45 protein-coding genes and 1 pseudogene (2 of these 46 cut by a window edge) are annotated in these 57671 nt (G+C 60.2%); 26 read left to right on the top strand and 20 right to left on the bottom strand.

Features of this window, described 5'->3' with window-relative positions; all coding sequences use genetic code 11:
* Positions 1-856, bottom strand: partial view of a hypothetical protein gene (locus tag AC3WJR_RS19065; RefSeq protein ID WP_492727068.1) — the 5' portion only. The gene continues 1376 nt to the left of window position 1, outside the view; 856 of the gene's 2232 nt are visible here — the first part of the coding sequence; it begins with the start codon at positions 854-856; its stop codon lies beyond the left edge, outside the window.
* Between the two features lie 454 nt (positions 857-1310).
* On the opposite strand from AC3WJR_RS19065, the gene AC3WJR_RS19070 reads away from it, so the two are divergent.
* Positions 1311-2378 carry a DUF4238 domain-containing protein gene (locus AC3WJR_RS19070; protein WP_492727070.1) on the top strand — a complete coding sequence of 356 codons (1068 nt, stop codon included), beginning with the start codon at positions 1311-1313 and terminating at the stop codon, positions 2376-2378.
* A 116-nt stretch (positions 2379-2494) separates the two neighbouring features.
* Here the strand turns inward: AC3WJR_RS19070 and AC3WJR_RS19075 are convergent, their stop codons facing one another.
* A complete protein-coding gene (locus tag AC3WJR_RS19075) occupies positions 2495-3058 on the bottom strand; it encodes a hypothetical protein (protein WP_492727072.1) in 564 nt (187 codons plus the stop codon).
* Positions 3059-3161: 103 nt separating this feature from the next.
* Between AC3WJR_RS19075 and AC3WJR_RS19080 the strand changes: the two genes are divergently transcribed.
* The 4 genes from AC3WJR_RS19080 (at position 3162) to AC3WJR_RS19095 (ending at position 7598) form a co-directional block, all read left to right on the top strand.
* Positions 3162-4817: a hypothetical protein gene (locus AC3WJR_RS19080; protein ID WP_492727074.1), complete on the top strand. Its 1656-nt coding sequence runs from the start codon at positions 3162-3164 to the stop codon at positions 4815-4817.
* A gap of 338 nt (positions 4818-5155) precedes the next feature.
* A complete protein-coding gene (locus AC3WJR_RS19085) occupies positions 5156-6367 on the top strand; it encodes an AAA family ATPase (RefSeq protein WP_492727076.1) in 1212 nt (403 codons plus the stop codon).
* Between the two features lie 11 nt (positions 6368-6378).
* Entirely contained in the window at positions 6379-6894 is a 516-nt protein-coding gene (locus AC3WJR_RS19090) for a hypothetical protein (protein WP_492727077.1), read from the top strand.
* Positions 6895-6908: 14 nt separating this feature from the next.
* Positions 6909-7598 (top strand): RNA ligase family protein, encoded by a 690-nt coding sequence (locus tag AC3WJR_RS19095; RefSeq protein WP_492727079.1) that lies wholly within the window; start codon positions 6909-6911, stop codon positions 7596-7598.
* 800 nt (positions 7599-8398) lie between these two features.
* Here AC3WJR_RS19095 and AC3WJR_RS19100 read toward each other — a convergent pair.
* A complete protein-coding gene (locus AC3WJR_RS19100; protein WP_492727081.1) occupies positions 8399-8584 on the bottom strand; it encodes a hypothetical protein in 186 nt (61 codons plus the stop codon).
* Positions 8585-9062: 478 nt separating this feature from the next.
* Here AC3WJR_RS19100 and AC3WJR_RS19105 point away from each other — a divergent pair, with 478 nt between their 5' ends.
* The 4 genes from AC3WJR_RS19105 (at position 9063) to AC3WJR_RS19120 (ending at position 13974) form a co-directional block, all read left to right on the top strand.
* Positions 9063-11822: a hybrid sensor histidine kinase/response regulator gene (locus tag AC3WJR_RS19105; RefSeq protein ID WP_492727083.1), complete on the top strand. Its 2760-nt coding sequence runs from the start codon at positions 9063-9065 to the stop codon at positions 11820-11822.
* A 605-nt stretch (positions 11823-12427) separates the two neighbouring features.
* Positions 12428-13186: an SIMPL domain-containing protein gene (locus AC3WJR_RS19110; protein WP_492727085.1), complete on the top strand. Its 759-nt coding sequence runs from the start codon at positions 12428-12430 to the stop codon at positions 13184-13186.
* A gap of 222 nt (positions 13187-13408) precedes the next feature.
* Positions 13409-13789, top strand: a complete 381-nt coding sequence (locus tag AC3WJR_RS19115; RefSeq protein WP_492727086.1) for a hypothetical protein — start codon at positions 13409-13411, stop codon at positions 13787-13789.
* Positions 13786-13974 (top strand): helix-turn-helix transcriptional regulator, encoded by a 189-nt coding sequence (locus AC3WJR_RS19120; RefSeq protein WP_492727088.1) that lies wholly within the window; start codon positions 13786-13788, stop codon positions 13972-13974. Before AC3WJR_RS19115 ends, AC3WJR_RS19120 begins: the two co-directional genes overlap by 4 nt.
* Positions 13975-14051: 77 nt before the next feature.
* Here the strand turns inward: AC3WJR_RS19120 and AC3WJR_RS19125 are convergent, their stop codons facing one another.
* Complete coding sequence (locus tag AC3WJR_RS19125) at positions 14052-14936, bottom strand: hypothetical protein (RefSeq protein ID WP_492727090.1); 885 nt, start codon at positions 14934-14936, stop codon at positions 14052-14054.
* Between the two features lie 1133 nt (positions 14937-16069).
* Here AC3WJR_RS19125 and AC3WJR_RS19130 point away from each other — a divergent pair.
* Positions 16070-17827, top strand: a complete 1758-nt coding sequence (locus AC3WJR_RS19130; protein WP_492727092.1) for a transferrin-binding protein-like solute binding protein — start codon at positions 16070-16072, stop codon at positions 17825-17827.
* 74 nt (positions 17828-17901) lie between these two features.
* The gene (locus tag AC3WJR_RS19135) at positions 17902-19152 is read left to right on the top strand and encodes a surface lipoprotein assembly modifier (protein ID WP_492727094.1); all 1251 of its coding nucleotides are present in this window, start codon (positions 17902-17904) and stop codon (positions 19150-19152) included.
* A 787-nt stretch (positions 19153-19939) separates the two neighbouring features.
* On the opposite strand, the gene AC3WJR_RS19140 is transcribed toward AC3WJR_RS19135, so the two are convergent.
* The 4 genes from AC3WJR_RS19140 to AC3WJR_RS19155 all read right to left on the bottom strand — a co-directional run bounded on the left by AC3WJR_RS19140 (position 19940) and on the right by AC3WJR_RS19155 (position 24284).
* Positions 19940-20386 (bottom strand): hypothetical protein, encoded by a 447-nt coding sequence (locus AC3WJR_RS19140; RefSeq protein ID WP_492727096.1) that lies wholly within the window; start codon positions 20384-20386, stop codon positions 19940-19942.
* Between the two features lie 339 nt (positions 20387-20725).
* Positions 20726-22189 carry a S41 family peptidase gene (locus AC3WJR_RS19145; RefSeq protein ID WP_492727098.1) on the bottom strand — a complete coding sequence of 488 codons (1464 nt, stop codon included), beginning with the start codon at positions 22187-22189 and terminating at the stop codon, positions 20726-20728.
* A 413-nt stretch (positions 22190-22602) separates the two neighbouring features.
* Positions 22603-23268: a hypothetical protein gene (locus AC3WJR_RS19150; RefSeq protein WP_492727100.1), complete on the bottom strand. Its 666-nt coding sequence runs from the start codon at positions 23266-23268 to the stop codon at positions 22603-22605.
* Positions 23269-23471: 203 nt separating this feature from the next.
* Entirely contained in the window at positions 23472-24284 is an 813-nt protein-coding gene (locus tag AC3WJR_RS19155; RefSeq protein WP_492727102.1) for an ATP-grasp fold amidoligase family protein, read from the bottom strand.
* Positions 24285-24539: 255 nt separating this feature from the next.
* On the opposite strand from AC3WJR_RS19155, the gene AC3WJR_RS19160 reads away from it, so the two are divergent.
* From AC3WJR_RS19160 to AC3WJR_RS19180, 5 genes are all read left to right on the top strand, one after another.
* Entirely contained in the window at positions 24540-25157 is a 618-nt protein-coding gene (locus AC3WJR_RS19160; RefSeq protein ID WP_492727103.1) for a class I SAM-dependent methyltransferase, read from the top strand.
* Between the two features lie 39 nt (positions 25158-25196).
* Positions 25197-25379, top strand: coding sequence for a hypothetical protein (locus tag AC3WJR_RS19165; protein WP_492727104.1), 183 nt, complete (start codon positions 25197-25199; stop codon positions 25377-25379).
* Positions 25380-26332: 953 nt separating this feature from the next.
* Entirely contained in the window at positions 26333-26602 is a 270-nt protein-coding gene (locus AC3WJR_RS19170) for a hypothetical protein (RefSeq protein ID WP_492727106.1), read from the top strand.
* On the top strand, positions 26602-27147 hold the full coding sequence (locus AC3WJR_RS19175) for an SHOCT domain-containing protein (RefSeq protein ID WP_492727108.1): 546 nt from the start codon (positions 26602-26604) through the stop codon (positions 27145-27147). The genes AC3WJR_RS19170 and AC3WJR_RS19175 overlap by 1 nt, the downstream gene beginning before the upstream one ends.
* 404 nt (positions 27148-27551) lie before the next feature.
* Positions 27552-27806 carry a hypothetical protein gene (locus AC3WJR_RS19180; protein ID WP_492727110.1) on the top strand — a complete coding sequence of 85 codons (255 nt, stop codon included), beginning with the start codon at positions 27552-27554 and terminating at the stop codon, positions 27804-27806.
* Positions 27807-27883: 77 nt separating this feature from the next.
* Here the strand turns inward: AC3WJR_RS19180 and AC3WJR_RS19185 are convergent, their stop codons facing one another.
* From AC3WJR_RS19185 to AC3WJR_RS19205, 5 genes are all read right to left on the bottom strand, one after another.
* On the bottom strand, positions 27884-28819 hold the full coding sequence (locus AC3WJR_RS19185; RefSeq protein WP_492727112.1) for an N-acetylglucosamine kinase: 936 nt from the start codon (positions 28817-28819) through the stop codon (positions 27884-27886).
* Complete coding sequence (locus tag AC3WJR_RS19190; protein WP_492727114.1) at positions 28816-29955, bottom strand: SIS domain-containing protein; 1140 nt, start codon at positions 29953-29955, stop codon at positions 28816-28818. The genes AC3WJR_RS19185 and AC3WJR_RS19190 overlap by 4 nt, the downstream gene beginning before the upstream one ends.
* Positions 29948-31231, bottom strand: coding sequence for a D-tagatose-bisphosphate aldolase, class II, non-catalytic subunit (locus AC3WJR_RS19195; protein WP_492727116.1), 1284 nt, complete (start codon positions 31229-31231; stop codon positions 29948-29950). Before AC3WJR_RS19195 ends, AC3WJR_RS19190 begins: the two co-directional genes overlap by 8 nt.
* Positions 31232-31300: 69 nt before the next feature.
* The gene (locus AC3WJR_RS19200) at positions 31301-32230 is read right to left on the bottom strand and encodes an EamA family transporter (protein WP_492727118.1); all 930 of its coding nucleotides are present in this window, start codon (positions 32228-32230) and stop codon (positions 31301-31303) included.
* Positions 32227-34326 carry a glycoside hydrolase family 36 protein gene (locus AC3WJR_RS19205; RefSeq protein WP_492727119.1) on the bottom strand — a complete coding sequence of 700 codons (2100 nt, stop codon included), beginning with the start codon at positions 34324-34326 and terminating at the stop codon, positions 32227-32229. The genes AC3WJR_RS19200 and AC3WJR_RS19205 overlap by 4 nt, the downstream gene beginning before the upstream one ends.
* A 133-nt stretch (positions 34327-34459) precedes the next feature.
* On the opposite strand from AC3WJR_RS19205, the gene AC3WJR_RS19210 reads away from it, so the two are divergent.
* Positions 34460-35563, top strand: a complete 1104-nt coding sequence (locus AC3WJR_RS19210; protein ID WP_492727121.1) for an amidohydrolase family protein — start codon at positions 34460-34462, stop codon at positions 35561-35563.
* Positions 35564-35824: 261 nt separating this feature from the next.
* Here AC3WJR_RS19210 and AC3WJR_RS19215 read toward each other — a convergent pair whose 3' ends face one another.
* Together AC3WJR_RS19215 and AC3WJR_RS19220 are read right to left on the bottom strand one after the other, a co-directional pair.
* Positions 35825-37678, bottom strand: a complete 1854-nt coding sequence (locus tag AC3WJR_RS19215; protein WP_492727122.1) for a putative bifunctional diguanylate cyclase/phosphodiesterase — start codon at positions 37676-37678, stop codon at positions 35825-35827.
* Entirely contained in the window at positions 37678-38559 is an 882-nt protein-coding gene (locus tag AC3WJR_RS19220; RefSeq protein WP_492727124.1) for a metal-dependent hydrolase, read from the bottom strand. The genes AC3WJR_RS19215 and AC3WJR_RS19220 overlap by 1 nt, the downstream gene beginning before the upstream one ends.
* A 137-nt stretch (positions 38560-38696) precedes the next feature.
* On the opposite strand from AC3WJR_RS19220, the gene AC3WJR_RS19225 reads away from it, so the two are divergent.
* On the top strand, positions 38697-39038 hold the full coding sequence (locus tag AC3WJR_RS19225; protein ID WP_492727126.1) for a hypothetical protein: 342 nt from the start codon (positions 38697-38699) through the stop codon (positions 39036-39038).
* Between the two features lie 931 nt (positions 39039-39969).
* Here the strand turns inward: AC3WJR_RS19225 and agaR are convergent.
* Both agaR and AC3WJR_RS19235 read right to left on the bottom strand, forming a co-directional pair.
* Positions 39970-40743: a transcriptional repressor AgaR gene (agaR, locus tag AC3WJR_RS19230; protein WP_492727128.1), complete on the bottom strand. Its 774-nt coding sequence runs from the start codon at positions 40741-40743 to the stop codon at positions 39970-39972.
* A 97-nt stretch (positions 40744-40840) separates the two neighbouring features.
* Positions 40841-42631, bottom strand: a complete 1791-nt coding sequence (locus tag AC3WJR_RS19235; RefSeq protein WP_492727130.1) for an NPCBM/NEW2 domain-containing protein — start codon at positions 42629-42631, stop codon at positions 40841-40843.
* Positions 42632-43013: 382 nt separating this feature from the next.
* On the opposite strand from AC3WJR_RS19235, the gene AC3WJR_RS19240 reads away from it, so the two are divergent.
* Positions 43014-45932: a TonB-dependent receptor gene (locus AC3WJR_RS19240; RefSeq protein WP_492727132.1), complete on the top strand. Its 2919-nt coding sequence runs from the start codon at positions 43014-43016 to the stop codon at positions 45930-45932.
* Between the two features lie 159 nt (positions 45933-46091).
* Here the strand turns inward: AC3WJR_RS19240 and AC3WJR_RS19245 are convergent, their stop codons facing one another.
* Positions 46092-47135 carry an alpha/beta hydrolase gene (locus tag AC3WJR_RS19245; RefSeq protein WP_492727133.1) on the bottom strand — a complete coding sequence of 348 codons (1044 nt, stop codon included), beginning with the start codon at positions 47133-47135 and terminating at the stop codon, positions 46092-46094.
* 184 nt (positions 47136-47319) lie between these two features.
* On the opposite strand from AC3WJR_RS19245, the gene AC3WJR_RS19250 reads away from it, so the two are divergent.
* Together AC3WJR_RS19250 and AC3WJR_RS19255 are read left to right on the top strand one after the other, a co-directional pair.
* Positions 47320-48258, top strand: a complete 939-nt coding sequence (locus tag AC3WJR_RS19250) for a VOC family protein (RefSeq protein ID WP_492727134.1) — start codon at positions 47320-47322, stop codon at positions 48256-48258.
* 14 nt (positions 48259-48272) lie between these two features.
* The gene (locus AC3WJR_RS19255) at positions 48273-49109 is read left to right on the top strand and encodes a hypothetical protein (RefSeq protein WP_492727135.1); all 837 of its coding nucleotides are present in this window, start codon (positions 48273-48275) and stop codon (positions 49107-49109) included.
* A gap of 331 nt (positions 49110-49440) precedes the next feature.
* Here the strand turns inward: AC3WJR_RS19255 and AC3WJR_RS19260 are convergent.
* Positions 49441-50799: pseudogene (locus tag AC3WJR_RS19260) on the bottom strand (carboxylesterase/lipase family protein); the annotation flags it as partial.
* Positions 50800-51112: 313 nt separating this feature from the next.
* Between AC3WJR_RS19260 and AC3WJR_RS19265 the strand changes: the two are divergent.
* The 3 genes from AC3WJR_RS19265 to AC3WJR_RS19275 are packed head-to-tail and all read left to right on the top strand — an operon-like array spanning position 51113 to position 54956.
* Complete coding sequence (locus AC3WJR_RS19265; protein WP_354283866.1) at positions 51113-51631, top strand: 2Fe-2S iron-sulfur cluster-binding protein; 519 nt, start codon at positions 51113-51115, stop codon at positions 51629-51631.
* On the top strand, positions 51628-52617 hold the full coding sequence (locus tag AC3WJR_RS19270; protein ID WP_492727137.1) for an FAD binding domain-containing protein: 990 nt from the start codon (positions 51628-51630) through the stop codon (positions 52615-52617). Before AC3WJR_RS19265 ends, AC3WJR_RS19270 begins: the two co-directional genes overlap by 4 nt.
* Positions 52614-54956, top strand: a complete 2343-nt coding sequence (locus tag AC3WJR_RS19275; protein WP_492727138.1) for a xanthine dehydrogenase family protein molybdopterin-binding subunit — start codon at positions 52614-52616, stop codon at positions 54954-54956. Before AC3WJR_RS19270 ends, AC3WJR_RS19275 begins: the two co-directional genes overlap by 4 nt.
* Positions 54957-55171: 215 nt before the next feature.
* On the opposite strand, the gene AC3WJR_RS19280 is transcribed toward AC3WJR_RS19275, so the two are convergent.
* On the bottom strand, positions 55172-56107 hold the full coding sequence (locus AC3WJR_RS19280) for an alpha/beta hydrolase (protein ID WP_492727139.1): 936 nt from the start codon (positions 56105-56107) through the stop codon (positions 55172-55174).
* A 316-nt stretch (positions 56108-56423) separates the two neighbouring features.
* Here AC3WJR_RS19280 and AC3WJR_RS19285 point away from each other — a divergent pair, with 316 nt between their 5' ends.
* Positions 56424-56729 (top strand): hypothetical protein, encoded by a 306-nt coding sequence (locus tag AC3WJR_RS19285; RefSeq protein WP_492727141.1) that lies wholly within the window; start codon positions 56424-56426, stop codon positions 56727-56729.
* Between the two features lie 326 nt (positions 56730-57055).
* A protein-coding gene (locus AC3WJR_RS19290) for an ABC transporter ATP-binding protein (protein WP_492727143.1) crosses the window boundary here: on the top strand, positions 57056-57671 show its 5' end (the start). It continues 1262 nt past the right edge of the window; only the first 616 of its 1878 coding nucleotides appear in the window; the start codon lies at positions 57056-57058; the stop codon falls past the right edge of the window.

Genomic DNA, 57671 nt, shown 5'->3' on the forward strand with positions numbered 1-57671 from the left:
ACACGAACCCGACGATATGCAACTCGCCAAACTCTTCGCTCGTGATGATGGTGTCCATCGGTTCGCCGATGACCAGGTCCGAGACGGCTTTGGGATATTCAACGGCTTCGCCGTCAACATCGACCAAGATGGTCGGCCCACCGCCCATTAAAAAATCCGCAATGAAATGTGCACTGAAATAGCGAAGGAAGGTGTCGGATCGCTTCGGAAACGGCTCCGCATATTCCTTTGTGCGTAATCCTTTGAAGCGAACCCGAGTGCCATGGCGCAAGGCAGACCCCACGGTCTCGTCTTCGATTGTCGGAACAACTTGCTCGGAATTGTTGAGGACGAATGCAAATTCGCGCTTCGCGGTCCCGCCATTCAATGCGTAAATGCTGTCGATCTTGATCTCGTCAAAAGCATCCAGCCAGAAGAGCCGGCCGACACCCTTGCCGCCCTTGCTCTTCTTAAAGTCGGTGTCGATCTCACAAAAAGCGGCGTAGCGCTTGGCATCCAGACCGATGCCATCGTCCGCGATCATGATCTGGATCCCGTCCGCGTCCGACAGCTTCGAGACGGTAATATCGATCCGGCCTTTCGAGACATCGTCGCCACAGGCATCTTCGATGGCGAACATCGCATTGCTCACGGCCTCGAACAATGGCTGCAGGCTCTGGGTTGCGTTCGACGGCTTCGGAAGCTTGCGAACGCGATTTTCGATATTGGGCGTAAGTGCCGGCAATGTGGCTGCCCCCGCAGGAAGTGGTACGACACCTATAGGCCAAATGAGCGGCACGGCCAGCTCTACGGATCGCCGGATGACCTCGCCGGCACCGCGAACCCACGCGGCCTTGGGCAAACAGGTGCGGGCCATGAAGACCTTGAGGTCATCGAGCGTCAGCGCCGCGATCGACCCACAAGTGGACGTTGAGGCCGGCCTGCTCGCTTCCCAGCTTCACCGTCAGAGTCAACCTTCTAGCCGAGGCTGCCTGCACGTGTCTCTAGTGGTAACGTTAGCCGAGCGACGACTTTCGGGATCGCTTAAAGCCGGACTAGACGTCGAGAATGGGGGTGCTCTGCTGCCTTACCGCTTGACCGAACAGGACATGGCGGCTCCGGCGCAGATCAGACATTCCCGGCGCCACATCGGATCGGCGTATGTTGGTCGACTCCCGCCGGATGCGCTTGGAACGAAGCCGTCGTTCTCCACGCGTTCCGGCTAGATCAGATCCAGCGTAATCGCGGTCTGCAGCTTTAGAATTCTATGGACGGCTCGTGACAGTTTCAGGTGATTGGCAGGCATGCCCTGAGCGCGCTAAGTCGAGCGCATGTCCGGCAGCAAACAGCACTTTATTCCACAGAGCTTATTAAGGGGGTTCGGCTTCAAGAAAGGCAAGTCGACATTCGTCGTCGCCTACACGCTTGATCGCGGTATCTTCACGCCCGCAACCGACGGGATTGCTGCCGAGCGCCACTTCTACTCGGAGCTGCGCGTCGAAGGCGGTGACGAGACGCTCGATGACCAGATCACTTACTATGAAACATCGCTCGCAACCATGCTGGCCAAGCTGCGGGCGCTCGGCGACGGGGAACAGGCCGATTCTCGCGAGGCTGCGGAGTTCGTAACCCACCTGGCGATCCGCAACGACAATTTCCGCAAGGCCGTGACCTCGGCCGGCACTGCCATGGTCGAAGGCGTTGCGAACCAGTTTGCGGACACCGCAAGCGCGCGTAAGCTTCTCGGTCTTGACGGCAATTCTATCAAGGGTCCGTTTGCCGAACAGCTCGCCGAGGCCTTCGAACAATATCGGCCGCTTATCGCGATGATGGGCATGGACGAAGCCATGTTTCGGCAGTGGGCGTTCTCGACAGTCCAAGCGAACTTCGACACCTATCACGCCGAAACCAGGGGGCCGATGGACGAGGCGCTGGCAACGATTCTCGAATCCATGCCGGGGGTAACGGCCAGCGCACAGCGCAAGTCGCTCGGCGAGACGCTGGCGCCTGCCGAGCGTGTCGAGCACATGACCGCGTTTAACTGGCGGATCGTCCATGTCCCCGGACTGATCCTGCCGGACTGCGTGGCAACCGCTTATGAATCCGATGGCATAGCCTCTCCGCTCATGCTGGCTTCGCTCGACACGCTCGTGAGCATCTTCGTGCCCCTGTCGTCCGAGCGGATGCTGGTCGGCTCGCGCACCGGCGCTGTCCCGGTGCCCGCCGATCTCAATGAGGCGTTCGCCGGTTGCTCATGGGATTTCTTTGTGGCCCGCGAGCGCACGCCCGAGCTCGAAGCGCTTCGTGACACGCTGCGCTCGCGGGTGGTTTCTTATCTAGACGATCTGGTCGATGGTGCGATCTCGGAAGCCGTCGCCGAGCGGGGCGCACGCAGCTGAGGGCGTGGTAGCCACCACGCGTGACGCCGTCGCTAGCGACCGACGCGAACCGTTAGGTCGTCCGAGCCGACAGTGTCGTAGCTGACCGCCTCCGAGACACGCTCTCCATAAGATCGTCAGCTATGCGATAGATGGATGTGCAAGCGCGCGAGGACGTAGCCGAACCGCGTCCCTTCGCGAACCACGTCGGCATCCGGAACGTCTTCGCATCCCCGTCTCACAACGATCGAATAAGCGTGGTTGACCTCCGTCTGAGAGCGCAACCGCCATTCATCGACGAGGCGGTCGGCCGATCCTAGGTCTCCGTCCGCAATATTCAACGCGTCGTGCAGCCGATCTTCGGGCCCGTCCGCGCCGCCCGAGAGGCGATCCAGCGCGGTATCGATCGCACGCAGCGTCGCACGCCGCCGCTCCTTCGCTGCGACGTATGCCCGATAGGCGCGGTCGCCTCCCTCGCCGCGGAAGCGGTTGGCCAGAAGGTTCTCGTCATTCGCGAGCCGGCCGAACTCCGCTACCGACTCGTCGTCGGCGACCGGCGGAAGCCACAGCTGGCCGATGTCGATGCAGGCTGAAGCGACCCATTCTTGGCCGTTCACCTGTGCTGCGGCGCTTCCCGAGATCGGGCAATTGTTCAGCTGAAACCATTGCATCGCTCCTTCGCTAGAACGACGTGCGCCCACCGGGCAGTCGCAGGTGAGCGCGCCACCCTTTCCGAGCGACCGCCTGAAGAGCTATGGGTTCCCCGGTCCCCGTACAGGGGAGCGCGATCTTTAAGGAGTGGCGATGGGGAAGCCGTCGACGGTGATATTCTGGGGAGCCGGTGCAACGGCCAATTTGGGCATGCGCGTGACCGCGAAGCAGAGCGTCTTCATCCTGACACTGGCGGGGGTAGCGGATCTCTCGCCCGCTAGCCTAGCGAAGCGAGTGGAAGGCGCGCTCGGCCTAGGTGCCAACGCGCCGCAGCGCAAGGTTCTGGTCGATCTGCTCACCATCCTTGGTGATGGCACCGCTTCCGCAGCCCTCCACGACCCCACGGACAAGCAGCTTGCCGCTATGGGAAGGAACTGGCGGAAGGGCGCCAGCGGCGATGAGTTGCGGGCACGTGTGCGGGAACTACGGCTTACCTACGACTGGCCGGCGCTGCAGGACGTGCTCCGGGTCTGCCCGGGCGCCTCAGCCGGCGCGCTGAAGATCAACGACCTCTTCAACATGCTCGACATGCATGCCCCGCTTGGTCACGGCTTCCGTACGGAGCAAGGCGCGTTCTTGGACGCGCGTCGTCTCATGGGGGCGAAGGCCGCGCTCAAGATGATCCTGCACGCGATGTTCTACATCGACTGGCAGAACTGCGTGCGCGACCACGGTCGCCCGCTGGAGACCTACGAACGGTTCGCCGAGTGGCTGGGTCGGAGAATGTATCGATCAGAGCCGTCTTTCTCCGGTCGTCTGGACCGTGCCGAGTTCATCCGCGGCGATATCGCCTTCGTTAGCCTCAACTACGATCCCATCGGCCTCTGGACTCAATTTGTCGCGAACCGGAGACTGAATGGAGCACCGGACGTCGAGAAAGTCGATGGTGCGTCACGACGTATCCAGCTTTACCACGACATGGGCCACTTCATCCCCTCGCGGCGGATCGAGCCGGCAGGGCGGCCGGACCTCTGGTATCCGATGAACGAGGCGTCGGCGCAGCGGATCAATGAGATCGACGCCCGAGGGTCGGAGCGGATCAGGTTGAGCAAGTTCCTCTTTCCACACGGATGCCTCTGCTGGCGCGAGTGCCCGGACTGCGGAAAGCTGTCGGCATACCACGGAGACGAATGGAGCCTCCGATCACCGTCCCTCCTGCCGCCCCCGCCCCTTCGTCGCTTCGACCGGCGATCGGCTTACCCGGACTTGGCGGTTCTCGACCCTGCGGATCGTGACAAACGTAAGAAGGAGAGCAACCTGTGGAGCGAGGGGGTGGTCGACGCGAGGGCCTGTCTGCACTGCCACACCATTACGACCACGGAACACGCCCAGACCGTGATGCAGAGTTCCTTCAAGCAAACGCCGCCGTCGTTCATCGACGAGATCCAGCGTGACCTGCGTGCCATCGTCATGCAGGCGGACCACATCATACTGATGGGCTACTCCCTCCCGCCGGATGACGTTGCCTACCGCGCCTTCTTCGCCGCGCGCCGTCGTCGAACCGCTGGAGGGACGCCGGTGAGATGCACCGTCGTGGGCTTTGACCACGCCCTGCCGCCACTTGCTGGCCCCGGCGGCATCGACCCGAACGTGCTTGCTCGGCAGCCCGCCGTCGCCAGCGCACGCGAGATCTTCGGCGAGGATAACGTGCGCTTCTGCGGAGAGGGTGTACCCGGCGCGTTCTGCGGCGCGCCCGGCGTGCTTTCCAAACCGAAGCTCGATGCGCTCTTCGAGTGGAAGCCGGTGTGATCGGACGCGTGTGAACGCATCAGCCGGCGGGGCACTGGACGGTACCAAGGTCATGGCTACCACCCGGTGCCAAGAACTATGTTAGGAGCTACTTACCCGGTAGCGGACAACCGTCAGGCGACACGCACGAGCGAAATTAGTCACTGAGGGAATGGCCGGTTGGGGGTGATAAATCGGGGAAAGAGGCCACCCGCGTATACGCCGCCTGAGCTTTTCGTTATGGCCACGCCAAAGACGAAAATCGAATTGGGACACTGTTCTTCATGTTTGCAAGACTGCGATTGGTGAACTTTAAGGCTTGGTCGGACACCGGGGATATAATTCTATGTCCGCTGACGATGCTTCTTGGAACCAATTCCTCTGGGAAATCATCCCTAATCCAGAGCCTATTGTTACTAAAACAGACCGCGCGTTCGCCCGATCGCACAATTCATCTGAACCTCGGTGGAGACGAGATAAACGACCTATTTAATTTCGGAGCCTTCGAGGATGTGCTTAACCAAGATGCCGAGACGCCCCGCCAGTTTTCCATAGCATTCGACTTCGACAATCGGGGCACTAGCCGCATCTCCAAGGGCAGCTTCGAGTGCTCATACGGCCAGACATCTTCGGGTAGTGTCGTGATTCAGGCACTCACGTTGAAGGCTGATGGTCGTCAGTTTAAGGCGATCCGTCGAGAAAAGGGGGCTTTTTCGATCCTGGTCGATGATGAGCAATTGCCTCGCGCAAAGGGACGCGGTTACGCGCCTGAACGTTCGATTGCTTTTTCAGCGGAGGCGATCGCCGCTCTCGACCAGGACGGTCAGCTTGTCGAAGATCTGAGCTTGGCTATCCGCCGTGAACTCGAACGGATCATATATCTTGGTCCGTTGCGCCGTAAGCCGGAACGGGACTATCCTTGGAACAAGACTAAGCCCGGTGACGTGGGCAGCGACGGACGAGGCGCGGTCGACGCTCTGCTGGCGAGCGCGCTCTTACGAGGCGACGAGCAAAACTACATAGTGAACGGCGTCTCCCATTGGCTCAGCAAAATGGGCCTCGCGGATAAGCTCGAAGTCCGGCAGCAGGGGCGGTCCAATCGCTATGAGTTGATTGTGTATAGGGACGGAGTTGCATGCAATCTTCGTGACGTTGGCATTGGCATATCGCAGGTTTTACCGGTCCTGGTAGTGTCCTATTTTGCTCCGAAGGGCTGTACAATCATTCTTGAGGAGCCGGAAATTCACCTGCATCCGCTTGCGCAGTCCGCTTTGGCGGAACTCTTTGTCGAGGTTAGTCGCGAGCGCAGTGTCCAGTTCGTGGTCGAAACTCACTCCGAGCACTTGTTTAGACGTATGCAGACGTTGATAGCCAAGAGAGCTGCCTCATCGAGTGAAACAGCGATGTACTTCGTAAAGCGAAAAGCTAAGGCTGCCGAACTACAGTCGCTTAATATCGATCAATTTGGGCGGGTGAAGAACTGGCCGGAGGGATTTTTTGGTGACGCACTTGGAGAGACGCGCGAACAGGCACGGCTCATGTTCGAGCGTCAGAAAGCCAGCGCGCAATGAGGGACCGCTATGTGGTCGATACCAATGTGTTGATTGCCGCCAGTGCTGCCGATCCAATCCAGCCATCCGACATTGCCGCGACACCGCTCGATCCGGCATTGCGTATGGTGATCTGGGAATGGCTCGACAACTTTGAAAGGAGCGACGCCCGTCTCGTGCTCGACTTCGAGAATCGGATTTGGAACGAATATAATAATAAAATTGGGCATACAGACTTCGGGATTCAAGTCGTGATGTCGAAATGGAGTAAATGTGCCGTAGATAGCGTCTCCATTGACTATGACGAGCATGGCCATGGCATATTGCCTGCCACGCTAATGCCAGTAATCCATGATCTCGCCGACCGAAAGATGGTCGCGGCATCGTTGGCGTCTCTAGCAGATTTTGGCGAAGGCTGCGTTGCTTTTGCGGGCGACACCGACTGGCACGACTGGGAGGAAGCCCTCTTTGCCCATGATGTCATAGTTGAACCAATCATCGAGGCGTGGTCTCGTGCCAAGCACGCTGAGAAAAAGGCGAGACAATAGCCGGATACCCGATAATGAGCTTCTTTCGCTTCCCTTCGACCCCGCATCTTGCCTGGTTGAATCGAACCACCGTTCCGCGCGAGGACAAACTGTTATCCGCGTCAGAGGTGAGCGCGCTTCTCGCGAGCAAAGTGCTAGTCGAGGAAAAGATCGACGGCGCTAACATAGGGCTTTCATTAGCCGAAGATCGAACGCTGTTGATTCAAAATCGAGGTCAATATCTAACGGCTCCCTACGCTGGCCAGTTTTCGCGGTTGCCCGAATGGCTGACCCAGCATGAAGAGGATATCCGCGATCAACTGGAGGCGCCACTCATCCTCTTCGGCGAATGGAGCGCTGCCCGACACTCTATCGGTTACGATCGCTTGCCTGACTGGTTCCTCCTGTTCGATGTGTACGACCGCGCGGTAAGTCGCTTTTGGAGCAGCAGACGGCGGAATGCCCTAGCCTCTGCAGCAGGCCTAACGATAGTGCCAGCTCTGCTGCGCGGTCACACTGATCTAACCGAAATCGAGCAAATATTGGCGGAAGGCTCAAGCCACTATCGATCAGGAGCAATGGAGGGTCTCGTTGTTCGACGCGAGAGCACAGATTGGTGCGAGAGCCGCGGAAAGCTCGTGCGTGCCGACTTTACCCAGGCGATCGATGAGCACTGGAGTCGCCGACGCATTGAGTGGAACCGGGTAGACTGGTCCCAGCTTTAGCTGAAGGCTTCCGAACCTGGCCGGAGCCGCATAGAGGGGCTGTGGTCGCGAACGAGAAGCTTCAGGCAGAATGTGCTGTTACTGTCTTAGGCCGAGGCAAATCTCCCAGAAGCAGCAAGAGATGCGGAGTAAAACGGTTTGTGCGGGAATGTCCGCTTCCAAGTCTACTCAGAGAATGTATCAAACGATATGAGGTTAGCGCGAAGCTGGTGGTTCTAAGTTGCGACACTAATGACCGCTTGCCTTACACCTTTTGTTTCAAAGCGGACGGTCCGGATTTCTCTCAATTCCAAACATTCCGCTAGGCCAGAAGTCGGATATTGAGGACCGATCTAAAATGCCCGATCCGGCCGCCTGTTCATCTTGCTAAGCCGGACCTACTAGCACTCGTCATTCACTGATACGCGAGTGCAGTCGTAAGCAAGGGTTAAGGGTGCAGTCAGATGAACACGCCCGGATAGGGCAGTACGCAGGTTCCGCTGCTAGCGTTCGGGTAGCTTCGGACGCCATCTGAACGAACGTCCGTTTGAGCGGATCGATGCTCAAAAGCGGCCAGGCCGCTTTCCACCAATCTTTGCCGTTCAGACCATTCGCAGGCGTTCATCGTGCCTAAAAACCGACCGGCAGCTATCAGGGGTCGGTACATAGAACGGACCCAGATATACGCTACACGCCGGCGGGCGCCGGCCAGGCGGCGCAAATCACCTGTTTGTGGAGCATTGAGGGCGAGAGCTGGGTTTCTCGTACATCCGATCGCTGAACGGCTAAAAGTGGTGGAAAGCTGCCGTTCGATTCGTGCTTCAGGCGCGAGCTTTCTTCGCGATCATCCACTCGACTGCCGTAAGCGCGAGCAGCGTCGTCACGAAGCAGATCATGACGCCTTTTTCGAGGCCCGGGCCAATATGAATGAGTTTCCAGTAGGATGCGGCAAATATCGCGGCAAAGATCAGCCCCGTCGCACCGATGATTTGCCGAACCGCTTGCATACCCAGTCTCCCCGTTGCGTTTTCCAGCGGGGAGGTTGAGTGATTGCGCGAAGGTCTGCAAGTGGGCGCTTCCAGTCCGTCCGCTTCCGTGCCTGAAAGCGGACGGTTGGCTTTTGGGCACGGTGGTCGCGAGGCAGCCGTCTGAACGTCGCGTCCTGGTGGTTAGCGGAATGGCAGCTTTCGGGAGATCGGTTGGCAATAGCCGACATCGCGGGGCTGTCGCTTTTTCGAAAAGGACGGTGTTCCGGGACCTACCGGCTTTGGCGAGAGGCGGAGGTTCGCTACGAACGAATGGGAAGGTTGACGCGGGCAAGACGGGGCGCGGGTTCCGTCATGGCCTCCATCCGCGACCAAGGCGGAGCGCCTGCGTGTAGTTTTCGCATCATCATGCTGGAATCCTGATCCTAATTGCCGGATAGAGGCCTTTGCTTTGCCGTACATTTGCTGTGAAGGCGGATGGGCGTAGGAGAATAGGCCAATGGAATACGGAACCTTGGCCAGCATCGCGTCAACGGACTGGACCGTGCACGTCCTTGGGCCTCCTGCCTCTTGGTCGTCGGCGCTCAGGACCAACGTCTCCACCATCCTGGCCCTTCCCAGCGCGGCTTTTATGGTCTGGGGACCCGACCGAACCTTCTTCTTCAACGATGCCTACATCCCCATCCTTGGTCCTCGAGTACCACAGGCGATGGGAGCGCGTTTGGAGGAGCTCTGGCCTGATGCGTGGCTATCGATCGCCGAGGACTTCGACCGAGCTATGACAGGCGAAAGCATCTCGTATGCCGATCGCTACGTCCCACTGGCTCGCTACGGCTCGCCGGAAGATACGTGGTGGACGTTCTCTTTCTCGCCCGTGTTTGACGATGATGGAGCCGTTGCAGGCGTTCTGTGTCTCACCAACGAGGTGACCGACGCCGTCCATGCGCGGACCGCTGCCGCATTGGACCAGCGCCGGCTCCGTGCGGCCATCAATCTCGCGCGTCTCGGCACCTACACCTGGGATCTCGCCTCCGGTAGCGTGACAATGGACGCACGTAGCCGTGAGATGTGGGGCTTTGACCCCGAGGAAGTCATCGACCAGCAACGGGTGTTCGACCGTATAGACCCGGAAGCGCTTGAAGGCGTGCAGAAGGAGGTCGCCTCTTCGATCGCGACGCATGACCCGCTGGTTGTCGAATACTCGATCGCCTTGCCTGACGGCACGACACGGCGAGTGGTGAGCGGATGCGAGGTTGTCTGCGACCAGGAAGGCAATCCGGCGCAGATCGTCGGCACGTTCGACGATGTAACAGACGAACGCGCCGGCCAGCGGGCACTTGAGGAAGCTAACGAGGTGCTAGCCGATGAACTTGCCGAACAGAACGCCGCCCGCGAACGCGCTTGGCGGTACACGCCTGATCTGCTGTCGATCCTCGACCTTGAGACCGGTAAATTCGAGCGTCTAAACCCATCGTGGACGACAACCCTAGGCTGGGACACCTCGGAAATGGAGGGGCGCGCCTACGTCGATTTTCTGCACCCCGACGACCTCGCTGCCAGTCAGGCCGCCTTCGACGTTGTTCGGCGTGGGGAGCCAGTGCTGCAACTCGAAAACCGTTACCGCACCAAAGACGGCACCTGGCGGCGAATGTCATGGGTGGCTTATCCTCAAGGCGACAAGCTCTACTCCAGCAGCCGCGATGTAACCGAGACACATGAGCAGGCCACAAGGCTGGCTGAGCGCACGCGGGAGCGCGACCGCTTATGGCGTAACACGCAAGATCTTCAGGTCGTTATCGATGAGAACGGCATCTTTCAGGCGGTCAATCCAGCTTTCACGGTCGTTCTAGGTTGGGCACCCAAGGAGGTAATCGGCCGTCCGGTGTTCGACTTCATCGTACCGGAAGATCAGGCCATCACCAGTGACGCGCTGAGACACGCTCGATCTGAAAGTCTGCCCACAACGGAAAACCGGTACCGTCACAAGGAGGGTGGCTTTCGCTGGATTTCATGGCTTGCGACCCCGGACGCAGGCCTGATCTACGCCAGCGGACGCAACATCACCGCTGAGAAGGAGCATGCTCAGGCGCTGGAGGCGATCGCCGAAACGCTACGCCAAAGCCAGAAAATGGAGGCCGTCGGCCAGCTCACCGGCGGTCTCGCGCACGACTTCAACAACCTGCTCGCCGGCATGCTTGGCAACCTCGAGCTGTTGCAGATGCGCGTAGCCCGTGGTCGCATCGACGACCTCGACCGCTTCATCAACGCCGCGCAGGGCGCCGGTCGTCGGGCGGCCTCGCTGACGCAAAGACTTCTCGCCTTCTCGCGTAGGCAAACGCTCGATCCCCGCCCAACCGACGTGAACCGCCTCATTGCCGAGCTGCAAGAGCTGCTTCACCGAACAGTCGGTGCAACGGTCGACATCGAAGTCGTTCAGGCAGCCGGGCTCTGGACAACCGAGATCGACGCGCCGCAGCTTGAAAACGCTATCATCAACCTATGCGTGAACGGTCGCGACGCCATGCCGGAGGGAGGCAGGCTTACCATCGAGACCGCCAACAAGTGGATGGACGACCGTGCCGGCCGCGAGCGGGATCTGGCACCAGGCCAGTACATCTCGATCTGCGTGACGGACAACGGCACTGGTATGGCGGCAGAGACGATCCAACGTGCATTCGAACCCTTCTACACGACCAAGCCGCTCGGTCAGGGTACGGGCCTTGGGCTCTCCATGATCTACGGCTTTGCGCGCCAGTCGGGTGGGCAGGTCCGCATCTATTCAGAGGTCGGTCAGGGCACGACTGTCTGCATCTACCTACCCCGGTTCCACGGGGATGCGGACGTGGAGCCAGAAAATCTCAGTGCGCTCGCTGCTGAGAGTGCGACTGGACAGACGGTTCTGGTCGTTGAAGACGAGGCGACGATCCGACACGTGATCGACGAGGTGCTAGATGAGCTCGGCTACACGGTGATCGGTGCAGCAGACGGCGCATCGGGCGTCAAGGTGCTCCAATCGGGTGCTAGGATCGAGTTGCTGATCACCGACGTCGGGCTGCCCAACGGCATGAACGGGAGACAGGTTGCCGATGAAGCACGTCGCCTGAGGCCAGGTCTCAAAGTGCTCTTCATCACCGGATTTGCCGAGAATGCCGCGGTTGGTAACGGTCATCTCGAACCAGGCATGGAATTACTCACCAAGCCTTTCACGCTAGAAGCCCTGACCACGAAAGTGGCCGAAATGCTATTGCGCTCGGACTAGCTACCCAGCTCGCGTGATACTGTGAACAACGGTCTGGCGCTTAACGAAGGGCTGTTAACGGGAAGCCTGATCGCTTTCCTAAACGTCCGGCTGTGGGCGCTTCCGGTCCGTCCGCTTTCCAGACGAATACCGCCCTCCCCCTCCCCCCTCCTACCGCCTCGCCCCTATATGCTCAATTTTCCGCCGGTGCTTTTTAAGTATGCCCGGGCCGCACCTCTCTAGGCTGGTTCGTTTACCGTGAGAAAACGACGTATATAATTTTGCTCAATTTGGTCGTCTGGTCCGGTTGAAGCCCGAACCAAAGAGGACCATACGGCACCCATTCAAAAGGTATCGTTAAAGCTCCGTGCACGGTTCCAAGATTCGGAATGTCTTAATCTGGGTGGAGAACAGTCAGGCGGCTTTCGAGAGCGCGCCACCAGGAAGCCGACATTCCGCAACGCCCTTTTGCATCGGCCAAGCGATCGGTTTCGCTGCGGGACGGCTGGCGTTGCGAAAGGGAACCCTTTTGCAACAAACAGCTGAATGTCCTCTCTTGTCGCCGCCACCCTATCGGCTACGCTTCGTGACAAGACGGCTGAACCCGTTTCCTTTGGGAGCTTCTGATGAAATTGGCCGTTTTCGCGATTATGATTGCCGTAGGTTCGTCGGCAGAAGCCCAGACGCCTTCATCATCTCAAATTCTTGTTTCTGCGAGCGGCACTGCCAAGACACCTCCGGACATGGTCACGGTTGGATTTACCCTCCGCGGGGAGGGAGTGACGTCAGATGAGGCGACTTCTAAGCTGCGCGATGGTGCCAAAGCGATGAGCGCGGGCATTGCGGGACTGTTGCAAAAGGCGGGGGAATATCACTCTTCTGCCCTTTCGATTGCACAGGTGCGGTCAAAAGACTGCGACGCGAACAGCTATGGACCGCAGCGGCTATCGACAGGACCATGTGCAATCATCGGCTATATTGCATCGCTACCCGTCACCATCGAAACTTCCCGCGTCGCCGACGCGGGTACGCTTGTCGGTCTGATTGGTCGCCTGGGCGGCATGGATGCGAGCCTGAGGACCTTCTGGCTACGCGACGATACGGCCGCGCGCCGTCGTGCCATGCAGGCAGCTCTCGCCAGCGCGCAGATGCAAGCACGGTTGATCGCTGAAGGGTCAGGAAGCAGGCTGGGACCGTTGTTGCGTGTGCAGGACGCCGACTATCGCGAAGTAACTTTGGAGATGCCGACTGCTGTCCAGTCCGCAGCGGAGCCGGCTGCCCCGCCGCCTCCACCTGCGCCTCGCGCGCCCGTCCGCATCGACCTAGCGCCCGAGCCAATTCAGACGACTGTGCGCCTAATGGCTGCATACGGCATTGATCGCTGACCCTCGCGGTACGCATCAGAGTTGTGCATGAAAAACGTACGAATCTCTGCCCTCGCTTAGCTGATGCAAAACTTGTGAATTTTGCATCATGAACGATGGAGTCTGGTGGATATACGCTACTGGATTGGGCCATTTGCAGGCAAGCAAACGCCGCTTGTATGGAAAGGGTGTTTGACAGGATGCTGCTGCACTGTAAAAGACGCTTTACAGGAGGCCTTCCCTATGTTTCGATCAAAACAGTACATTCTTGAACTCGGCGGAGCACTCATTCTGTACGCCGTCCTTTTGATCGGGGCTAATGCGCTGGAGCGCGCGGTACAGCCAGTCGGCAACCTGAAACTGGCTATCAATCTTGTCCCGATGATCGGCATGGTCGCCGCGGCGTGGGCGATCCTGCGCGGGCTGTGGCGGATGGATGAGATGCAGCGCCGCATTCAGTTCGACGCCATCGCAATCTCGTTCCTAGGCACCGCTCTTATCACGTTCGGGTGGGGGTTTGCGGAGGGGGCTGGATTGCCGCATTTACGGGCATTCGCCGTGTGGCCGATTATGGGAACGCTGTGGGGGCTGGGCATGGCCTTCGCCCAGCGCCGCTACCGGTGAACAACCGTATCAAGGAGCTCCGTCTCGACCGCCAGTGGAGCCAAGGCAATCTCGCGGAGGCGCTTTCGGTCTCGCGACAGACGGTGAATGCGATCGAGAACGGCCGGTACGATCCCAGCCTGCCACTCGCCTTTACCATCGCGAGTGTGTTCGGCCTCAAGATCGAAGACGTCTTTCAACCGTAACCGTCCGCTTGCCTGTGGCAGTGATGCAAAACTTTTTATTTTTGCATCAAGAACGGTCGGGTTTGGTGAGCGGTAGGTCAGTTTAGAGGGGGTAAAGTCAAATCGGACCGTGTTGTGTCGGTCAAAAAACGAAACTCCTCACCGTCGAACCGATGGATCTCACCAATACGGTGACGTTCACCCGCCTGGTCCTTCCAAGAAACCTCAAACTCACAGTACAAATTGCCTTCTCGCAATGCCGTAAGCACATCACTAGGTGGAACGGGGATCGTAAGAGCAGTACCAAAGGTCATTTGCTTTGGCATATTGATCCGGCTGAGATTCAGGCGAGCTGGTTCTTCGTTTTTGCGAAACCCCCAACCTCCAGTCACCCTGAAATCACGTGCAATAACAGTTCCAGAGTTGCGTACGCCAAAAGTGACTTTGGGATTGGCCGCGTCTTTCCCAATTACATCTACCGTCTCAATATGGACGTTGGTCCTTAGTTGAAGACCGGCAACATCCTTGTCATGCTCAAGTGTTCTCTTAGAAAATTCAGCTGCCTGTTTAGCGTACCAAGCCGCAGCGATAGCAGCGAATAACGTAAGCACTCCAGTTACGACGCCCCATGCCGCAATCCTCGTTTGCTGCGCCGCGAGTACAACGCCTGCATTAGCTGAGTCCGCTTGACGTTGTGCCGCTACAAGACTGGCAGTGGCTATGCGTACTTGTTCTTCTTCGTCTGCACAAATAGATATTTGACGTTTTTGTTTCTGCCGAGGCAGCATCGCCAAAGCATCTAATTGGCACTCAGGGTGATGCGCTTTATAGTTTATGGCTATCGTTTGATAGCTGCCAACGGAACGGAGCCTTGGCTCTTCCGGCTGTAGCAGCCACCCGATCAATCCGGCACCAACCAAGCTAGCAAGCACAATGACGATTACAGGCCAGCGTTGTCTTTTTATGAGATCATCGTTTGCCATGGCACTATGCTGCTCCTCTCAACCAATGGCTGCAATTGGAACAACGATCAGTTACCTCAAAATGGTCATCACCGGGCAGTTCGTAGCGTTGCAAAAGGGACACCTTTTGCAACGTCATGGACGGCCGCTTCCGGGCCCGATCAAATCGGCCTTTAACGACTACAAATGGGCGAATTTTGCCTGTCCGCTTTTCCGCCCGATAGCTGTCGGTCGGCTTTGAAGCGATCCGACCGATTCGATCGTCGGAACGGCTTGAGGTGGTGGAAACCGGACCGTCTGCTTCGGAGCGTTCACTCCAAGAAGCGGACGTTATCGGAAAAGGTCGTCGGTATCGTAATGGCTAAACCGCTTTCCGTCTTTGCGATCTTTCCACGCCAAAAGTCTCAGCAGAAGAAAGAAGAAGACCGCGGGGAGCGTAGCGAGAGGGGTGTAGTCAAACGGCACACCGAAACTTCGCAGGGCGCCATAACATAGGATGGTCATCGGGATCGCGACGCGGCCCCACATCCACCACTGGTATAAGTCGTTGTCGGACCGAAAGGGTGGCTGCGGAACACGGTTCGTAATGACCGATGCGCCGTCATCGTCTTTTTGGGTTCGCAACCAACTGTGCCGATTCTGCCTCATGGATGACGGATACGACTTGTGATTTACGTCCGCTAGTGGGAGCAGATCGGGTGCGGGCGTAGGACGAGATTTGGGCGAAAGCGGAACGGCAGCTTCATGGCCGCAGGGACGCAGAAGCATTCACTTAAGGCAAATCGGCCTGTTCCTGCTTTCTGCCATTCGTCCACGTCGAGCATGGCGTATCGTGGCAGTCAGGCTTCGTGGGGCAACGTTTTGCTACTGGGGGCTAGCTGCCATTTCTGCTTTTTCGTCGAGAACGGCTGCCCTTCGCCGACACGCTACCCCGTCGGGTTTAACGGTCAGACGTGGCTTCGCCTGAAGATCAAGTTCTTCCGCCAGCGTGCTCACTGAATAAGATGATTGCCCGATCGGGATCTTCGGCGATGTACAGCCTGGTCATCTCGATAAGGCGTCTTGTGTCTTCCCTTTTTTGGTTTGGGCGGCTAATCCATATGCTGTAAATTGGGGGCAATAAGATCATGAAAACGCGCGCGATGACGTCCGCAATGGCCATGGCTTTCGCGCTTAGTGGATGTGGCGGCGGGAGCGGTGGGGGGATCGCCTCTACCCCGCCCCCGATCGCGACGCCGACGCCGACGCCGAACACGACGATTACCGATCTGCGTGCCAGCCAAAGCTTCGTGAACGACGCGGCAAGAACGGATGTGGCGTTCAACACAACGTCCAATTCGACAATTTCGGGTCGCGCGGCAAGTACGCCGCTAACCGTCAGCTATGATGCGTCGAGCAGCAGCTATGCGATCACGGGGGGCGGCGTCACCGACACCTTCGCGCCAGCAGACCGGCAGACCGGCAGCGTGACCGGCGAGACGAAGTACATACGCCGCACCGGCGACGTTTCCAGCTATCTGACATTGGTCACGACACCTTATTACGGCACCGCCTCCAATCGCTACGTCGGCATGGGCTACGCGCAACGCAACACGCGCTTGGGTGACCGGCAGGATACCGCCTTTACGACGTTTACCTACGGGCTTGATACGCCGGCAAGCGGAGTTCCCAGGACGGGGGCAGGGACGTTTGCGACCGACGTATTTGGCCTTGCCTCCTTTCCCGGGGCGGAACCCGATGTCTTCCAGGGGCGGGGACGGTTCGACGTGGATTTCATCAATGGCCTGTTCTCTACCGCAACATCGGTCACGCGTACCGGGCTGATCTCGGGCAGCAGCACGGTGGGTGGCGGGCTTGACCTGACCGGCGGGGGGCGTCTTGCTGCGACCAACGGCACGTTCACCGGCGACGTCGTCTACAGCTCGAGCGGCCGCCAGATCGGCGGGCAACTGAACGGACGCTTCTATGGCCCCAACGCCGACGAGATCGGTGCTAGCTTTTCGGGATCGGCAAGCGACGGCAGCGCCTTCAATGGTGCCCTGACCGGCCAGCGCGATGCCACGCTGTCCGCGGTCAACACGTCGTTTGCCCGTCTGATGACGTCGCAGCTGTTCTACGCCGATGCGACCACGCTGACGGTCAGCACGCCGCGCACCGGCGGTACGCCTACCGTCTCGGATTATCCGGGCCAACTGGGGACTGCTGTGTCGCGCAGCCAGTTCACCGACAACACAAGCGGCAACGTCAGTTTTGGTCCGCCCACATCCAACATGGCCGGCGGAGACTATACCGTCACGTCGATCGTCGCCGGGGACCCCAATTTCACCAGCTATGCCCGGACGATCGCGGGACAGTCGACACAGCTGCAGTTGTACAAGACAGGCAGCGACAACCGCGAACTGGCGCTCACCTATGCCAGCTTCGGGAAATATTCGACATCGACCGACGCCAGCGTGTCCTTCTATGCAGAGGCAAACCGGGTCTTCTTCGTCTACGGGTTCAACACGCCCAGCGGACTGTTCGCCAACCGTACCGGCGCCGCCAGCTATGCGGGCGTCGCTTACGCCGCGGGGGCCGATCCGAACGGCACATTCTACGATGTAACCGGCACGGCGAAAATGTCGGTCGATTTTGGGACCCAGTCGCTATCGGGCAATCTGGCTTTGGCGGGCAGTAACGGCGCGACGAAGATTGACTATGGTGCATTCGGCTTTGCCGGCAAGCTGAACAGTTACGCATCGTCCGCCAATGCCGATATCAAGGGTAATGTAGGAACGTCGATCGGTTCCATGCTGGTCAATTTCTACGGCCCGTCCGCTAACGAGGCGGCAGGGGTGTTCCGTCTTCGCGTGCCCGACGGTGTCGGGGCGGGAACGCTCATCAACGGGGCGATGGTCACAAAGGGGCAGTGACGATACGATCTTGGCCGGCCGCAGCACTGCTGCTGGTGGCGATCACCTGTCCTATCGGTACGGTATCCGGGCAGATGACTGGATCGCCGCAGCACTTGAACGCGATCGACGTCTTCGATCTGGCAGGGCGCGCGGTCGCGGACGGACGTGATGCCGATGCGCTGAAATTGTACGATGCTCTATCGCACGATCCTGATGTCGAGGTGCGCAGCGAGGCACTGTTTCGTAAAGGACAATTGCTTGCCTCGCGACAGCACTGGCGTGAGGCGGCGCTGGCCTATCGCCGGTTGCTCGATGCCAAGCCCAGTGCGGCGCGAGTGCGGCTGGAACTGGCGATGGTGCTCGCCCGGCTCGGCGATGAGATCGGCGCCCGTCGCCAGCTTCGGCTGGCACAAGCCGCGGGGCTGCCGTCCGACGTCGCCGAGCAGGTGTCGCAATTCTCGCGCGCGCTGCGCAGCCCCAAACGGCTGGGCGGGTCTTTCGAACTGACGCTCGCTCCCGATACGAACATCAATCGCGGTACGCAGGCACGCACGCTAGATACGGTCATTGCGCCGCTGCTGCTCGATCGCAATGCGCGTGAAACTTCAGGTGTCGGCTTGCGGCTGCGCGCGTCGGGATTTGCCAAGCAATCCGTCACGGATCGCGTGTCGCTGATCGCGCGGGCGACGGGGGCGGCAGACCTCTATCGTGGCGGCAGTACGAACGACATCCTCGCCACCGCTCTGCTCGGCGCCGAATGGCGCGGACCTCGGGATCAGTTGGGCGTAACTTATGGTATCGGCAAACGCTGGTACGGTGGGCAGGCCTTCGCCGACAGCTATCCGCTGACCGGCGAATGGCTTCACCAGATGGGCTTGACGACGCAGCTTACTGCAAACGTCAGCCGCAGCGCGATCCGGTACGATCGGAACCGGTTGCAGGACGGGGCGCTGTACGATGCCAACGTCAGCATCGAACACGCGCTGTCCGCCCGATCAGGGATCGCGGTGGGTGGGGGTGTGACGCGGCAGACGGCGCGCGACCCCAGCTATGCCTCTTGGTCTTTTGGCCCGCTCTTTTATGGTTGGCGGGAATGGGGACCCACCACGGTGTTCGCCTCGGCGACGGCCCGGCGACTTGTAGGTGACGAACGTAACTTTCTATTCACTGACAAGCGGCACGAATGGTTCTTGTCAACCCGCACCGGCCTGATTGCACGGCGATGGTCAATACGTGGTCTGTCACCGACCGTCCGCTTCGGTTTCGAAAGAAACGTCTCGACGGTCGCGATATATGACTATCAGCGCGTCTTCACGGAGATCGGTTTGTCGCGGACTTTTTGATTGGTTCACCGTCGCGCAGGCTGATGGCTCCTCTCCTACGTCTGCTTTCGGGCCTGTGGTAAGCGCGCTTGAACGACATTTATTGGGCGTGAGCCGACCGGCTGCTTTCCCGCCCGAGAGCGGACGGTTCGGTTTCAGGCAGGATGACCGGCCAACTGCCCTCTGAATGTCGGAACGTGGTGGTTAGTCTAGCTGCCGTTGTCTTAGACGCACCGCCGCTGCTGGTCGGAGTAGCGAAGGTTGCTTACCGACACGCGTATGGCGTCCTCAGAGCCGTCAGGGCGGGTGACAGCCTCTCGAAGCAACACGCTTCGCACTTCGTATTTTCTTGCTTCGCATATGAAGATTTGAAGACTGTCTGGCCCGTCCCATCGTAACCGCGTGAAGCCAACGATCGCACCGTCCGCTGCCAGCACTTCGCCCGGCTCTATCACGGACCCACTACTCGCGTTCTCTAAGAGAACTCGCGTTGAATTGGTAGAAGACGCGCCACGAACTTTGACCTCGATCGATGCGATAACCTGATGATCGGGGGAAACGCTTCTGCCGCTGGCTTCCCATCTGCCGCAAGCACTCAAGCTCACGCTGAGCAGGGCAATGAGAACGAGCCGCTTCATGGCCGCGCCCTAGCGCACCAATCGAAGGTCCGGAAGTGGGCGCTTCCTGCCTGACCGCTTTCTTTGCCAGAACCTGCCGGACGCCCCTAAGGCGGCTCGCCTCGATCGACGGTACCTGAATGGCTCGACCTGGCGGAAAGGAGAAGGGCAGCTATTCGGCCAAATATCGCTCAAGCTTCCTCTGGATAGTTTTTGCAGTTTGCAAACCCGGCCGGCACTTGCTTTGCAGTCCACGCGCCTCTTTCCGATTTCGATATGAGAAGCGCAGAGGTCGTATTGTACGTAGGCACGAACACGTCACCTGGGCTGCCTAAAGCTCGGTCGTAGAAACAGAGACGCAGGAACGTCGGATTAGCAGAAACTATCCTAAAGCTCATCAACCATGATTTATCGTCGCGGACCAGTTCCGCTCCCGCAATCGCTCTCTTTACGCGGACAAAGCCATAGTCTGCGAATGTCGATTTGCCGGGAAGCCGCCGAGGTCCGACCGAGTTTGGAAAGCTAGTCAGGTCTAGATTCTTGATGACGTCATCTACCTCGCTCACATCGACAGAAGCAGCGAGCGACGATCCGCTTGAGGCAAGCGCTGCGAGAGCGAACAATTTTACCAACTTCATGTAGGCCACCTTGCATCCAGACTGGCGATAGGCAGGACAGTGCCGCGCGAAAGACCTGCTTTCAAGCTCAGCCGATCGCGCCGTTTACGTCCGGTTCTGGGCGGTTTCAGTTCGTCCGCTTTCTCGCCCGATAGCTGCCGGTCAGCTTTCGGGCGAAGCACGTGCTGGATCGAGACGGGAACGGCAATATGTGGTGGTGAGCGGACCGTCCGTTTTCGGGAATGCCGATGGCGATAGCCGACATAGCGGTGCGCCCCCTTTCCCGAAAACTATGGTGAAATGGGAATTGCGAAACTGCACGATCTCAACGACGTCTGATCGGGACGCGATTTCGTGTCACTACGTCGGCGGACGTGAACGGTTCAAAGTGCGAAGCGCCTCGAGAAGCGCAGTGTCGCGTCCAGCGCGAAGATCAGCCGACGAAGCGAGGACGACGAGACTTGGCGCCACACCGGCCCCTTCCAGGCGCGTTCCGTCCAGCATGATTAAGTCCTGCACCGGCACCTGCACCCGCCCGCCGTCGGGGAGCGGAAAGGTGGGGGCACCGAGGACGGACCCGTTCGTTCGCCGTCCGATCACAATGGCACGGCCAAGCCGCTTCAGTACCGCAGTCGATACCTCTGCGGCGCTTGCAGATGCAGGACCGGTCAGGATCGCGAGTGGGCCGGCATAGGGCGCAGCATCGCCATCAGCCTCGGTCTTGAACACCCCGAGGCCGGACGCGTCCATCGTCCTGTAGACGGGGCGACCCGGCGGCAGGAGAAGATTCAAGAGAAGCATCGGGAACCCGCCGCTGTTGAAGCGGAGATCGATCACCACACCTGCCGGTCCGGCCTGCCGCAACGCTTCCGCGACCTTTTGAACGGGTTCCGCCTCGAACTTGTCGAACCGGATGTAGCGTACGCCGCCGGCAAGGGACCGGACTTCGACGGCCGACCGAACCCGTCCACAATCGACGTCGAAGGCGACCTTGCTCTTCGAGCCATCGGGAACGGCAAGGTTGCGAAAACCGTCTCGTCCGCCGCCTTCCCACTTCCCGATCTGGTCGGGCGTCAGGCGAAGGAGCGTAGTCATGATCCGACGCCCCGATGGGGCCGGCTTGTTGGCATATTCCAGTACAAGCCATCCGGGCGCCACACCGGCTTTGGCCGCAGCAGAGCCGGGGATCACCTCACCCACTTCGATCCCGATTTCCTTCCCGCGTCGAATGGGAGTGAGAAGCATCCCGCCGTCTGGTTCCGGACAAGGCGCTGAGACCGGCAATTGGGTTTGGATACCCCCGTCCGCCTTCGCGCGCTTCGCTACTGCGATCGGCATCTCCACGCTGACATGCGATACCGGGAAGGTCTGGGCCAGTCGGGCCATCACGTCCCAGTAGAGATGCCAGTCGTCGGCACTCTTCGCAGCCTCGATACGCCAGTGTCGTCTGAGCTTCGGCCAGTTGAACCCACCGAAAGACTGATCGTAATAATGTGCGGAAATCTGCGCCGCGAAGGCGTCGTAGATGGCGAGACGCCGCTCCACCCCGGTCAATCGCCCGAATGCCTCCGCCGCGCGCCTGGCATCCTGCCGAGCCGCCTCCTGGCGCGGCCCGACAACAAGGAAGAAGTAGGCAACCAATCCGGCGAACATCAGGACCGCCGCAGCGACGGCGCCGCCGAAGATGCGAAGCAGCCATCTCAAGACGGTTGGTCCTTTTGGCAAGGGCCCGGACGCCGAAGCGCACGCGAGAAGCTCCCGATCCTTCTCGGACGATTCAGCGGCAGGGAGCTTCGTACCTTCGTGGGTGCCATCGTCAATCACGACGCGACGCTATGCGCTTAGGCAACGCCTGTCGAATTTGGCGGCGAATTTCCTGCAAACGAAGGTACAGCGGGAAAAGCGTGGTGCGACAGTGGTTTCATCGTCGCCAAACGTGCCGCTTTCCCAAAATCTGTTCCCGATCGAGTTTTCCCGAAATTGCCTGCTGGACATGGAAAACGGGAATCTGATGATGGCTCGAACGGCAGGTTTCAGGATCGTGCGCGTACAGACTGAACGACCGGGTTTGGGCGTTTCCGGTCCGTCCGCTTTCCCGCCCGATAGCTGCCGGTCGGCTTTGACGAACAGTCGGCGCGCCGGCCGTGCCTGAACGTCGCGACCTGGTGGTGAGCGGAACGGCGGCTTTTGCGCGACGAAATTTTAAAAGCGGCGTATCGAACTTGATAAATGAATGGTCAGAAGCTTGGATCGGGCCCGGTAAGATAACGTTCAACCCCGACTGCGAGTGTCCCAACCGTTGCGGCTAGGATAGTTTCCGGGTCCTGTGTCACGAGCAAATCAAGAGCCATCTCGCCCTGACTGACAAGCAATTGGCTTCCGTTGGTGCCTGTAAATAGCAAGCCCTTGGCTACGAGACAGGTATGATCCGCACCAATAGGAACTGCCCCAAATGCTGTATCTGGGTTAGCCCACCAATCGTCTGAAACTTTCTCGGCCGAAATCGTCCAGTCTCGTTGCCACAACACTTCAACTTGCCAATGCGTGAACGGCCAGGCGCGTGTCTCGTCCGGGCGCAAGTGCTCCGGCAGCGCCTCTAAGGGAAGCGCCGTCATGCCGATATTGTTCAGCTTAGAAAGGGTATCAGCCATCCTGCTGCGATACTCCGATGCAGCGGATAGAACTTCCTCCGGCGCTCGCAGCGCCAAGGTGAAAACCTCGAACTTGAACACGATGTCTCGGCTGTCACTTACGGCCAATAAAGGCGGTCGGTTCCGGCGCAGCAACCAAACGCCCCATGCCTTGTCTTGCTGCCCGCTCACGCCGTAGCCGACGAGCCCGTGGCATAGGGAGCGTAGGTCTTCGTCAGACGCTTCTATCTTCTCAGGCGGCGCATCGTTCATGGGGCATGCCTAGCAGATTACGGGCATCGTTGCTCCGCCTTGCGGTGACTATCGATGTCCGCTTTCAAGACGGACGATGCGTGCAGTGGATGTCCGGGAGTGGGCGAGGTGGAACGGCAGCTTCGCAGCCAAAGGACGCGATTCCCGCCACTCAACTGCTTAGGGACGCTTCCCAAATGCGGCCGTCCGTTCAGGTAGAATAGTCAACCATCGCGCAGCTCCTCTCGCGCCTGCCGCCAGAGCGTGCCCATGTATCGGTCGAGAGAAGCCGGCACGACCGGCAGCAGTCCGGAGCCCGGATAAACGGTCACCTCGCCGAATAGCGACTTTCCCGCGACTTCGTAGCAGTCGATGCGGAGGAAGTGATGACCCCGCGCCAGCCGCTCAGCCCCAGCGATCAGCCGATCAAGGGTGCACGGGCGGGCGGGATCGGGATCGCCGGTCGGTGGTGAGACTCTAAGCCAGCCGCGGTTCATTACGATCCAGCGGTGCGCGGTCGCTCGGTCGAGATGGACCTGCACGAACGCCGCACGGCCACCGAACACGAACAGCTTGTAGTCGATGGGCAGCACTTCCTCTTGCCCGAGATAGGGCTCAATGAGCAGCCCCGACGGCACGCTCGCATAGGCCCACTCGTCCAACCAGCGGCCATAGCGCATACCACCCCAAGACTCCGCCTGCGAACGTGCCGCCTCCCATTCGGCCAACGTCCGCACGAACGCAATGTGCCCGCAGCCATGTCGTGCCTTGACCACCAGCGGTAACGGTGCCGGCGGCTCCTTCGGCAGCACGCGGCCTTCCCACAGTGTTGGAATTACCCAGTCACGCCCGAGCGCGAGGGCGACAAATTCCTTGACCGCAACCTTGTCGACAAGGTCCGGCAGCCGAGGATCGCGGTCGTAAAGCTTGCGGTGTTGCACCCATTCAGTGAACCGCTGCGGCGAATTTAGATGCAGAGCGCGACGGTGCTGCCACAGGTAGGTGAGATGGACACGTAGCAGGGCAAGAAAAGTCACAGGCGATTACATTGCGCGTTTGGACGGGTCGACGCAAGGATGGTCAGCAAGAGCAACATAACGGCCACGCACGACCGGCAGCGTGAGCCGATGCGAAGACCCATACCCGGTCATTTAGCGCTTATCGGTCGCGTCCCAGAAGCGGACGCCCGTTCATCGATGCGGTGTTCGCTTATCATCCGACGATGCTTCAATACGTGTCGGTTATGCCCGCGTAGTGGCCAGCATCGATCTCATCCGTCACAAGCTAATCGAATGATCAATGACGACATACCGCCCCAAGCCTTCACCAAGCAAGACGAAGGCGACGACCTAGCGTTCTATGCGCCGCCCCGGCTCGTTGCACACATTGACGAAAGCGCAATAGCTGCATTGAGCGGCTTTTATCGCCACAAACTACCAACAGGTGCTCGTTTGCTGGACCTAATGTCGAGTTGGGTCAGCCATCTGCCTGATGACCGTTCCTATGCCAATGTCGTGGGCCACGGTATGAACGTTGAGGAACTCGCCGCCAACCGGCGCCTTGACCAATGGTTCGTGCAGGACCTCAACGCCCAACCAACTCTGGCCCTTGCAGATCAGGCCTTTGACGCTGTGCTGTGCTGCGTCGGTGTGCAGTATTTTCAACGCCCTTTCGAGATGTTTGCTGAGGTGCGGCGAACGCTGGTACCGGACGGCCTGTTTATCGCGAGCTATTCCAACCGTTGTTTCCCCACCAAAGCCGTCGCGATCTGGCGCGCTCTAAATATGGAGGATCAAGCATCGCTAATCAGCAGCTACATGAACCGTTCAGGCTTTCACGACGTTAAGGCCCATGTCCTTGCTGACGGGAGCTCGGGCGACCCGCTGGTCACGGTTGTCGGTTTGGCATGATCATTTGGATAGTTTCGTAACGGTTGGGAGACATACGATATGAACGTCAATGCACAAGGCGAAGATACTCCGTCTGAACGCGCAGAGATCCACTTTCTTGCCGCTCTGGTCGACGAACTCATGCGAAAAATGCTGACGGCTGGCGTGGTTTCGCAAGCCGATCTGAACGAGATAGAAGCAGCAGTAGCAGAGCGTACAGGCGGTGATCCCCGAGCTTGGTAGCAAACGGGTACAAGACCGTACCCGATCAGGCGGCGCCGAAACGGGAAATGGATAGGATGCGGACCCATTCTGGGTCATTCATGGCTCCCTGCTCGCTCTCCGATTCTAGCCGTTTGTTCAACTCGAACGTAGGGATTGGTAGCGGTTCAAGTTGGGTTTCATGCTGATCGCATGAGGGCGAAGCGAATTTAGGTGACTAGGCATTCGCCACAGCACTGCTCGATATCGTCTTTGGCAACGCTTTAGTTGAAAGGCGGCATAGCAGGATGAAACGCCAAATAGGTCGCCTGCTGATCCCGCCGCTGCTGCTCGCCGGTGCATGCGGCCGCGGGTACGCGCAGAGAGCAGGTGTTTGGGAGGCGCTGGCCGTTGTCGACGGGACGCCACTCGGCGCTCCCGTCAGGGAATGCCGTCTAGCCGACGCGCAACTTGCCATGATGCAAACATGGCCTGCGGGTTGTGTCGCAAAGCCTCTGCAACACACGACGTCAGGCATCACTAGCGAGGCAAGATGTGACAACACCAGAACCGGTCCATCGCTGCTTCTCCGGCACGAGCTGACAGGCGACTTGGACCGACGCTATCGGATCGTGACATCGAGCCGGATCGATGGAACTGCGACAACCCAGCCAACGCGTCGCTCGACCGTGGCATTGCGGTATCTTGGACCGTGCGCCGGTGGAAGGAGTACGGTTTCTGGATCAGATGCGGCCGGTCAGCGCAGGCCGGTGCGAGAGCCGCTGTCGATCGTGCTGGCCCGGATTATCGTACCTCCCGTCCTAGTGTTGGGCTTCATCTCAGCGACAGGCTAGCTCTTCCGCCGGCGCTGGCGCGATCGACTGGAGCAGGCAACCGTCACGAACATTGTAACCGGTGCATCTGGCGCGGCCACGATCCCCGTCTTGGTCACCTTCACGGGGGTTCGAGGTCTGCCATGGTGGTATGGCATCGGCATGAACAACGCCGCCCCGCTTCTGGTCATCGAGCCTGACGGACTACGCTTCCGCGTCATTCGCCAGCAGCATCGCTCCTTTGCCGATATTGCGTGCGTGGATGTCCACCAGGCCAAGCGCACAGTGAACCTCGACTTCACCTTCTACGGGTCGGCATTTACCTTCGCTGCCAACGTCGGCACGGTCGCGCTGGCGGCGCATGTCATCGCGTCGCTGCCATCAGGCGTTCTCTTGTCGCCACGCGCACAGACGCTGAGGGCGGCGGCGTGATGAACGCGATCGCGATCTACATGTTGAGCGGTATGGTGCTGAGTAGCTTCATCGCCGCGGCAAAGGACCGCTCCGTCATCTTCTGGGCGGTGTGCGGGATCGTCGCCAGCCCGATCGCCGTCGCGGTCGTCATGTGGCTGCCGTCCCGTCGGCCCGTGGCTCCGCCCCGGCATCCGCCTTACGCGATGCGCTCGATTGCCGACGAGATCGACGCGCTAGACGACATGCGCCAGCGCGGCATGATAACAGACAGTGAGTTCGCTCAGGGCGAGGCGCAGATCTTGGCATGGCCGGTTACGTCGCCGATCCCACCCGCACTCTCGCCGCAGCGCGTAATTGCAGACGGCAGGCGCACTTGGGCAAGCTATCAGCTGGCGACAAGGGCCGCCTTTACGAACCTCGCACGCCGTCATCGTCTCGATATCTATTGGCATGACGACTTGCCGTTCGAGGTGGTTGCCACCTATCCGGTGCAGCTAGGCCTCTCGCTGGCGTTCACGCTGGCGCTGGAGGAGGACGCGATCCACTGTTGGGGCGAGGGGTGAGATCTTGAAAGCGCCAAGATCGGACGACCCGACAAGGGCATACCCGGCGACGTCGATCAGGCGCTTGACGCGTTGGTCGAAGGGACGAGTCGCATCGTCATTCGGACGGCCTACGGCACCCAAACTCCGTTTCATATCTCTCTGCAAATATTAAGGAACGATCGATGGCGTACGGTCCGACGCCGCTTTCATCTGCCATGGCCGCCACTGTGGCAGCGGCGGATACTGATGAACGATCAGGCTGATAAGTTGACCGACGTTGCGTAGAGACCCGGAAACTTTTCAAGGCGACATGGTGGGATGAACGACGACAAAGCCGAGGCTGCTGAGACCTCGATGACGCCGACGAACTATGCTGCGGCGGCGCATCCGCGTAGACCGTGGTGGAAACGATATCGTCGAACGTGGATCATTTCTTAGTCGCCATAGGCAGCATTGCCCTCTTCGCAGCATTTAGCTTCGGTGGCCGGGACAGTAGCGGCGATGCGGCAGGGCAAGACCTCGCAAGCGCATTCGAGGCTCTCTTTTTCATCTTTGGCGTATTCGTCATTGGTGGGTTGGCACTGATCATATGGCTGTCTCGCTACGTGCGGATACCGACGATCGTCATGGGAATTTTCGGGCTGGTTGCGTTGTCAGCTCTAGTCCTGATTTGGTGATCCTATGCTTCGGTAGGGTAGCCGCCATTGAGACCCAATGCCGGACGTTCACCGCGGTTTTCGGTGCTTAGCGTCGATCAGGTAGCACGCGATCGCTCGAGCAACTCTGCGTATAGTGCTGCTCCTACGCCCGGTTCGTGGCGCGGCGCGATCAGTTCGTAAGGCGACTGCTGCTCCAGCGCGCGCAGGAAGGACTTTCGCACGGTATCCTGCTTGGTCAAGACGCCGCCGGACCAGGAGAGCAACACCGTTTCGCTTTCCGAGAATTTCAACCGATAGCGTAGCGCCTGTGCCATTTGTGCCAGTTCCTCGCCTGCGCGGTTGAGAATGGCGGCGGCGTGCCCATCGCCCTCACCCGCCGCCTGCACGACAATCGGCGCAAGCGCAGCGATTGCGTCGCGGGTCATGCCCCCTTCTCCCATTACCCGTGCGCAAATATCCAATTCGCTGCCGAGATCGAGCGCCGCGACGAAGGCACTGTGCAGCGGCCCGGCAACAAGGCGACCGTCGCTCATCCGGGTGAACGCGTTGAGACCTTGGATCGCGATCCAATAGGCCGAGCCCTCATCGCTGAACATCTCGCCCCAGCCTCCAACCCGCGCGGACAGCCCCTGCCGCTCGCCATAGCCGATCGAACCCGTCCCCGCGACAAGGTTGATCCCGTCGGCACAGGCTAGCGAGCCCGCCCAGCCGCACACCATGTCATTGTCGCAGGCGTAGCGGTCGTGTCCGAGAATTCGCCCGCACGCAGCGTTCAGCAACGGATCCACTGCGGCGTCCTCCCCGTAGGCCGGCAGTCCGAAAAACGCGTAGCGCAGTTCCGATGGCGCCACCGCGAGTTGGCCGCATACTGCGCCGACCCCGTGCGCGATCCGGGCGACTGCCTCGTCGAGCCCAACCTGCAAATGATAGGTCGTTCCCGTCAAAGCCCGTGCTACGACCGCACCGCTTGCATCGCTGCACACGAACTCAGTCTTGGTGCCGCCGCCATCGACGCCGAGATAAAAGGTCATGCTGCCGGCGTATGGATGCGGACGCCCTGCACGACACGGTTGACCGTGCCGCTTGCATTGGGCCGGTCGGGGGTACGACCCTGTCGCAGCGAGCAATGCAGACCGAACAGTTGCGCCGGAACGATGTAGGGGAACAGCAGGTCCGATTCGGTGAACGCGGATGCGCCCTCCACCAGCAGCGTGTCACCGCCGCCATCCTGCGCGGAGATCGCGAAGATGGCACCGCAACGTCCGTCCGCGCGCAGTTCCGCGAGGATATCGAGATCGTATAGCCGGGTCAGCGGATCGTTCGAAACGAACACCACCACCAGCGTTCGAGCAGTAACGATCGTCTTCGGACCATGACGGAAACCTAGCGCGGAATCGAACGCCGTCGGAATGGCGCCATCCGTCAGTTCGAGTAGTTTGAGCGCCGCTTCACGTGCGAGGCCCTGGAACACACCACTGCCCAGATAGACGACCCTCTCGAAATCCTGTGCGGCGAGATCTACGGCGATGCCATCGGCTTGCGTCAAAGTGTTAGCGACGGCGGTCGCGATCGCCTCTACTCGCGCATCCATCGTATCCACGCCGGTGAAGATCGACAGCGCCGCCACCATCATCGCGCTGAAGCTCGAAGTCATCGCGAAAGCGCGGTCGTGTGTTTCTTCAGGCAAAAGAACGACATGGCCGTGCGGGCCGGCGCGCTGCGCCAGCGCACCCTCGGCATTGCAGGTGATGACAAGATGATGGACCGACAGGCGCGCGTCGGCCAGATCGACCGCGGCGATGCTCTCCGGGCTGTTCCCCGATCGACCGAACGACACCATCAGCGTCGGTCGCTTCGAGTCCAGATAAAGGTGTGGCGCACCAACGATGTCGGTGGTCGCCACCGCCTCAACCGGACGGCCGAGCGTCGCGGTCAGCCACGGCGCGAGACACTCGCCGATAAACGCCGACGTGCCGGCACCACACAGCATGATACGCAAGTCCGCCTTGGCAAGGAGCGGCGCAAGGAACGCGTCGATCGCGTCGCGCGTCGCGATTAGCACGGCCTGCGTAGCGCGCAGCGTGGCGGGTTGCTGCAGGATTTCGCGCCGCGTCCAGCTATTGTCGCTGGTAGCCGGTCGGTCAGACGCAACAAGGGTTTCAGGCATTGGGGTTACACGCTCCATGATAGGCGTCGAGCGTCGCGGCGATGTGCGCGACAATGAGATCCACTGGGTCCAACGTCGCTGTACCGGCGCGAACAGCGGCATAAGCGACAGGGAGATATTGGCTGAGCAGCGGCAACGGCGGCGCGTGCGCGCGCAGATTGTCGAACAGTTTGGTTTGCGCTTCGACGATTGCGGGGTCGGGCCAGTAATAGCGGATGCGGTCGCTCAGGCTGTATTGCAGCTGGAGATCGAGCGCTCCGCCGGTCTCGTGATAGTATTTCTGCCAATTGCCCGGCTCGGCCTTCATCCGCGCAATCGCAACGTCGCGGAGATGGGAACGCTCGTCGGGCGCAACCGTCTCGCTTTCGATGGCATCAAGCGCCCACAGTGCTTCACGCAACGCAAAGGTCACGCCGGGACCGACCTTGAGGATCGCGAAATGATCTTGCACCAACGCGGCAAGCGAAGCAGCGGATTGATAATCGGTCGAATGCGCCTCGAACACGACGTGGTCGACAGGCACGATCGCGGCACTCAGCGCCCGTGCCGCCTCAGGTCGGTAATCAACCACCTTCATGTGATCGAACTCGACGCCCGGTTGCACAACCGTTGCGATCACGCGACCCCAAGCAGCCGCAAGCCCGCTTTCCGCAAATAACGCGCGATGCATGTCGAGCGTCGCCAGTGCAGCCTCGGGCGTCGTAATTGCGAGCGTTTCGAGGTCTTCTGCTGCGCCACCGGGCACCGGCACTTCGGTGCCGATCACATAAACCGGGGCGTCTGCCGTATCTCCCAAAAAGGCGTTTTCCGCTGCGCGACACAGTCGCGCGGCGCGTTCCGCAATGGTCCGCTCGGGCAATGGGTTCGGGTCACCCGCACACGCCATCGAGCAATCGAGATGGATCTTCGAAAAGCCCGCGCGAACATAGTCGGCGATCATCGTCTCGGCCTTGGCCATCGCGTTGTCCGCCGACAGGCTAGTCCAGGCATTAGGACCGAGATGATCCCCGCCGAGCGCCAACCGTTCAAGCGGAAAGCCCAACCGATGTGCGATCGCCTCGACAAAGCGGCGGAAGTCGGCGGGCACCATGCCGGTGTAACCGCCGTCCTGATTGACCTGGTTTGAGGTCGCTTCGATTAGCACGACCGGCGCATCGCGCCGCAACGCATGCGCGAAGGTCGCCTCGATCACCAACGGGTGGGCCGAGCAAACCGAAGTTACGCCGATCGCTTCCCCGTGCTTGTGACGCGCGATGATGTTTCGAATCAATTCCATCAACTTCTCCTGTCGATATGTATTAGCGCATCACTCGCAAACTCGCAACTAAGCGAAGCAAAACGAAACCTATTTAACGAGAGTACCGTCGGTTTCGGGATCATCGCCGCCTGTGGCGTCGGGCTCGAACGCCAGCATTAGCGATGCGGCCAAGGCAAGCCCGATTCCGACGAGCTTGATCGACCCCGGCATCACGCCCAGCGCGACTAATGAGATGATGGCAGTCGCGAGCGGCGCGCCGGCGTTCGTCAGCGGCGCCACTATGATCGCCTTGCCGTAGCGAAAGGCGAAGACTAGCGTCAGCGCACCGACAGCGTTCAAGACTTGGATTCCGGCAGCCAACCACGGACCGTCCGCACCATAGTTGATGGGCCGGCTAAAGTCGGTCAGCATCAGCGCAACGGGCACGAGCGCGAGACCGGTGACGGTCATGTAGAAGAAGATGCTTTCGCCCGACATGACCCGATTGGCGGATTTCATGAAATAGGCTTGAAGCCCCCAACAGGCCATGACGATCAACGCCATCCACATCCAGCTCCCGCCGGACGCAGCACCGCCCGGCGCGAAGTCGAAGGTCGGCAGCGCGAGCAGAGCAAGTACGATTCCAACCGCACCAAGGCGCCCGGTGCGTTCTCCCATGAACAGGAAGGAGAGTGCAATCGTGACGACCGGCGACAAGGAGATGACCGGAAAGATCAGGTACGCCGGCCCCCGCGTTACGGCGTAAAACAAAACCATTTGTCCGCCCGCGCCTAGCAATCCGACCGCAAGGCCGTGAGCGACAGCGCGCGGGTTGGTGTCGAGCTTCCATTTGGCCTGCGCCAGTACGATCACCGCGGGCGGGATCATCGTCAGCGCCCATACGCAATATACCAGCGTCTCCGGGAAACCATGCTGCGGCGACAAGCCCGAAAACGCCCCCCAGATTCCCCACAGAACGACGGTTGCCAAGGCGTTCAGCAACCATACCCGGCTACCCGACGTCGCGCTATTAGTCATGCTGCAGCCTTTTGATTGAGCGGTGTGGCGGCAAGCACTAGGAAATGCTCGAAGTGTGCCGGCAGGCTGGCAACAGGACCGCTGACGGTCCCCAGCGGCTGCCCGGTGAAACTGTTGGTCAATCTATGGCGCCCTGGCGGTAGGCCGCGCAGCGTGACGGTTCCGGCCCATGTATCGGCGTAGAACGCATAGTGCATTGCCCCGCCCGCGCGGATCGCGTGGCTCTCCGGCCTATCGAAGCCAATGTCGTACAGGCCGCCGAGATACTCCCCCTTGGGCAGCATATTCGCGCGGTACAGTGCGATCCACTTGCGCCACAGCACCTCACGTTCCGGGGTCAACGCGATTCCGCCGGGTGGCAACGGATCGGTAGTGTTGACTGGATCGTGCGGCCAGGTAAATTTTGTCGAGACAATCGCACCGACGCCGTAATGCGTGGCAAAGTCGTTGTGCCGGTCGCTCAGCTCGACGTGATCGCCGGCATAGGGCGCAGACGGCCCCATCAGCGCCTTGAAGGTCTTGCCCTTCAACCGAATCTGCCACGAGGAAGTTGGGTCGGAGGCCGGGGTGTGGTTCATCCCTGGCATGTTATGAAACGCGAAGGAGTCGCCGCACGGGCAGATCTCGATTACTGCGTCGGGGTTGATCGCCATCGCCTCGTCATAGAGCGCCTTCCAGAAATCCTGCAGCTTCTCGTAGGATTCTTCGGGGCGCGCATGGTTGTGCGCAGGGTTATGGCAAGGCGCGACCCCATTCAAATGCTGGCCGTCGAGCTTTAGCCCTTCGAACCCCCATTCCCCCAGGATACGGCGAACCTGCCCACGGAAGTAATCGACCACCGGCGGATACGCCGGGCACATGGTATAGGCATTCCAGAAGCTGACGTTCTGCGCGGCACCCGTTGCATCGAGCAATAGCATGTCGGGATGATCGCGCAGCAGATCCGTGCCGGGGTCGACCGCGAGTGGTGCGAGCCATAGGCGGGGGCGCATCCCCCCCGCTTTCATCGCGCTGGCGAACGCCTTCATGTCGGCATTGCCACGCGGGAATTTCTTCGAGTTCAGCTTCCAGTCACCCTCCGATGTCTGCCAGCCATCGTCGAGCACTGCCCATTCAAGGCCAATCTCCTTAGCCTTGCCCATCGCCGTCAGAACCTCAGCGGTCGTAAAGTCGCGGCCGTATCCCCAGGCGCACCATACCGGCGCGTAGCTCGCGTCGGGAATTGCGGGAGCAGCAAGCCCGCGCTCGGCCATCAGTCGACGATAGGCGTCGAGTGGACGAAAATGATCGCCCTCATGTACCATTAAAAATACCGGCGGCAGATCGAGCGACGCCCCCGGTGCAAGCAGCGCGGGCTGGTTCCCGGAGATCGCGATGCGTGTGCCCGTTGGCTGACCCGAGACCGGCAGCGACACTAGCCGTGGCGCGGTGTCGATATGCCCGACGGCAAGACCGGCATCGCGACGCCACACCACTGCGACCGGCGTACCGCCGCCATAATCAGATGCGTTCATCCCCATGAAGTTGTGCTGGCCGAAGCCCGGCGAAACGCGCTGCACCCAGTCTCTTCGATCGGGGTAAGACGCTCCCGAGAAACTCCAGGCGCCATCGGTATGCGCGAGTAGATCATGCGTCGCCGCCTGCCATCCCGTAACGACGACCGGCGCGGCGCTGGTGTTGCGATAGCGTACGTCAAGCAGCGCGAGACCGGGGTAGCGATCGAGGAACGTCACCGAAACACGCTTCTCGATCCGCCCGGCCGATGTTCCACGGAGGTGATGGACGCGACCCGTGCCGTGCACACCAGATACGTTTTCGTGAGTCTGATCGAGCAGCAGAAATCGGTCGATGACCTGCTCATCGGCGAGCCGGATCGCCTCGCCCGGTTCCATCGCAGTCAGGACCGTGCCGCCTCGCGAAACCCGCGAATGGAGGCCTGAATCGAATTCGATCGTCAGGACGCCATCGCTCAGACGGACTGCCGATCCGCCCTTGGCCACGACGCGCGCAAGGGCCTGCGGCGCGACTAACAGGGCGGCGGCAGTGCCTGAAAATTTCGCGAGCAGGCGACGGCGAGAAAGGATGAAACTCTGCACTGCAGCCTCCCGAAAGTTAGGCCACCTCATGAAAACGGGAGCGACCTTGAACACGATGTGCCCGATCGTTATCGCTTGCGCAAACCAAAACGCAACATAGTATCGTTTCGTTACGTTTCATTTGGAGAAGTTGATGCGCGCGTTAACAGCATTCCTCACGGCAACCGCAGCGCTTGCGCTGGTCGGCGCCGCTCCGCCGCCGACCTATACCGAGGCCGATTTCGCACGCGTCCCCAAGCTCGATGCGCACGTCCACGCCAATCGCGACAGCACCGACTTTGCCGCGATAGCACGCAACGACGGGTTCGAACTGCTGTCGATCAACGTCGATTACCCGGATTTTCCGCCGCTCGCGCAGCAAGCCGCGATTGCTTACAAGATGCATGCTGCCGACCCGAAACATTTTCATTTCGCCACCACTTTCTCGATGGACGGGTTTGGCACTCCGGGCTGGACTACAAGCGCGCAACGCGCGGTGGACGCCGGTTTCGCCCATGGCGCGGTGGCGGTTAAGGTATGGAAGAATATCGGTATGATCGCGAAGGATGCCGCCGGGAAACGCGTATTTCTCGACGACCCGCGGTTCGACCCGATCATGGCGCATATTCAGGCGCGTGGCGTCCCGTTAATCGCCCATCAGGCCGAGCCAAAAAATTGTTGGCTTCCACTGGACCAGATGACGACCGAGAATGACCGCACCTACTTCCGCGAGCATCCGGAATATTACATGTATACCCATCCCGAGGAGCCGAGCTACGAGCAGTTGATGGCGGTGCGCGACCGGTTCGTGGCGCGCCATCCCAAGCTTGCCTTTGATGGTGCGCATATGGCCAGCCTCGAATGGAGCGTGGACGAACTTGCGCGCTTCCTTGACCGTTACCCCAATGCTGTGGTCGATCTCGCCGCGCGAATGAGCCAAGTGCAGGTTCAGTCCAACGCAAACCACGCCAAGGTCCGTGCGTTCTTCGTGAAATATCAGGATCGTCTGCTGTACGGTACGGATCTGACAGACAGTCCAGCAGATCCCAAGGCCCGTGCCCAGAACCCGCCGACCACCGGCAATTTCAAGAAAGAGGCGGACGATGCGTGGCGCTCCGACTGGCGCTATCTTGCCACGCCCTTGTCCCAGCCAATCGCTGCGATCAAGGCGGATGCGCCTGGACTAGCTTTGCCGCGTGGCGTGATTGACAAGATCTACTATGTCAACGCCCGGCGGTTTTTTCACCTTAAGGGGTAGAGCGACACCTCCCCCCGTTCGGGAGAACTATGTTCGCCCGAACGGGGAAACCCCCGCACGAACTCTGCGATTTAGAGCCCAAAAATTAGGCTTACAAGATTGGGCCTTATCAGCACCCTATCTGAACACTCATCACCTCATGCCTGGTTTGGTTTTGATGGTGGGCCGTTTGTCCGCTTACGGGCAAACAGATACGGATATTGAAATTGGTGTTGACTGTGTCGAGGGTGGTAAAACGGTTCCGTTGTCCAACCGTTTAGTTTAAGCGGCGAGCGACCTGCCACTCGCGCGGAATAGAACGGCAAAGTCCTCTTCAGTCATCGGTTTTGCGAACAAATAGCCTTGCAGTTCATCGCAGCCCGCTTCCACGAGAAAATCTCGCTGAGCTGCGGTTTCGACGCCCTCTGCAGTAATTTGCAAGCCCATCGAATGGCCAAGCTGTATAACTGCCGAGATGATTGCGGCGGATTCGATGCTGCGGCCAAGCCCCGCCACAAAGGACTGATCGATCTTCACACGATCAACAGCCACGTTGTGGAGATGGCGCAGAGATGAGTAGCCGGTGCCGAAGTCATCAAGCGCCACCCGCAGGCCGGCCGCACGCAACGCATCCAGCGCACCGAGCGCATAGCTGGATGATTCGAAAAGGGTCGTCTCGGTCACTTCCAGCTCGAGCAGGCTGGGATCGAGGTTGGCCTCTTCAATGCGCCGGAGTAAACGGGTGGCGAAGTCGTCGTCTCTTAACTGTGCTGGTGATAGGTTGATCGCGACCGAAAGTGGCTGCCAGCGCTTGGCAAATTCAATCGCCTCCTGAATGACCCACTCACCAAGCTCCACGATCAGCCCCGCCTCTTCGGCAATAGGCACAAACAGGGCAGGGGAAACCGGACGGCTGTCCATCCGCCAACGCAACAAGGCCTCTACGCCAGTGATACCGCCGCTACGATCCACCTTGGGCTGGTAAGCCAAGCTGAAGCTATCAGCGGACGTAAGTGTTTTGCGTAGCGCGGCCTCGATCTCGGCTCGGTTCCGGACTTCCAGTTCCAGGTCGTCGCTGAACACCCTGTAACCTGCCCGCCCGGCTGCCTTCATGGTGTAAAGTGCGATGTCCGCCCGCCGCATTATATCCTCAGCGCTAGCTTGGCCGGCCTCTGCCCACGCGACGCCAATGCTGACGCCAACATGCGCTTGGCCGTTGGCAAGCGAGAACGGAACTTTGACAACGTTCAGGATCGCTTGGCAGAGCGTTTCAGCATCGGAAACTGTGAACTCTTCGGCCTCAATCAAGGCGGCAAACTCGTCGCCGCCAAGCCTGGCTACGGTGACGCCGGGGGGACTGACCTCTAGTAGTCGCCCGCTAAACTGACGCAGGAGGGCATCGCCTGCTTGATGGCCGAGCGTATCGTTGACGAGTTTGAAGCGATCAAGATCCATGTAGAGGACACAAAAAGGCGTTCCTACTGAGGCAGCGGCCCCGATCACGTGGTCAAAGCGGTGCCGATTTGGTAGACCTGTCAGCTCATCAGTGATGGCGGTACGGGCGATGGCGGCGTTCTGCTCCGCTAACGATCGGACACGTTGATAGGCGGCGAGTGAGGCACTGATAGTGAATCCCACACAAAGCAGCAAGCCGACCTCGAACAGGAGCCTTTCGGTGCCAAAAAGTATCGGATGAATAAGCGGGACGGCGATCATAGTGCCGACCATAACGCTATTACCTAAGAGTATGGCTAGGTAGGATTGGTAAACAAACCGCTGCGTGTAGAGAAGTTGACCGACCCACAGTGCGATAGCAATCGTACAACTTTGCGGGTCCGGGAGATACCAAAACAGTACGCCTAATGTCGCCCACGCCGGCATGGTTACCGCACCGGAGGCGATGTAATGAATCATCTGCCAAGTAGTCAGCATCTGTGTCGTTGCCGGACGCGTGCAAAACCACGTCCAGGCTTCGCAAACCAGAACCGCAAAAAGCCATAATCCCGCTTTGGTTGGTCCAATGCTGGAAATGCTTAGCGAAGCAAGGACTGCAGCAACTGGCGGCCGGTAGAGGCCAGCAATATGCTGAAGCTGCGCGACATCGGTGATATCATCTGAAGGTAGCAACGACCGCATCAGTACGCGATACTGACTACGGATCGACTCTCCTTGGCTCGTACCTCGAGTTCTTCAGCAACCTGGTAAACTAAGGCGCGGTCATCAATATCCCATGGCTGGAAGCCGGGGCGAAACCAGGCAAGATACGCTGGTGCCATGCTGGTGAGGACACCGTTAACGCCGAAGAAGTAGCGTATCGTGTTCAACCACGTCGCAAGACGCGGCAACCGATCCTGCACGAACAGGTCGTCCATGTTGCGAGCGACAACCGATACAAGGACCCGGGTCGCGTCCATCATCACCCGGCATCGAAAGGCGTAACGTCGTATACTCGACCAGTGGCGGGTTGCGGCCACAAAGGTGTCGAACGCCACGGCCTTGTGTTCAATCTCTTCCATCGCATGCCATCGCCATAAGGCACAAACGTGATCAGGGGCGGACGCAAGACGACATTCTTGTGTCAGCACCTCGTGTGCGAACAAAGCCGTGAAATGCTCGAGCGCCATGGTAAGGCCGAGTTGCCAAAGAGCGCTTTTGGATCGGAACGGTCTCAAAATTCCGCGGGTCCGCTCGGTCATCGCCGTAGTGGAATAGCCCGTGTCCCCAACCAGCTTGTTAAACGCAAGGTGCTCTCGAGTATGAAATGCTTCCTGAACAACGAAGGCCCTAATGTCCTCTGCGAGCTTTCCCTGAACCTTGCTGCTGAAGCGACGAACACTGTCGATAAAGAACTTTTCACCCAACGGGAAGGTGGCCGATAGCGCGCTTAGAAAGGCACTCGGGACGGGTTCGCTGCCCATGTACCAACGCTGGGCAACCGCCTTCTCACAGAACCGCAGATCGCGGGCTGGAATGTTCCTGATCGCCGACGAGGGCTTGTTGCTTCCTAAGGCTTTCATTTGCCACGACAGTTAGTTCAGTGCGGTGAGCAAAGTGTTAAGCTGCCAGGTGATTTTAGCCGACGCGATTGGCTGAGACATTCGCGCGAAAGCGGCGCAGCGTAATGAGGCGGTGATCGACCTCAAGGATCTACTAAATGTTTGATCCGGGCCTTCGTCGTGGGTTGGCAGCAGCAGAGGCAAGTTCCCGAAAAGACAAGCACCTCTGCGACACGACCGTAGCTCAGCCTGCTGTCCGAATGCCAATCACGTTCCGCTTCGCATGGTTTGACGTTTATGATTCGGAACGTGCAGGGGCAAAGCGCGCCCGCCCGATGGCGCTGACAGCTGGCAGGTTTGCCCGCTTTTTCGAAACCGTTCCCGGCTACTTTCTTTCAAAATTGCCTCTCGGAGATGGGGAAACGGGAAAGGCCGTGTTGAACGAACGGCCGCTTTCGGTAGCTCGGATCGTTCTCACGAGCGCCCGTGTGTGGGCGTAAGTGGAATGGCTGGATTGGGAGGATAAAATACGAGCAAGTTAGGGCGTGGTTCTGACGAAAGCTGCCATGTCAGAACCAGCATCCCCAAGGTGGGCAGCGATGCGGCAAGCTGCCGCACCCTATCGTGGCGTCAGCTTTGACCTTAGTCTATGCGCTAAGGCAGATCGTCACTACACCAACCGCTGCAAGCAGCGGAATTTGAGGAGAACGTGATGCTTCTTGGGCTTTGTCTGCGGCGGCCGGAGCTGCCAACGTCACCTCTGGCATAGCGAGCCCGCCGCAATGCGTGCGCTCAGGCATCTACGTCCTGGACCGTGAACGGAGCGACGACGTCCAGCAAGCAATCACGCGCGCTGTTGCCGGCCTTCCCAACACTGACTACTTCTCCCGCAGGCTGCGGAAGGCAAACACTCCTGGAGATGAAATCAGAATTTCGAATTCACCAAGTCGGTTCTCAGTCAAGTACGAAACTAGACCGCAGATTCTTCTCTTAAAACTGGAGAGCCGACGCAGTGGAAGCTCAACGACGGGCAGGTCTTCGATGTATTGGCAAAAGCGAGCAGTAAAGTGGTCTTGCTAACGTTCCATGCCTTCGACAACGAACGGACTACAGTGTATCGAATCGTTGGGCCCCAGTTTTTAGAAGACACTACGATCATCAGTCCACGGCTCTCCGCACCGATTCGGTATCGGCTCATGTATAACCAGGCGACCTGCTAGGATCTACGAGACGGAGTCTCCTTCGCAAAAACCTTTGGGCGGGCGTACGTTCGGAGACACTGAGACTGCTTCAAAGGATCTTCCCAGCGCCTGCTTTGAGCGCACGACAATGGTAAACGAACGGCAAAAAGTGGACGTTTCCGGACGGTCCTTTTTTTGGACCGCCCGGACCGGCGATAACCACCAATGCACATATCTGCGGCTAGACGAATCAAGCTTCGTGTATTCTGAATCCCAGCCGTTGCGCCGCAGAAGCGATCTCGCTCGGCACCGCGTTGTCCGTGACGAGATGATGGATGTTTTCCACAGTGACGATCCGATGCAGACAAACCCGCCCGAATTTGGAGACATCGGTGACCGCAATCACCGCGCGCGCTGCCTCCACCATCTTCCGGTTGAGCATCGCTTCCGGTTCGTAGTGCGTCGTGATACCACACTCGATATCGAACCCGTCGACCCCGAGAAACAGTTTGTCGACACGCAGGTTCTCCAGCGCCGCCACGGTCTGCGCACCGTAGAACGCGCGGTTCTTGCGACGCAACATCCCCCCCAGCATCACGATGTTGAGGCGTTCCTTGGCGGCCAGCACCGATAGGATATCAAGATCGTTTGTGAGGACGGTGATGTCCTCGTCATCGGGCAGGAAGCGCGCGATCTGCAACGTCGTCGTTCCTGAATCGAGCACGATCGACTCGCCCGGGGAGACCATTGCCGCGGCCAGCTTGCCGATCCGCACCTTCTCGTCGGCATGGCTCGAGCGCTTTACTTCGACCGGTGGTTCGGCCGTTACGTTAACTGCTTCCGCGCTGATCCCGCCGCCATAAGAGCGTTCCATGACACCGCGTGTTGCAAGAAAGCGAAGGTCCTTGCGGATCGTCTGCATCGAGACTCCGAAACTCTCGGCGAGTGGCGCTACCTGAACACTTCCGCGTTCGCGTACGAGCGTACTGATCCTCTGCCGTCGCTCGCTGGTGTCCCGGATCATCGCGTCTTTTCCCTTGCCGATTTCGATGGCGGTATCAGTGCCGTGTGATGGCTTCAATCGAACTTATGTTTCGTTATGTCTCCACCACTACGCCTGCCTATCGCAGGAAACGCGCGTTGCCCCATGCGATCATCGGCGGACGCGCCGCTCCACTGTGCGCAAGTGCTACCAACTCCACGATTTTAGCGGAGGTCACGTCCATATCGATCGAGATGGCGGCCTGCGCCGGCTCCGCAACAACCTCTCGCACAAGCTTGCGATCGGCATAGACGCGAAAGCGTACGGGTTGCTGCCCGCTCAGCACTGCAGGCGCGAACGCGAAACGACGGAACGCGCGGTCGGCACGAATTTCGAGCCGCGAATTGGCAAACGCGCCGATGCCCCGCTGTGCTTCGTTTCCATTCGCGCGGATCGGCAACCCGTCCGGGGTGGCACCAATTCGCACCGGAAACTGTCCCATCGGCAAAGCCGTTGCCTGCGTCAGTCCGTCGACGGCGACATTTACGCGTGCGGGCATTTCGTCGAGCCATGCCGCGGCGGGATCGCTGGGCTTTCCGGTTACTCTAAGCAAGACAGCGCCATGTGCGGGCAAGTCAACGCTAATCTTGTCGGAGACCGCAGCACGATCTCTCTTGGTCCAAATGTCACGCACAGTCGCGGCCGTCCCAGGCTTAAGCCCGAGCTGAGCCCAGGAGACGCTTGCAACGATTGGCACCGCACTGCGATTGAAGAACGCAACCGCCCGCGCACCCTGACCAGTCAAGGTCCGTACAACAACCATAGCCGCCCCGTTACGATACGGGACACCCTGATTGCCCGCCGGATCCTGGTCGATCGCGATCGCCTCGGGATTGCCGACAATATCGAGCAGCGCGGTAGGTGACTTCCGCAAATCATAGCCGAGCAACAGTGGCGATGCCATGATCGTCCACATCGTGAAGTGAGCCCGTGCCTCGGTCAAATGCGCTGCATCGAAATCGCCATGCCCGATCGCGAGCATGTCAGGGTCGTTCCAGTGGCCGGGCCCGGCATAGAGTGCGCCGTCGATCACACTGTCGATATTGCCCAGCATGCTTTGCCACGTGAACTCGATATCCGGACTTGTACGCCACAAGTTGCCCCGCGCCTTGCCCCACAGTGGCGAGAGCGCTTCGCCCCACGCGCAGATTGACATTGTGGCATCCTCGCCACCCCATTTGTGCACCGCGTCCCCCAGTACGGCATAAAGGTGCTCGACTTCGCGGGGATCAGACGCGGGAATGTTGCCGCGTACGATCAGCGGTGCAGCGACCTGGTAAAGCCCTGCTTTCACCGGTGCTACATCAGGCGTGTAATCAGCAACACCGCACGCGTCGATCTTGATGTAGTCAAAATTCCAGTCGGCAAAGATCGTCCGGATGTCCTGCACGGCATGGCCGTAACTACCTACCTGCCGCTCGTCCACGGTACCAACAGGTAGGTTCGGACTTTCGGCATCCCATCGCTGCGCGCACGTATTGCGTCCGATGTCTGTGTAAAGCCCTACCTTGAGCCCAAGGGCGTGGATATAATCGGTAAACGGTTTGAACGTGCCGGTCACGCTACCTTGCGCCGCAGCGGACGGGAACATGCTGTCACGAATTCGGATTCGCCCGTCGGGCAGACGCTTGAGTGCCCAACCGTCGTCGACATTGACAAAGCGATAGCCACGTCCTGCCAGTCCGTTGTCAACCATAGCCTTTGCCACTTCACGGACCTTGGTTTCGTCTACGTCCGTGCGGAACGCGTTCCACGGGTTCCAACCCATTGGCGGCGTCTGCGCAGCCGTCGTGCGGTAAACCGAGAATTGCCCTGACGGGGCAAGGGACGCGTCTTGCGCACGTGCCGAAAGCGGAAGGCCGGCAACCATGAGGACGCTAAAAGAAACGACCAACGACCGCGCAGATTTTCGCAGAACGATTGACGGCGTTGGCATTGATGTAACTCCCCAGAACATGGCGCCAGTGCGGCACTCACGACCTAGGCTATCAGAATAATTGGCCCGTGCAACCTAACGAAGCAAAACGAAACAGACGATGTTCTTCAGCGCAGGATGCACGGCAACGCATCGTTTAGGAGGTGTAGCGCCTCTTCCGAAGCCCTTACGCCAATAGTATAACAAATTTGTCACACTGTGCGGTTTCGTTTTAAAGCGTTTGACATTTAAAACGCTCGCACGCTAGCAAAGCGCAACAAAGTGCTCGCACAGTCCGAGATGACTGGCAGGCAGGCTCGAGATGAGGGGACTTAGCATGGTCGATCGTAAACACTGGCGGAAGCTCGTAGGCGCGAGTGTCAGCATCACCGCGCTAGTCGCCGGATCGCAGGCTTTCGCACAAAGCTCGCAACCAGGTCCGGCCAATGAGCCCCAGACTGAGCAAAACGGACCAGTCGCCGGAGCACCGACCGACCAAACGAACCTAGGTTCTACCATTCAGTCCGGCCCCGGTACCGGTGGCGATGCCACCACCGCGACAGACAGTACGACCGGCGCCGACATCGTAGTGCGAGGCGTACGAGGCAGCTTGCTGCGCTCGATCGATACCAAGCGCAACGCATCCACCATCGTTGACGCGATATCCGCGGAAGAACTAGGCAAGTTCCCCAACCGCAACGTGGCGGAAGCACTCTCCAATATTCCAGGCGTGACGGTCGGGCGCGACGGGCGCGGTGAAGGCCGCAGCGTCACGGTCCGTGGTCTCGGCGAAAACTTCGCCCTGACGACGCTTAACGGGCGCGTTCTGCCTACCGACGGCCCCGACCGGTCGTTTGCGTTCGACGTGCTGCCCTCCGAAGTTATCTCGGGCGCGGAGATCCAGAAAGCGGCACAAGCCTCACAGCTCGAAGGTAGCGTCGGTGGCAATATCGACTTGCGCACGGCACGCCCGTTCGACCACCGAGGTTTTCATGCGGCGGGGTCGTTGGAAGGGCAGTATAACCAGTTTGCGGAAAAGGGCGGCATCAAGGCGTCGGGCGTAGTCAGCACGACCTTCGCGAACGACACGATGGGCATCCTGCTGTCGGGTACATACAACAAGTACAAGTTCCGTACCGACAATCTCGGCGAATACTCCAGCAACGACGTTTATGATCTGGTGACGGCGCCAAATGGTCAGCGCAGCGTCGTCAATGCGCCGAACGGCGGCGGCGTCATTGTCCCGTACTTCTACAGCGTCGGCTATGTCCGGGGGGACCGGCAACGCTGGGGCGGATCGACCGCCTATCAGTGGAAGCCTTCTGACAAGTTCGAGCTTCGCGTCGATGGCATTTACAGCAACTATACCGATAACCAACAGAACCAGCGCGTTTCGGTCGGACTGACGCCATTCGCTAGCGATGGCAGCGTACGCTGGGATCTCAACAACGTGAAGGTCGACAGCAACAAGGTCGTCACTAACTACACCGTCAATCCGGCAACGATCGACGTGCTGGCGACCGATGAACCGCGCAACTCGATCACGTATCAGGTTGGCGGGCACATCGACTGGCGACCGCTCGACCGGCTCAAGGTTGCAGCCGACCTTGCCTACGGCAAGGCCACCAACAATACGGGCGGGCAAAACCGGTTCGTTGTGGCCGGCATTCCCGGATCCAGCGCACAGGTCGCGACGCGCGATGGCGGCATTCCCGACCTGACTCTGATCATCCCGAACGCTGATGGCACACTGACTAACCGATCGATCGACCAGGCTGGAAATGACGACCTGCGTGTTCACTATATCGGCATCCAGGGCCAGAACATCTCGGATCGCAGCACGAGTGCCAAGCTCGACTTGCTGTACGACGTGGACAACGGCCTAATGCGTTCGATCGCCTTTGGCGGTGCTTACAGCGATCGCAAAAAGACGGTCGACGTGATCGACAACCAGTACACCACCGCCAACAATTTTGGTGGTTATCCCTTCTCGTTCTCGGCAATCGGCGCGAACGTGGTACAGGCTCCTCAGTACAACAACATCCTGCCTAACCTGTCGGGCAACTTCCCGCGCGCGATTCCGACGTTCGACATCGACACCTATTTGTCGTCTCTGTCGAAGGCGGAGAACAACCCCAACGTCATCAACCCGCGCACGGGTGAGATCTACCCCACCGGCTATGCAACGCAGCAAGTCGTACCCGATCAGCTGGCGTCGTACGCGATCAGCGAGCGCACCTTTAACGCTTACACGCAGATCAACGTCGGCGGCGACCGATGGAAAGGCGACTTTGGCCTGCGCTATGTGAATACCACGGTGGACTCGCTGGGTTATGGTGCCAGCGTTCGCAGCTATCAGGTCATCGGCGTCGGGACGGCCAATGTCGTCTTTAACCCGATCGCGCCGATCACCGGCGGCGGCAGCTACCAACGCTTGTTGCCTTCCGCAAACTTCTCCTACGACATCGCCAAGGGCTTCCGAGTACGCCTGGCGGCATCGCAGGCGATCTCGCGGCCGACCTTCGGCGAGCTGTCCTCCGCCAAAGACTATTCCGCGGCGCAGTCCAATACGCCGGTCGTCACCGATGCAGGCAACCCGAACTTGCAACCGGTCTCGGCTGATCAAGCAGATATCTCGTTCGAATATTATCCCAACCGGCGCATCGCGCTGACGCTGGCCGGGTTCTACAAACACCTGACCAACTTCGTGACGACGCAAGCTGTGGCATTTAACCTGGTACCAACCAATCAGGTTGCGGGGGCGCCAGCCAGCTTCCCCTTCACCGAGCTGACCTATGTCAACGGCGACAGTGCGACGGTTTACGGCATCGAGGCAGGCGCTCAGTACTTCTTCGAAAACGGCTTGGGCTTCCAGACCAATGCGACCTACAACCGCTCCCGTGCAAAGCGTGAAGGGTTGCCGACTACAGGACTTCAGGACGCGGTGCCGTTCTCGGCGAACGCTAAGGTCTTCTACGAGAAGCACGGCATCAACGCGTCGCTGTCATACCAGTATCAATCGAGCTTCACATCGTCGCAATATAGCTACATCAACACGCTTTCGATCAAACAGCGCCCGTATCATGAGCTGGCCAGCAGCATATCTTATGACATTATGCCGCAACTGACGGTGTATGTTCAGGGATCTAACTTGCTGGATTCGGCGACACAGCGATACTCGACGTATAACAACGTACCGGCATTTTACGAATATACTGGCCGTGCCTTCTTCTTCGGTGTGCGCGCGCGGATATAAGCAAGTGAATCTGGATGGGCCGCATTTTGCCCGTCCATTCAAGTTGCATCCTGTTGTGCCTTAGTTAGAATATATCCCTTTCCGATCATATTCTGACTAAGGCCAGCGACTGCGTCGACCCGAAAGCGGTCGCTCTCATGGCATAAACAGCGGTTCAAATTACATATCCGTACGCGAACGCCCTTCCCCCCGACTCGGACCTTTCCCGTAATCGCGCCATAGCCATTCGAGAGCGCCTGGGAGTGTCTCGGCGATGACGTTGCCATCAACGTGAGCGGCATTCTCCGCAACGACATAACGATAGTCATACCCCTTGGCCCGCAACGCGGCTGCCATGCGATCGTTTGCCATGGGCCAGTTGTGATAGGTCGATTCGGGATCCTGCCAGTGCAGATCCTTGGTGCCCACCTCCATCCACATTCGGATTGGCTTGCGCGGGACGCCCGGAATGAGACGGGCGTGAAAGTCCCAGGCGCCGCGTGGCGTCAACGGATCGACCGGCGATGCCTGGTTCACGAAGGTGCCCGAATAGGACAGCACCTTGCCGTACCATTCGGGGTGGAACCAAGCCATGGCAAACGCCGCCGACGCGCCGGAGCTGCCGCCCATAGCCGCACGCAACGCCGGATTGTGGGTGAAACGTACGTTATACAGGGCAGTGACCTGTGGCAGCACTTCGCGCTCGACGAACTCGGCATAACGGCCCGAGACCGTGTCATATTCCAGACCGCGCTCGGACCCCTGGGCATCACCGCCGCCCGATTGGATCATCACCGCAACGATCGGCGGCACGCGGTGCGCAGCGATCAGGCTGTCGAGTGCGGCAGCGACGCGCACGGCATAATCACGCCCGTCTTGCACCACCAGCAGGGATGCCTCGGTGCCGTGACGATAGCCCGCCGGAATGTAGACAAAGACCTCTCGTCGATAGGGCGCCGCTTCGGACTGCCCTCCCGCTGGCGCCGCGATGCGGTTGCCGTAAGCGTCGCGCCGCTGAGTAACGGCGTTGTCGAGCTGCCGGATGCCGGGGTAGATGCGGCTGTCGCGCGAACGCATGATGAAGCTGTGCACCGTGCCGTGCGGCATAGCGCGCTGCGCCGCCATTTCGGGCGCGTCGATATAGGGTGGCGCGATGCGAACGGTGTCCGGCGGGCTCGCGGCCGCGACGAGTAAGACTGACAGAGGCAGGGCCGTGATGCGCATTGGGGTTCCCCTTCATTCAGCGGGTGCCGGACTATGGCTTGCCCCATCAGCGACGAGACGCCAAGCGTCCTGACGGGCGGCGCAGCAAGCGAGGCGGCGCAGCCTTTCGATCCTCGCCAAACGCGCGTGACCGATCTACACCCATCGATGATAGCGCAAACAGCGCACGGGAGGGGTGAAGCGGATGAAAAGGCTAACCAACGCTCGGAGGAGTGCCGTGCTGGCGGCGCTCGCAACAACGGCGCCGGTCGCGGCACAGGGCCCCGCCCGCCCGCCGCTGGCCAGCGTGTCGCACATTGCGGTCTACGCGCAGGATCCGGCAAAAAGCGAACGTTTCTACGTCCATGATTTGGGTGCGGTGAAGCTTCCCGACCCCGAACAGCCGTCGGGCGCGCGCTATTATTTCGCGCCGTCCCAGTTCGTCGAGGTGTTGCCGCGGCCCCCCGGTACGCCTTCGATCAACCGCCTCGCGCACGTCGCATTCAACACCGCCAACGCCGAAGCGATGCGGACATATCTGGCGGCGCAAGGCGTCACCGTGCCCGCGACGCTCAGCACGGCCGCCGACGGCAGCCGCTGGTTTTCGATGACCGACCCCGAGGGAACGGTGGTGCAATTCATGCAACCGCCCGCCCGGCTGCCCGCGATACCGGTCAACCCGCTTTCCAGCCACGTTATGCATTTCGGCTTCATCGTGCACGATCGCGTCAAGGAGGATCGCTTCTACAAGGCAGTTCTCGGGCTGCGACCCTATTGGGAAGGCGGGATGCAGGACGATCATCCTACCTGGATCTCGCTGCAATTGCCCGACGGGCGCGACTGGATCGAATATATGGTCGTCGGGACGCCCGACACCACAGGCATTCCGCCCGCAATGTCGGCGGCCAACCTTGGCGTGCTCAATCATTTCGCGCTCGGCATACCCGACGCGCGCGCGGCTTACACGTTGCTGTGGAACGGCGACCGCCTGCAGGGGCAGGACCAGACGCCCAAGATCGGACGCGATGCCAAATGGCAACTCAACCTGCTCGACCCCGACGGGACACGCGCCGAACTGATGGAGTTCCACGCGATCGGCAAACCCTGCTGCTCCCCCTTCCGCGCGCCCGATCCACAGCGATAAGCGGAGGAAGGATCATGCACAAATCGATCCCGTGGATCGCCGCCGCAACGGTGACAATCCTTGCCTCGGCCCTGTCCGCGCAGGTGTCGCCGGAGGTTCCGGGAACCTCCGCCAAGAACAGCCCGCCCGGCGCACCCCTCGCACCGGACTGGGCCTATCCGCAGTCGACGCAGCATAACCAGGTGGGACCGCCACCCGGCTTCCACCGCGATACCCGCGTCGAGAACACCCCGATCGGCGTGTTCGAAGGCCAGGCCGATGTCGGGGGTGCGCTCGTGCCCGGCACGGCGTCGCTGGAGGGCGACACCTACACGATCCACTCGGCGGGGTATAACGTCTGGTACACCCGCGACGAGTTCCGCTTCCTGTTCAAGCGGATGCGCGGCGATGTCTCGCTCGCGGCCGATCTGGCCTATCCCGACGGCGGCTTCGGCGACCACAAGGCGCTGCTGATCATCCGCCAATCGCTCGACGACGATGCCAAGGAAGCACTGGTAGCGCTGCATGGCGACGGCATGATCCACCTGGCGCAGCGTCCCGCTCCGGGGCGACGGATCAGCGACAGGGAATATCGGATCGGCAGTCGCGGTGGCCTGCCCGGCGGCAAGTCGCCCGACAGTCTGGTCACACTCAATGCGAAGCGCATCGGCATCGAGAAGAAAGGCGACCAGTTCACGCTGTGGGTGAGCGAGCAAGGCGAGCCGATGCATCAGTTCGGCGCGCCGATCACGCTCAAGCTGACCGCCCCATTCTATGTTGGGATCGGCTTCACCTCGCACCTGCCCGGCGTGGTCGAGACCGCCACCGTATCGAAGCTCGTGCTCGAGAACCGTGCCGGTCGAGTGCGCTGAAACGATCGGGCGGTGCGTCTGATTCACTGCACCGCCGCGCATGATGTTGCAATCGTTTGGCCAATGGGAAGTACGAAAGGCCCGCACCACTGGAAATTCCGCTTCAAAATGCCGGCCAGTTACGATGGCCCAAGAACTACCCGACTCAGCTTGGCGCTCGTTTGTCGCTTTGAGTACTGCTGCGAAGAATGGCATCGATCGCCCGCAATCTCTGCAACCGGTTTGGCGGTTTGTTCGTCAGTCCGCTGCGGCGCAACCAAAGCGCCGTCGTCACTTCGGTGTAAGGCGCCCATCGCGGCAGACCGACGCCGTTCGGATTGCCAGTTCGCATGAAGTTGATCCAGTAACGCTGCATCTCGTCGCTCAGCGCATTGTCAGCGGCTGACCATCGTCGCTCCGGGTCGTCGTTTCCCCATACGAACCCGAGTTCATCGGAATGCACCGCCCCGCTTGTACGCGACCCATTCGCTCCCGGTGGCGGGTTGTCGAACTGGTACAGGAATACGGGAGGACCCTCCCCGTCCTTTCGCGCCTCCGCAATGCTCCAGCTTCGCCACCCGAACCCGACATCGCTCATCAGATCCTGTGCGGCATGCGTGGCAGCGGCTTCGGTGGCGGCAGGGTACAGGTGCAACAGCTCACTGGCGACCGGGCCATAGCTCTCGTGGGCGGAGGCGGTGTAGCCGGCGAGTGTCGCATGATCGATGAAGCGGGCTGCTTCGTTGCTATTCCAGCCAAGAAGGAGAGGAAAGCCCGGCTCCCCTTTGCGACGGTAGGCAGCCGTGATGTCGATGGGAACGATCGTCCCATCCTGTATGGGGCTGGTAATCGAACGCGGTGCGCCGGGCGCGATAAGGGCTGAGGTTGGGAGAGCACGGAGCTCGTCAAGCGACCTCGCGCCGAGTTTTTCCCCGAACGCCGCACCAGTCTCTTCCGCTCGTTCGAGACTATCGCCCGCTCTAGTTCGGGGCAGGTCGAGCGCCGCACCGCTTTCGAAGATCGCTTTCTGGAACAGTCGGCGCGCCATTGGTGATACCGTGACCAGCATCGCCGAACCTCCCCCTGCCGACTGTCCGGCAACGGTCACGTTGGCCGGATTACCGCCGAACCGCGCAATGTTTGCGTGAACCCACCGCAATGCCGCGATTTGATCCAGCAACCCGTAGTTGCCGGACGAGCCTAGCGGCGATTCCTTACTCAGTGCCGGATGAGCAAGGTAGCCGAGCACGCCCAGCCGGTAGTTAACGGTAACAATCACGGCGCCGCGACGGGCGAGTTTGCTGCCTTCATACGTGCCCTGAGAGCCTGCGCCCGCCGTGTAGCCGCCGCCATGAAACCACACGAGCACAGGTAGGCGCGCGCCACCTCCCGTGCGTGGAGTCCAGACGTTGAGCGTCAAACAGTCTTCGCTGGTACGATCGAGGTCGTGTCCGGCCCACGTGACCGGAGCCTGCGGGCAGACTGGTCCAAAAGACGAGGCCTCTCGGACGTCCGGCCATCGTGGTGCCGGCACTGGCGGCCGCCAACGAAGCTTGCGGACCGGGGGCGCAGCGTATGGGATTCCCTTGAACGTTAAGACACCCTTGTTTGTGGTTCCGGATACTCTGCCCTGTGCGATCGTCACGACGGGGCTGGCCCAACCCGGCGTGGCCATAAGCGCGAGCAGAAGCGATAACAGGCGCGTCTTCATAGATCTACTTTCCGTTCAAATACCCGCTATCCTTGGTAAATTATGGCATGTTGCTCGGCATGCCGACTAGCTGTCGGTGCTCAAAATTCAGGTCTTCACCTACCATTCTGGTTGGCAGAACCCAAAGCAGCCGTTTGCCAACAGTTTTCAGCTACTCAACTTCTGCCATTCGTTCACGCGGCGACGACGAGCGCTGCATAGGCGTGACGATCCTGACGTTAAACGGCTCGCCACTTCGACGCGGAAAAAGACATCAGCACGACACATAAATTGGTATAAGTCGGCATTGTGCGGTGCGCCGAAGGAGATCGTTATGTCGTTCATCGTCAACAGAAACGCCGTCACGGGACCGGCGGACCCTCGTGTATCGCTGCTGGATCACCTCCGGGAAACGCTTCATCTTACTGGCACGAAAAAGGGCTGTAACCAAGGTGCGTGCGGGGCGTGTACGGTGCTGGTCGATGGCGAGCGAATCCTGTCCTGCCTCGCGTTGGCGGTCCAGTATGACGGCCGTCAGATCACGACGATTGAGGGCCTGGGCGAGGCTGGGACGCTTCACCCGTTGCAGACTGCCTTCATCGAATATGACGGCTTCCAATGCGGATATTGCACGCCGGGGCAAATCTGCTCGGCTATCGGCATGGCGGCGGAGGCGCGCCGCGGCGTTCCTAGCAACGTCAGCGCCAACCTATCCGACAACGTGACGCTGACCCGCGAGGAGGTTCAGGAACGGATGAGCGGCAACCTGTGCCGTTGCGGTGCACATAACGGCATCATCGATGCGATCCAGGCGACAATCACGTCGGAACGCGTCACGGAAGTAACAGCATGACCCCCTTCAGCTACACGCGCGCCGAAGATGTGTCGGATGCGGTGCGACTGGGCGCAGGCGATGCGACGGCCTTTCTCGGCGGCGGCACCAACCTCGTCGACCTTATGCGCGAGACCGTGGCGCGGCCGGACCGGCTGGTGGACGTGACTGGCCTGTCCAACGCGATCGCCGAGACTGCCGACGGCGGCCTGCTGATCGGCGCGGCCGTCCGCAATACCGCGCTGGCCGAGCACCAGGCGGTGCGGACACGCTATCCGGTGCTATCGCGTGCGGTCCTGGCAGGCGCTTCGGGACAGATCCGCAATATGGCGACGGTGGGCGGCAACCTGTTGCAACGTACGCGGTGCACCTATTTTTACGATACGGACGGGTCACGATGCAACAAGCGCACGCCCGGCACGGGATGCGACGCTCGCGAGGGATTTAACCGCATCCATGCGATCCTGGGCGCTTCTGACGCCTGCGTTGCAACGCATCCATCTGACATGTGCGTTGCGCTGACGATGCTGGAGGCGACCGTGCATATCGAGGGACGTGATGGCGCACGGACGCTCGCCTTTGGCGACCTCCACCGATTGCCCGGCGACCGACCCGATCTCGACACGGTGCTGGCACCGGGCGAGCTCATCACGGCGATCACGCTGCCGCCGCTCGGCTTCGCGGCCCGCTCGACCTATCGCAAGGTGCGCGATCGGGCGAGCTATGCTTTCGCGCTCATCTCCGTCGCCGCGGCGGTGGAGATGGACGGCGACCGGATCGGCGATGTTCGGATCGCGTTCGGCGGTGTCGCGCATAAGCCGTGGCGCGCGACTAAGGCGGAGGCCGTACTGCGCGGCGCATCGCCCACCGAAGCCACATTCCGCGCCGCTGCGGCCGCAGAGTTCGCCGACGCGCTTCCGCTTCGCGACAATGCGTTCAAGCCGGAACTGGCGACGCGGACCCTGGCTGCGGTGTTGACCGACTTGGCGAAGGGAGAAGTGGCATGAGCATCGTCGAGACCGCAAAGCAGGCGGTGCAGGGCCTGATGCAAGGGGCCATGGAGAAGCTCGTGCCGCTGGCACCCGACAGCTGGATGCCCGGCGGCCGTCCTGACCCTTTAATCGCGCACAAGCATGGCCTGATCGGCACACCCGTATCCCGGCTCGACGGCGCGCTGAAAGTCAAGGGCGAGGCGACCTTCTCGGGGGAATTCCGCTTCGACAACATGACGTATGCGGCACTCGCTTATGCGACGATCCCGCGCGGGCGCATCACGGCGGTCGACAGCGCGGCCGCGGAAGGTTCGCCGGGGGTGGTACTGGTAATGACCCACAGCAACGCCCCGCGGATGAACAAGCCGGGCGTGTTCGGCTCGTCGCCGACCGCGGTAGGGCCTGCCGACCTGCCGATCCTGCAGGATGACCGCATCCACTGGAACGGCCAGCCAATCGCCTGCGTCCTCGCCGAGACGCAGGATCAGGCGGATCACGCCGCGTCCCTTCTCCGCTTCACCTATGACGAGGAGCCATCGACGACCAGCCTCGACGGCGCGAAGGCCAACGGCATCGAACAGGGCCTGTTCATGGGCCAGCCGCTGCTCAACGAGATCGGCGATGCCAAGGCGGCGCTTGCCGCCGCGCCGCATGTTGTTGATCAGGTCTATCGCACCCCACGCCACAACCACAATCCGATCGAACCGCATGCCGCGACGATCGCATGGATCAATGGCGAACTGGTGATCCACGACGCAAGCCAGATGGTCACCGCGCAGGCGCAGACGATCGGAGAGGTGTTCGATCTCGATCTTGCACAAGTCCGTCTTACCTCCCCCTATGTCGGCGGTGGATTCGGCAGCAAGGGCCTGTGGGATCACCAGATTATCGGTGCCGCCGCCGCCAAGCTGGCGCAGCGACCGGTGCGCATCACGCTATCGCGCGAGGGCGTGTACCGGATCGTCGGCGGACGATCCCTTACCGAGCAGCGTGTCGCGATCGGCGCGACCGCAGATGGTGACTTCGACGCGCTCATCCATACTGGCCTGTCCGTCATGACCCCACACAACAACATGCCCGAACCGTTCATCCTGGGGACGCGCGCGGCCTATGCCTGCCCCAACATTACCCTGCAGGTGGAAATCACCAGGATGAACATGCTGGCGAACACGTTTATGCGCGCGCCGGGAGAGGCGGTCGGTACTTTCGCACTGGAATGCGCAATCGACGAACTTGCCGTCGATCTCGGCATGGATCCGGTGGAGCTGCGTATCCGCAACGAGCCGGACAAGGACCCGACATCGGGTCTGGCCTTCTCCTCACGGCACATCGTCGAGGCGTGGCGGTCGGGCGCCGAGCAGTTCGGCTGGGCAGATCGCCCCGTCGTGGCAGGCGAGCGCCGCGATGGCGAGTGGCAGGTCGGCATGGGCTGTGCGACGGGCACCTATCCTTATTACCGCATGCCAGGTGCTCAGGCGCGCATCACACTCACCCGCGACGGTGACACGGTGCGCGCGAAGATCGAGGTTGCCGCCGCCGAGATGGGCATGGGGACGTCGACCACTACTGCCATCGTCGCGGCGGAGCGCCTGGCGCTGCCGATGGAGTGTATCGAAGTCGGTTACGGCGACGCATCGATCCCGGGCGCGATTATGGCAGGCGGGTCGCAGCAGACTGCAGCCATCGGCGCCGCCGTCATCGCCGCACAGAACGCGCTGGTCGCCGAACTCCTGAAGCTCGCCGGCAACGATTCTCCCCTAGCGGGGCTGTCGGCGGACGAGGTCGGTAGCGAGGACGGCGGGCTCGCCAAGCGTGACGATCCGACACGGCGGGAAAGTTACGCGTCGATCCTGACACGCGCCCAGCGCGACAGCGTCACCGTCACCGAGGCGGCGTCGCAGCCCCTCGAACTGATGCATTGGTCGATGCATTCGCACAGCGCGATCTTCTGCGAGGTGCGCGTCAACGCGATCACTGGCGAAACACGCGTCAGCCGCATCCTCGGATCGTTCGATTGCGGTCGAATCCTTAACCCCAAGACGGCGAAGAGCCAGTTTCGCGGCGGCATCATCATGGGGCTGGGCATGGCGCTGATGGAAGAGACCCAGTTCGATGAGCGCAATGGCCGGATCATGAACCCTAGCCTTGCCGAGTATCACATTCCCGTGCACCTTGATGTGCCGGAGATCGACGTTATGTGGTCCGATATCGCCGACCCTCACACGCCGATGGGTGCGCACGGTATCGGCGAGATCGGTATCACGGGCGTAGCGGCGGCCGTCGCCAATGCGGTCTACAACGCGACGGGTAAGCGCGTGCGCGATCTGCCAATTACGCTCGATAAGCTGATATAGGTTGGTTGGTTAGCGGGAACGTGCTGCTTTGACCCAAAGCCGGACATACATTTTGCCCTAAAGTCGGCCACTCAGAGGAGGTCTCCAGCTTCCCGACATCGGCCATTCGTCCATTCGGCGGCACAGCTGCTCAATGAAAACCCTGACGTTCGAACAAGCTGCACGATATGCCGCTCCGGTGTGGATATGCTCGCACTTGGTGACGTTTCAGGATCTCAGCCGAACGCTTGCGCCTGTGCCCAGACAGCGAACATTTCCTTCCAGCGCCGCGCTGGCTCCCCCGTCGGACCTGCAAGACCAAGGCCGTGCTGACCAGCCGCGAATAGGTGCGTCTCTACGTTCAAACCCGCAGCTTTAAGCGCAGAGCGCATCTCGACGGTGTTCTCGGCTGATACGGTCGTGTCGTCCTCTGCATGGGCCATGAAGAAGGGCGGCGTGGCCGCGGTGACGTTATGCGCGGGACTGTGCGCCCGCTGCGTTTCGACTGAAGGATTTGGCCCGAGAAGCATATCGCGCGAGCCTCCATGCGCTAACGGCAGGCTCATCGATTGGACCGCATAGATGGGTGCCGCAATCGCAGGGCGCGCGCTAAGCCTATCGGCGGCATCGACCGGGGCGTACACCTTTGCGTCGTAGCGGGTAGCGAGATCGCCGCAAACATGGCCGCCGGCAGAGAAGCCAAGCGCGCCAACCTTGTCCGGATTGACGCCATAGTTAGCCGCGCGCGACCGGATCAGCCGCATCGCACGCTGCGCATCGGCCAGCGGCACATCCGCCCGGTTCGCCCAGCCTTCGCCCGGGAGCCGATAGTATAAGACAAAAACTGTCCAGCCGCGCTCGCTAAGCCAGGGCCCAACCTGGTAGCCTTCGACGTCAATAACGATCACCGAATAGCCGCCGCCGGGCATCACCAGCAGCGCGGCGCCATTCGGCTTGGACGGACGAAACACCTTCATGCGCGGGCGAACAATGCCCTTTACCATACGGCCGTGATGCTGCTCATTCCCGGTCTCGATCACTTGCTCGACCGGATGGACGGCGGGTGCGCCGGGCGGTGTGCCAGGCCATAGATCGATCTCCTCGGCAGGATAAGCAGGCCAGGTGCCAGGTACGGCAGCACGCGCCGTAGAGCCTAGGAAACCGGTAGCCATACCGGCCAACAGTGTTTCGCGACGACTTAGCATGGACGCCTATCTCCCCCTTTGAACACGGTCATCACTGGCAGATTCGCTCGTGTCAAAGCTATTTGCTCCTACTTAGCAACCCGGCGTCGAGATGAACCGGCCTTTCCAGCTGGCGGACGGAAAGGGCCAAAAGCGGGCATCAGAAAGCACTCAGCCCATTCCCGGAAGTGAACCTTCGTTAACCTCCTCACCTATCGCACGTTTTCTCGAGTTCTGATTTGAATCGCTGCCCCATAAGCGCCGTACGTGCGTTTAACGCGTCTGGATTAAAGGAGATCTCGCGATGGCTACAATCAATGCTACCTTCGAGACGCGGCGCGAAGCCGAACTGGCAGTCGAGCACTTAGTGCAAGAGCATGGGATAGACCGCGACGACGTAGATGTTGGTGCAGAGGGCGACCAAAACAGCGCTGGGGTCGAGGCAAGCGGCTCGGATAACGAGACCGAACTTGAGGAGAGCACGGGAGATGAAGCTGCCCTGAACGGCCGCATCTCACTCTCTGTTACAGTTGACAGCGGGGAAACCGCTGAATCCGTGCATGGGGTCCTCGAGGAATATGGCGGACAGGAGGTTACGATCGAAGGATGATCGTTCTCGATAGGCACCTAGCGCAACTTCCTCGCCACCAAGTGCTGCTCTAAGAAGGTCTCGGAATCAGGCCTTAGAAGACTCGGCAGCGTTGGTGGCTAAGACCCATAGTCGGCCATTTGCGAACCCCTGCCCGTTTCCGGCCTTCGATCTGGCCAACAGGTTTGACCGCAGCCCAACCCGACATCCCGGCTAGCAACTATGAGAGGGAAACAGCGAGTACCGCTGATACCACCGACTGTGTATCGAGAGTCATGCAGCTGACCTCATCACCTCCAGCAGTCAGGTCCAAAGCAGGTGGCAGTCTGCCAATTTGGAGTAGCTGAATGGCAGACGGCGTCAGACAGGGCCGCGGCGGTATACCCGTCCGTCCGACCACTTGGCGTGAGCGGCTAGGCGCACTGCGTAATCTACCACCCTTCCTTGCCATGGTCTGGGGCAGCAGCCGGCTGCTTACTGCCACAACGGTCGCCGTGCGGCTGGTGCGAGCGCTTTTGCCTGTCGCGACGTTGTTCGTAGGCAAGCTCATCATCGACGAGGTCGTCCACCTTACCCATTTAACGGCACGTCCGGTTGGTCTCGCGGGATGGCTGGGCTCCGGGCTGCTCGGTCGGCTGGAGGCACTTCTGCTGGCTGAGTTCGCTTTAGCGGTCGCTTCCGACCTCCTCGGCCGGATCGTGTCGCTCGTCGACGGACTCCTATCCGACCGTGTCAGTAATGACGCGAGCGTACGATTGATGGAGCACGCTGCAACCCTGGATCTCGCCGACTTCGAAGACGCGGCCTTCCAGGATCGCATGGACCGCGCGCGCATGCAGGCCAGCGGCCGCATGTCGCTGATGGGGCAGTTATTCAGCCAGGCCCAGGACATCATCACGGTCGTAACCTTCGCCGCGGGTCTGGTCGTTTACGCCCCGTGGCTGATCGTGCTGCTTGCCGTCG

It is taken from the genome of Sphingomonas sp. FW306-05-A (assembly GCF_058782275.1).

Excerpts from the sequence above, each read along its gene's own strand:
- AC3WJR_RS19160 (WP_492727103.1), top strand. The coding sequence starts at position 24,540 with ATGATCAATGACGACATACCGCCCCAAGCCTTCACCAAGCAAGACGAA.
- AC3WJR_RS19265 (WP_354283866.1), top strand. The coding sequence starts at position 51,113 with ATGTCGTTCATCGTCAACAGAAACGCCGTCACGGGACCGGCGGACCCT.
- AC3WJR_RS19100 (WP_492727081.1), bottom strand. The coding sequence starts at position 8,584 with ATGCAAGCGGTTCGGCAAATCATCGGTGCGACGGGGCTGATCTTTGCC.
- AC3WJR_RS19195 (WP_492727116.1), bottom strand. The coding sequence starts at position 31,231 with ATGGAATTGATTCGAAACATCATCGCGCGTCACAAGCACGGGGAAGCG.
- AC3WJR_RS19220 (WP_492727124.1), bottom strand. The coding sequence starts at position 38,559 with ATGAAAGCCTTAGGAAGCAACAAGCCCTCGTCGGCGATCAGGAACATT.
- AC3WJR_RS19175 (WP_492727108.1), top strand. The coding sequence starts at position 26,602 with ATGAACGCGATCGCGATCTACATGTTGAGCGGTATGGTGCTGAGTAGC.
- AC3WJR_RS19255 (WP_492727135.1), top strand. The coding sequence starts at position 48,273 with ATGCACAAATCGATCCCGTGGATCGCCGCCGCAACGGTGACAATCCTT.
- AC3WJR_RS19085 (WP_492727076.1), top strand. The coding sequence starts at position 5,156 with ATGCTTCTTGGAACCAATTCCTCTGGGAAATCATCCCTAATCCAGAGC.
- AC3WJR_RS19135 (WP_492727094.1), top strand. The coding sequence starts at position 17,902 with ATGACTGGATCGCCGCAGCACTTGAACGCGATCGACGTCTTCGATCTG.
- AC3WJR_RS19210 (WP_492727121.1), top strand. The coding sequence starts at position 34,460 with ATGCGCGCGTTAACAGCATTCCTCACGGCAACCGCAGCGCTTGCGCTG.
- AC3WJR_RS19110 (WP_492727085.1), top strand. The coding sequence starts at position 12,428 with ATGAAATTGGCCGTTTTCGCGATTATGATTGCCGTAGGTTCGTCGGCA.
- AC3WJR_RS19080 (WP_492727074.1), top strand. The coding sequence starts at position 3,162 with ATGGGGAAGCCGTCGACGGTGATATTCTGGGGAGCCGGTGCAACGGCC.
- AC3WJR_RS19245 (WP_492727133.1), bottom strand. The coding sequence starts at position 47,135 with ATGCGCATCACGGCCCTGCCTCTGTCAGTCTTACTCGTCGCGGCCGCG.
- AC3WJR_RS19275 (WP_492727138.1), top strand. The coding sequence starts at position 52,614 with ATGAGCATCGTCGAGACCGCAAAGCAGGCGGTGCAGGGCCTGATGCAA.
- AC3WJR_RS19200 (WP_492727118.1), bottom strand. The coding sequence starts at position 32,230 with ATGACTAATAGCGCGACGTCGGGTAGCCGGGTATGGTTGCTGAACGCC.
- AC3WJR_RS19280 (WP_492727139.1), bottom strand. The coding sequence starts at position 56,107 with ATGGCTACCGGTTTCCTAGGCTCTACGGCGCGTGCTGCCGTACCTGGC.
- AC3WJR_RS19095 (WP_492727079.1), top strand. The coding sequence starts at position 6,909 with ATGAGCTTCTTTCGCTTCCCTTCGACCCCGCATCTTGCCTGGTTGAAT.
- AC3WJR_RS19285 (WP_492727141.1), top strand. The coding sequence starts at position 56,424 with ATGGCTACAATCAATGCTACCTTCGAGACGCGGCGCGAAGCCGAACTG.
- AC3WJR_RS19270 (WP_492727137.1), top strand. The coding sequence starts at position 51,628 with ATGACCCCCTTCAGCTACACGCGCGCCGAAGATGTGTCGGATGCGGTG.
- AC3WJR_RS19240 (WP_492727132.1), top strand. The coding sequence starts at position 43,014 with ATGGTCGATCGTAAACACTGGCGGAAGCTCGTAGGCGCGAGTGTCAGC.
- AC3WJR_RS19140 (WP_492727096.1), bottom strand. The coding sequence starts at position 20,386 with ATGAAGTTGGTAAAATTGTTCGCTCTCGCAGCGCTTGCCTCAAGCGGA.
- AC3WJR_RS19225 (WP_492727126.1), top strand. The coding sequence starts at position 38,697 with ATGTTTGATCCGGGCCTTCGTCGTGGGTTGGCAGCAGCAGAGGCAAGT.
- AC3WJR_RS19115 (WP_492727086.1), top strand. The coding sequence starts at position 13,409 with ATGTTTCGATCAAAACAGTACATTCTTGAACTCGGCGGAGCACTCATT.
- agaR (WP_492727128.1), bottom strand. The coding sequence starts at position 40,743 with ATGATCCGGGACACCAGCGAGCGACGGCAGAGGATCAGTACGCTCGTA.
- AC3WJR_RS19170 (WP_492727106.1), top strand. The coding sequence starts at position 26,333 with ATGAACAACGCCGCCCCGCTTCTGGTCATCGAGCCTGACGGACTACGC.
- AC3WJR_RS19235 (WP_492727130.1), bottom strand. The coding sequence starts at position 42,631 with ATGGTTGCCGGCCTTCCGCTTTCGGCACGTGCGCAAGACGCGTCCCTT.
- AC3WJR_RS19215 (WP_492727122.1), bottom strand. The coding sequence starts at position 37,678 with ATGCGGTCGTTGCTACCTTCAGATGATATCACCGATGTCGCGCAGCTT.
- AC3WJR_RS19185 (WP_492727112.1), bottom strand. The coding sequence starts at position 28,819 with ATGACCTTTTATCTCGGCGTCGATGGCGGCGGCACCAAGACTGAGTTC.
- AC3WJR_RS19150 (WP_492727100.1), bottom strand. The coding sequence starts at position 23,268 with ATGAACGATGCGCCGCCTGAGAAGATAGAAGCGTCTGACGAAGACCTA.
- AC3WJR_RS19165 (WP_492727104.1), top strand. The coding sequence starts at position 25,197 with ATGAACGTCAATGCACAAGGCGAAGATACTCCGTCTGAACGCGCAGAG.
- AC3WJR_RS19125 (WP_492727090.1), bottom strand. The coding sequence starts at position 14,936 with ATGGCAAACGATGATCTCATAAAAAGACAACGCTGGCCTGTAATCGTC.
- AC3WJR_RS19070 (WP_492727070.1), top strand. The coding sequence starts at position 1,311 with ATGTCCGGCAGCAAACAGCACTTTATTCCACAGAGCTTATTAAGGGGG.
- AC3WJR_RS19250 (WP_492727134.1), top strand. The coding sequence starts at position 47,320 with ATGAAAAGGCTAACCAACGCTCGGAGGAGTGCCGTGCTGGCGGCGCTC.
- AC3WJR_RS19105 (WP_492727083.1), top strand. The coding sequence starts at position 9,063 with ATGGAATACGGAACCTTGGCCAGCATCGCGTCAACGGACTGGACCGTG.
- AC3WJR_RS19190 (WP_492727114.1), bottom strand. The coding sequence starts at position 29,955 with ATGCCTGAAACCCTTGTTGCGTCTGACCGACCGGCTACCAGCGACAAT.
- AC3WJR_RS19130 (WP_492727092.1), top strand. The coding sequence starts at position 16,070 with ATGGCCATGGCTTTCGCGCTTAGTGGATGTGGCGGCGGGAGCGGTGGG.